Origin of the sequence: Mesorhizobium sp. J428, from assembly GCF_024699925.1 — a bacterium.
In the GTDB taxonomy this organism is placed as follows: Bacteria; Pseudomonadota; Alphaproteobacteria; order Rhizobiales; family Rhizobiaceae; genus Mesorhizobium_A.
In genome coordinates, this window is sequence record NZ_JAJOMX010000001.1 from 1897355 (window position 1) to 1952976 (window position 55622).

Annotated in this window: 58 protein-coding genes, 1 pseudogene and 1 riboswitch (2 of these 60 running past the window's edge); of the genes and pseudogenes, 21 read left to right on the forward strand and 38 right to left on the reverse strand. The window is 64.6% G+C overall.

From position 1 onward, the window contains the following. The 9 genes from LRS09_RS09505 to LRS09_RS09545 all read right to left on the reverse strand — a co-directional run. Positions 1 to 520 carry the 5' portion of an ABC transporter substrate-binding protein gene (locus tag LRS09_RS09505; protein WP_257805545.1) on the reverse strand. The gene continues 473 nt to the left of window position 1, outside the view, so the window shows 520 of its 993 coding nt (coding positions 1-520); the start codon lies at positions 518 to 520; its stop codon lies beyond the left edge, outside the window. A gap of 85 nt (positions 521 to 605) precedes the next feature. After that, positions 606 to 1592: an ABC transporter substrate-binding protein gene (locus LRS09_RS09510; RefSeq protein WP_257805546.1), complete on the reverse strand. Its 987-nt coding sequence runs from the start codon at positions 1590 to 1592 to the stop codon at positions 606 to 608. A gap of 47 nt (positions 1593 to 1639) precedes the next feature. Further along, positions 1640 to 2461: an ABC transporter ATP-binding protein gene (locus LRS09_RS09515; RefSeq protein ID WP_257805548.1), complete on the reverse strand. Its 822-nt coding sequence runs from the start codon at positions 2459 to 2461 to the stop codon at positions 1640 to 1642. Positions 2462 to 2468: 7 nt separating this feature from the next. Then, positions 2469 to 3293, reverse strand: coding sequence for an ABC transporter permease (locus LRS09_RS09520; RefSeq protein ID WP_257805550.1), 825 nt, complete (start codon positions 3291 to 3293; stop codon positions 2469 to 2471). Between the two features lie 54 nt (positions 3294 to 3347). Beyond that, complete coding sequence (locus tag LRS09_RS09525) at positions 3348 to 4685, reverse strand: NtaA/DmoA family FMN-dependent monooxygenase (RefSeq protein ID WP_257805554.1); 1338 nt, start codon at positions 4683 to 4685, stop codon at positions 3348 to 3350. A gap of 104 nt (positions 4686 to 4789) precedes the next feature. Then, entirely contained in the window at positions 4790 to 5797 is a 1008-nt protein-coding gene (locus LRS09_RS09530; RefSeq protein ID WP_257810164.1) for an LLM class flavin-dependent oxidoreductase, read from the reverse strand. Between the two features lie 694 nt (positions 5798 to 6491). After that, a complete protein-coding gene (locus LRS09_RS09535; protein ID WP_257805556.1) occupies positions 6492 to 7193 on the reverse strand; it encodes a GntR family transcriptional regulator in 702 nt (233 codons plus the stop codon). A 169-nt stretch (positions 7194 to 7362) separates the two neighbouring features. Further along, on the reverse strand, positions 7363 to 7857 hold the full coding sequence (locus LRS09_RS09540; RefSeq protein WP_257805557.1) for a flavin reductase family protein: 495 nt from the start codon (positions 7855 to 7857) through the stop codon (positions 7363 to 7365). Further along, positions 7854 to 8360 (reverse strand): flavin reductase family protein, encoded by a 507-nt coding sequence (locus LRS09_RS09545; protein WP_257805560.1) that lies wholly within the window; start codon positions 8358 to 8360, stop codon positions 7854 to 7856. Before LRS09_RS09545 ends, LRS09_RS09540 begins: the two co-directional genes overlap by 4 nt. A 274-nt stretch (positions 8361 to 8634) precedes the next feature. Between LRS09_RS09545 and LRS09_RS09550 the strand changes: the two genes are divergently transcribed. Continuing rightward, the gene (locus tag LRS09_RS09550) at positions 8635 to 9840 is read left to right on the forward strand and encodes an MFS transporter (protein ID WP_257805561.1); all 1206 of its coding nucleotides are present in this window, start codon (positions 8635 to 8637) and stop codon (positions 9838 to 9840) included. A 213-nt stretch (positions 9841 to 10053) separates the two neighbouring features. Here the strand turns inward: LRS09_RS09550 and LRS09_RS09555 are convergent, their stop codons facing one another. The 3 genes from LRS09_RS09555 to LRS09_RS09565 all read right to left on the reverse strand — a co-directional run bounded on the left by LRS09_RS09555 (position 10054) and on the right by LRS09_RS09565 (position 13496). Continuing rightward, entirely contained in the window at positions 10054 to 10839 is a 786-nt protein-coding gene (locus tag LRS09_RS09555) for a zinc-binding dehydrogenase (protein WP_257805562.1), read from the reverse strand. 247 nt (positions 10840 to 11086) lie between these two features. Then, on the reverse strand, positions 11087 to 12910 hold the full coding sequence (locus tag LRS09_RS09560; protein ID WP_257805563.1) for a gamma-glutamyltransferase family protein: 1824 nt from the start codon (positions 12908 to 12910) through the stop codon (positions 11087 to 11089). A 4-nt stretch (positions 12911 to 12914) separates the two neighbouring features. Beyond that, positions 12915 to 13496: an Lrp/AsnC family transcriptional regulator gene (locus LRS09_RS09565; RefSeq protein WP_257805565.1), complete on the reverse strand. Its 582-nt coding sequence runs from the start codon at positions 13494 to 13496 to the stop codon at positions 12915 to 12917. 207 nt (positions 13497 to 13703) lie between these two features. Here LRS09_RS09565 and LRS09_RS09570 point away from each other — a divergent pair, with 207 nt between their 5' ends. The 9 genes from LRS09_RS09570 to msrA all read left to right on the forward strand — a co-directional run bounded on the left by LRS09_RS09570 (position 13704) and on the right by msrA (position 22865). After that, on the forward strand, positions 13704 to 14756 hold the full coding sequence (locus LRS09_RS09570; protein WP_257805567.1) for a PotD/PotF family extracellular solute-binding protein: 1053 nt from the start codon (positions 13704 to 13706) through the stop codon (positions 14754 to 14756). Positions 14757 to 14848: 92 nt separating this feature from the next. Next, on the forward strand, positions 14849 to 15925 hold the full coding sequence (locus tag LRS09_RS09575; RefSeq protein WP_257805573.1) for an ABC transporter ATP-binding protein: 1077 nt from the start codon (positions 14849 to 14851) through the stop codon (positions 15923 to 15925). Further along, complete coding sequence (locus LRS09_RS09580) at positions 15918 to 16820, forward strand: ABC transporter permease (RefSeq protein ID WP_257805574.1); 903 nt, start codon at positions 15918 to 15920, stop codon at positions 16818 to 16820. Before LRS09_RS09575 ends, LRS09_RS09580 begins: the two co-directional genes overlap by 8 nt. A gap of 2 nt (positions 16821 to 16822) precedes the next feature. Further along, the gene (locus LRS09_RS09585) at positions 16823 to 17656 is read left to right on the forward strand and encodes an ABC transporter permease (RefSeq protein WP_257805580.1); all 834 of its coding nucleotides are present in this window, start codon (positions 16823 to 16825) and stop codon (positions 17654 to 17656) included. Continuing rightward, on the forward strand, positions 17653 to 19410 hold the full coding sequence (locus LRS09_RS09590) for a M28 family peptidase (RefSeq protein ID WP_257805584.1): 1758 nt from the start codon (positions 17653 to 17655) through the stop codon (positions 19408 to 19410). The genes LRS09_RS09585 and LRS09_RS09590 overlap by 4 nt, the downstream gene beginning before the upstream one ends. Positions 19411 to 19416: 6 nt before the next feature. Further along, on the forward strand, positions 19417 to 20208 hold the full coding sequence (locus tag LRS09_RS09595) for an SDR family NAD(P)-dependent oxidoreductase (protein WP_257805585.1): 792 nt from the start codon (positions 19417 to 19419) through the stop codon (positions 20206 to 20208). Next, the gene (locus LRS09_RS09600; RefSeq protein WP_257805593.1) at positions 20208 to 21233 is read left to right on the forward strand and encodes a ketopantoate reductase family protein; all 1026 of its coding nucleotides are present in this window, start codon (positions 20208 to 20210) and stop codon (positions 21231 to 21233) included. Before LRS09_RS09595 ends, LRS09_RS09600 begins: the two co-directional genes overlap by 1 nt. Before the next feature lie 312 nt (positions 21234 to 21545). Next, positions 21546 to 22148 carry a DUF480 domain-containing protein gene (locus LRS09_RS09605; protein ID WP_257805598.1) on the forward strand — a complete coding sequence of 201 codons (603 nt, stop codon included), beginning with the start codon at positions 21546 to 21548 and terminating at the stop codon, positions 22146 to 22148. Positions 22149 to 22268: 120 nt separating this feature from the next. Then, entirely contained in the window at positions 22269 to 22865 is a 597-nt protein-coding gene (gene msrA, locus LRS09_RS09610; RefSeq protein ID WP_257805601.1) for a peptide-methionine (S)-S-oxide reductase MsrA, read from the forward strand. A 154-nt stretch (positions 22866 to 23019) separates the two neighbouring features. Here the strand turns inward: msrA and LRS09_RS09615 are convergent, their stop codons facing one another. Beyond that, positions 23020 to 24810 (reverse strand): acyl-CoA dehydrogenase, encoded by a 1791-nt coding sequence (locus LRS09_RS09615; protein ID WP_257805605.1) that lies wholly within the window; start codon positions 24808 to 24810, stop codon positions 23020 to 23022. Positions 24811 to 24929: 119 nt separating this feature from the next. Here LRS09_RS09615 and LRS09_RS09620 point away from each other — a divergent pair, with 119 nt between their 5' ends. Beyond that, entirely contained in the window at positions 24930 to 25814 is an 885-nt protein-coding gene (locus LRS09_RS09620) for an RNA polymerase factor sigma-32 (RefSeq protein WP_257805606.1), read from the forward strand. 6 nt (positions 25815 to 25820) lie between these two features. On the opposite strand, the gene LRS09_RS09625 is transcribed toward LRS09_RS09620, so the two are convergent. The 4 genes from LRS09_RS09625 to thiB form a co-directional block, all read right to left on the reverse strand. Continuing rightward, positions 25821 to 27296 (reverse strand): M48 family metalloprotease, encoded by a 1476-nt coding sequence (locus LRS09_RS09625; protein WP_374684903.1) that lies wholly within the window; start codon positions 27294 to 27296, stop codon positions 25821 to 25823. A gap of 190 nt (positions 27297 to 27486) precedes the next feature. Further along, positions 27487 to 28215, reverse strand: a complete 729-nt coding sequence (locus LRS09_RS09630; RefSeq protein ID WP_257805622.1) for an ATP-binding cassette domain-containing protein — start codon at positions 28213 to 28215, stop codon at positions 27487 to 27489. Beyond that, positions 28212 to 29801, reverse strand: a complete 1590-nt coding sequence (gene thiP, locus LRS09_RS09635; RefSeq protein ID WP_257805627.1) for a thiamine/thiamine pyrophosphate ABC transporter permease — start codon at positions 29799 to 29801, stop codon at positions 28212 to 28214. Before thiP ends, LRS09_RS09630 begins: the two co-directional genes overlap by 4 nt. Positions 29802 to 29962: 161 nt before the next feature. Continuing rightward, complete coding sequence (gene thiB / locus LRS09_RS09640) at positions 29963 to 30958, reverse strand: thiamine ABC transporter substrate binding subunit (protein WP_257805632.1); 996 nt, start codon at positions 30956 to 30958, stop codon at positions 29963 to 29965. A 41-nt stretch (positions 30959 to 30999) separates the two neighbouring features. After that, positions 31000 to 31111, reverse strand: a riboswitch (TPP riboswitch). A gap of 83 nt (positions 31112 to 31194) precedes the next feature. Here thiB and LRS09_RS09645 point away from each other — a divergent pair. From LRS09_RS09645 to LRS09_RS09685, 9 genes are all read left to right on the forward strand, one after another. Further along, the gene (locus LRS09_RS09645; protein WP_257805634.1) at positions 31195 to 32088 is read left to right on the forward strand and encodes a LysR family transcriptional regulator; all 894 of its coding nucleotides are present in this window, start codon (positions 31195 to 31197) and stop codon (positions 32086 to 32088) included. 85 nt (positions 32089 to 32173) lie between these two features. Beyond that, a complete protein-coding gene (locus tag LRS09_RS09650) occupies positions 32174 to 32329 on the forward strand; it encodes a hypothetical protein (protein ID WP_257805636.1) in 156 nt (51 codons plus the stop codon). A gap of 270 nt (positions 32330 to 32599) precedes the next feature. Further along, positions 32600 to 32851 carry a hypothetical protein gene (locus LRS09_RS09655; protein WP_257805637.1) on the forward strand — a complete coding sequence of 84 codons (252 nt, stop codon included), beginning with the start codon at positions 32600 to 32602 and terminating at the stop codon, positions 32849 to 32851. Between the two features lie 254 nt (positions 32852 to 33105). Beyond that, positions 33106 to 33633: a formate dehydrogenase subunit gamma gene (locus LRS09_RS09660; RefSeq protein ID WP_374684827.1), complete on the forward strand. Its 528-nt coding sequence runs from the start codon at positions 33106 to 33108 to the stop codon at positions 33631 to 33633. Next, the gene (locus tag LRS09_RS09665; protein WP_257805638.1) at positions 33630 to 35186 is read left to right on the forward strand and encodes an NADH-quinone oxidoreductase subunit NuoF; all 1557 of its coding nucleotides are present in this window, start codon (positions 33630 to 33632) and stop codon (positions 35184 to 35186) included. Before LRS09_RS09660 ends, LRS09_RS09665 begins: the two co-directional genes overlap by 4 nt. 99 nt (positions 35187 to 35285) lie before the next feature. Then, entirely contained in the window at positions 35286 to 35498 is a 213-nt protein-coding gene (locus LRS09_RS09670) for a DUF4287 domain-containing protein (protein WP_257805640.1), read from the forward strand. A gap of 10 nt (positions 35499 to 35508) precedes the next feature. After that, positions 35509 to 38394, forward strand: coding sequence for a formate dehydrogenase subunit alpha (gene fdhF, locus LRS09_RS09675; protein WP_257805642.1), 2886 nt, complete (start codon positions 35509 to 35511; stop codon positions 38392 to 38394). 160 nt (positions 38395 to 38554) lie between these two features. Then, positions 38555 to 39379, forward strand: coding sequence for a formate dehydrogenase accessory sulfurtransferase FdhD (gene fdhD, locus LRS09_RS09680; protein ID WP_257805644.1), 825 nt, complete (start codon positions 38555 to 38557; stop codon positions 39377 to 39379). A 40-nt stretch (positions 39380 to 39419) separates the two neighbouring features. Continuing rightward, a complete protein-coding gene (locus LRS09_RS09685) occupies positions 39420 to 39662 on the forward strand; it encodes a formate dehydrogenase subunit delta (protein ID WP_257805645.1) in 243 nt (80 codons plus the stop codon). A 51-nt stretch (positions 39663 to 39713) separates the two neighbouring features. Here LRS09_RS09685 and LRS09_RS09690 read toward each other — a convergent pair whose 3' ends face one another. From LRS09_RS09690 to LRS09_RS09765, 16 genes and pseudogenes are all read right to left on the reverse strand, one after another. Continuing rightward, positions 39714 to 40280 carry an NADPH-dependent FMN reductase gene (locus LRS09_RS09690; protein ID WP_257805646.1) on the reverse strand — a complete coding sequence of 189 codons (567 nt, stop codon included), beginning with the start codon at positions 40278 to 40280 and terminating at the stop codon, positions 39714 to 39716. 92 nt (positions 40281 to 40372) lie between these two features. Further along, positions 40373 to 41359 carry a dihydroxyacetone kinase subunit DhaK gene (gene dhaK, locus LRS09_RS09695; RefSeq protein ID WP_257805647.1) on the reverse strand — a complete coding sequence of 329 codons (987 nt, stop codon included), beginning with the start codon at positions 41357 to 41359 and terminating at the stop codon, positions 40373 to 40375. 98 nt (positions 41360 to 41457) lie between these two features. After that, on the reverse strand, positions 41458 to 41889 hold the full coding sequence (locus tag LRS09_RS09700; RefSeq protein ID WP_257805649.1) for a helix-turn-helix domain-containing protein: 432 nt from the start codon (positions 41887 to 41889) through the stop codon (positions 41458 to 41460). Further along, positions 41886 to 43478, reverse strand: a complete 1593-nt coding sequence (gene ptsP, locus LRS09_RS09705) for a phosphoenolpyruvate--protein phosphotransferase (protein WP_257805650.1) — start codon at positions 43476 to 43478, stop codon at positions 41886 to 41888. The genes LRS09_RS09700 and ptsP overlap by 4 nt, the downstream gene beginning before the upstream one ends. A 48-nt stretch (positions 43479 to 43526) precedes the next feature. Beyond that, positions 43527 to 43826: an HPr family phosphocarrier protein gene (locus LRS09_RS09710; protein ID WP_257805651.1), complete on the reverse strand. Its 300-nt coding sequence runs from the start codon at positions 43824 to 43826 to the stop codon at positions 43527 to 43529. Positions 43827 to 43838: 12 nt separating this feature from the next. Beyond that, the gene (gene dhaM, locus LRS09_RS09715; protein WP_085467353.1) at positions 43839 to 44225 is read right to left on the reverse strand and encodes a dihydroxyacetone kinase phosphoryl donor subunit DhaM; all 387 of its coding nucleotides are present in this window, start codon (positions 44223 to 44225) and stop codon (positions 43839 to 43841) included. 3 nt (positions 44226 to 44228) lie between these two features. Next, positions 44229 to 44837, reverse strand: a complete 609-nt coding sequence (gene dhaL / locus LRS09_RS09720; RefSeq protein WP_257805659.1) for a dihydroxyacetone kinase subunit DhaL — start codon at positions 44835 to 44837, stop codon at positions 44229 to 44231. Further along, positions 44834 to 45682, reverse strand: coding sequence for a sugar phosphate isomerase/epimerase (locus LRS09_RS09725; RefSeq protein WP_257805660.1), 849 nt, complete (start codon positions 45680 to 45682; stop codon positions 44834 to 44836). Before LRS09_RS09725 ends, dhaL begins: the two co-directional genes overlap by 4 nt. Then, positions 45679 to 46705: pseudogene (locus tag LRS09_RS09730) on the reverse strand (ABC transporter ATP-binding protein). The gene LRS09_RS09725 and the pseudogene LRS09_RS09730 overlap by 4 nt, the downstream one beginning before the upstream one ends. Further along, positions 46698 to 47807 (reverse strand): ABC transporter ATP-binding protein, encoded by a 1110-nt coding sequence (locus tag LRS09_RS09735; RefSeq protein ID WP_257805664.1) that lies wholly within the window; start codon positions 47805 to 47807, stop codon positions 46698 to 46700. Before LRS09_RS09735 ends, LRS09_RS09730 begins: the two are co-directional and overlap by 8 nt. A 4-nt stretch (positions 47808 to 47811) precedes the next feature. Continuing rightward, positions 47812 to 48009, reverse strand: coding sequence for a hypothetical protein (locus LRS09_RS09740; protein WP_257805665.1), 198 nt, complete (start codon positions 48007 to 48009; stop codon positions 47812 to 47814). After that, the gene (locus LRS09_RS09745) at positions 48006 to 48953 is read right to left on the reverse strand and encodes a carbohydrate ABC transporter permease (protein ID WP_257805666.1); all 948 of its coding nucleotides are present in this window, start codon (positions 48951 to 48953) and stop codon (positions 48006 to 48008) included. The genes LRS09_RS09740 and LRS09_RS09745 overlap by 4 nt, the downstream gene beginning before the upstream one ends. Further along, the gene (locus LRS09_RS09750; protein WP_257805667.1) at positions 48950 to 49915 is read right to left on the reverse strand and encodes a carbohydrate ABC transporter permease; all 966 of its coding nucleotides are present in this window, start codon (positions 49913 to 49915) and stop codon (positions 48950 to 48952) included. The genes LRS09_RS09745 and LRS09_RS09750 overlap by 4 nt, the downstream gene beginning before the upstream one ends. Positions 49916 to 49999: 84 nt before the next feature. Next, positions 50000 to 51331, reverse strand: a complete 1332-nt coding sequence (locus LRS09_RS09755) for an ABC transporter substrate-binding protein (protein WP_257805668.1) — start codon at positions 51329 to 51331, stop codon at positions 50000 to 50002. Between the two features lie 287 nt (positions 51332 to 51618). After that, positions 51619 to 52074 (reverse strand): Crp/Fnr family transcriptional regulator, encoded by a 456-nt coding sequence (locus LRS09_RS09760; RefSeq protein ID WP_085467361.1) that lies wholly within the window; start codon positions 52072 to 52074, stop codon positions 51619 to 51621. 51 nt (positions 52075 to 52125) lie between these two features. Continuing rightward, positions 52126 to 52809: a response regulator transcription factor gene (locus tag LRS09_RS09765; RefSeq protein WP_085467362.1), complete on the reverse strand. Its 684-nt coding sequence runs from the start codon at positions 52807 to 52809 to the stop codon at positions 52126 to 52128. Between the two features lie 137 nt (positions 52810 to 52946). Here LRS09_RS09765 and LRS09_RS09770 point away from each other — a divergent pair, with 137 nt between their 5' ends. Next, on the forward strand, positions 52947 to 53486 hold the full coding sequence (locus LRS09_RS09770; protein ID WP_257805669.1) for a L,D-transpeptidase: 540 nt from the start codon (positions 52947 to 52949) through the stop codon (positions 53484 to 53486). Here the strand turns inward: LRS09_RS09770 and LRS09_RS09775 are convergent, their stop codons facing one another. The 5 genes in view from LRS09_RS09775 to LRS09_RS09795 are tightly spaced (at most 51 nt apart) and all read right to left on the reverse strand, a layout consistent with a single transcriptional unit that may run on beyond the window. Beyond that, on the reverse strand, positions 53487 to 53906 hold the full coding sequence (locus LRS09_RS09775; RefSeq protein WP_257805671.1) for a DUF1761 domain-containing protein: 420 nt from the start codon (positions 53904 to 53906) through the stop codon (positions 53487 to 53489). It lies immediately after the preceding gene. A gap of 51 nt (positions 53907 to 53957) precedes the next feature. Continuing rightward, entirely contained in the window at positions 53958 to 54617 is a 660-nt protein-coding gene (locus tag LRS09_RS09780; protein ID WP_257805677.1) for a methyltransferase, read from the reverse strand. Then, positions 54610 to 55032: an EVE domain-containing protein gene (locus tag LRS09_RS09785; RefSeq protein ID WP_257805694.1), complete on the reverse strand. Its 423-nt coding sequence runs from the start codon at positions 55030 to 55032 to the stop codon at positions 54610 to 54612. The genes LRS09_RS09780 and LRS09_RS09785 overlap by 8 nt, the downstream gene beginning before the upstream one ends. A 10-nt stretch (positions 55033 to 55042) precedes the next feature. Next, positions 55043 to 55339: a YciI-like protein gene (locus LRS09_RS09790; RefSeq protein ID WP_257805705.1), complete on the reverse strand. Its 297-nt coding sequence runs from the start codon at positions 55337 to 55339 to the stop codon at positions 55043 to 55045. Between the two features lie 11 nt (positions 55340 to 55350). Further along, positions 55351 to 55622: the end of an NAD(P)H-dependent glycerol-3-phosphate dehydrogenase gene (locus LRS09_RS09795; protein WP_257805707.1), read on the reverse strand. The gene runs 706 nt beyond the window's last position; only the last 272 of its 978 coding nucleotides appear in the window; its start codon lies off the right edge, out of view — the gene reads right to left on this strand; it ends in the stop codon at positions 55351 to 55353.

Below are 55622 nucleotides of genomic sequence, written 5' to 3' on the forward strand. Positions count from 1 at the left end.
GCGGCGCCGCCTCCTGCAGCTCCGCCTCCTTCGACAGGTCGATGCCGTGCTTGTTGCGCGCCGCCGCATCGACGAGGATCCAGTCGGTGCTCTGGCGCGAGAAGATGCCGAACTTCTTGCCCTTCAGGTCGGCGACGCCCTGAACCGGCGAGTCCGTCGGCACCACGATGGTGCTGACATAGGTGATGAAGGGCGCGACGCCGATCACGTCGACGCCGGCATTGCGCATCAGCGAGATCGCGTTCCAGTCGAAGATCGCCATCTCGGCGCTGCCGGTCTGTACGGCCGCGGCTGCTGCCTTGCTGTCGGAGAAGACGATGCGCTCCAGCTCGAAGCCGTATTTCTCGTCGAGCTTGAACTTGTCGATGACGAAGGGGATGAAGGATTGCGAGCCGTAGGGGCTGGCCATCATCCGGATCGTGCCGCCGTCGCCTTTCGGCAGGTCTTGCGCAAGCGCCGGGGCGGCAGAGCCGAGGGCAAGGCAAAGGGTTGCAGCGAGGCTGCGGAGACACTTGAACATCGAGAATTCCCCTGTCATTGGGCGGGCCGCCGGCACCCTTTAAGGAGAGCGCCGGCGGGAGCGCGTGGTGGTGCAACGGCGCTCTTTACTGGTAATCCATCGTGAAGACCTTGTCCGGCATGGCCGACATGCCGATCACCTCGGGTCCGGCCACTTCCAGCAGGATCGCAAAGGTCTCGTTGATGGACTCCGCCATCTCCGGCTTGAACTCCTTCACGAACTCCTTGCTGGCACCCTTGCGAAACATCTCGGTCGCCTCGGGCGCGAGCTTCATGTTGGCGCCCTGCTCCCTCCATACCTCCTCGTTGGACAGCAGGATGTCGATCGCCTCGCGATAGGCCGCCACGAAGGCTTTCGCATTCTGCGGGTTCTCCTTCGCGTAGTCCTCGCGCATCGCATACATGAGGTATGGCACTTCGGTGATGCCCATCTGCGCGACGATGTCATGCACGGTGATAAGCAGCTTCGACTTTCCCGAAAGCAGCATGTCCGGCGTCAGCGAATTGTACATCAGCGTCGCGTCAAGCTGGCCCTGCTCCATCGTGCCGCGCAGCAATGCGGGCGCGCCCTCCTGCAGCGTAGCCTCCTTGGACAGGTCGACCCCGTAGGCCTTTTTCGCGGCGGCCTGCAGCAGGATCCAGTCGGAGCTGGTCTTGGAGAAGATGCCGACACGCTTGCCCTTCAGGTCGCCGATGGTCTTGATCTCGGAGTCGGCCGGGATCAGCACGGTGTTGATGTAGGCCAGGAACGGCGCCACGCCGATGATCGGGATGTTCTGGTTCCTGAGGCGCGCGATCGTCGTCCAGTCCTGCACGACGGCCTCGACGCTCTTGCTCTGCACGGCAGCGATCGCCGCCTGGCTGTTTGTGAAGGGGATGACCTCGAGTTCGAAACCATACTTCCTGTCGAGGCCGAACTTCTCGATGACGAAGGGCGGATAGGACTGGGTGCCCGACGGGTTCGACATCAGGCGGATGGTGCCCCCGTCGCCCATCTGGGCGCTGGCGGATGTGGCGAAGGCGCCGGCCGCGACGAGCAGCAAGGCCGAGACCATGGATTTGACGAGACTCATGCGCTTGTTTCCTGTTTGAGGGTTACAGTTACTCCTCCCGGCTGTGCTCAATGATCCAGCGCCCTCCCGATATGCCGCTGGAGACTTTCCACCACCCGCTTGCTCTGCTCGAACAGCGCGCTGTCCTCGTAGTCGCGCGGGCGCTTGATGTGCCGAAGGTCGATCTCTTCCTTGATCTTGCCACCCGGCCCCGGGCTCATGATGAGCACGCGGTCGCCGAGAAAGGTCGACTCGAAGGCGTTGTGGCTGACGAAGAGGACCGTCGAACGGAACGCGGCCCAGATGTTGAGCAGGCTCTGGCGCAGACGCCGCGCGGTCAGTTCGTCCAGGGCGCTGAAGGGTTCGTCCATCAGCAGAATGTCCGGCTCGATGGCGAAGGCCCGCGCGATCGCGGCGCGCTGCTGCATGCCGCCGGAGAGCTGAAGCGGGTAGAAATCCTTGAACTTGGTCAGTTCCACCAGCTCCAGCACGCGATCGATGCGGCCCGCCCATTCGGTGCGCGGGAAATCATTCGCCTCCAGCGCGAACTCGATGTTCTGGCGCAGCGTGCGCCAGGGCAGGAGCCGCGCTTCCTGGAAGACATAGGCGACGCGGAAGCCGGAGCTCAGCTGCTCCTTCAGCGATTTGCCCTGGACGGTGAAGCTGCCCTCATAGCCTTCGTCCAGCCCGGCGACGATGTTGAGCACGGTGGACTTGCCGCATCCGGACGGACCAAGCAGCCCCACGATCTCTCCGGCCTCTATGTCCAGGTTGACGCCGTCGAGTGCCTTCCAACCGCCCCGCCCACCGCCGCCGAACTGCCTGTGGATGTCGGTGAGCGATATCTGGGACACGAGCGTAGCCTTTTCCGGTCTGATCGCGATGTTCATGCAGACCTCACATCCGCTTCCAGCGGAAGATCCGCCGTTCGATCGTGCCGAGAACGGCGATCTCGATGAACAGCATCACGAAGACGAAGCTCAGCGCATGAGCCAGCACCTCGGTCATGTTGAACATCTGGTAGAAGAACTCGATGCGGTATCCGACGCCGCTGCCGCGCCCGAGCAGTTCCACGAACAGCACCATCTTCCAGATCAGGCCGATGCCGAAGCGCGTGGAGGCGAGCAGCATGGGCGCCACCTGCGGGGCAATGACCTGCACGATCTGCTGCCGCTTGCCGGCCCGGAACGCGCGCGCCATGCCGATCAGGCGCGTGTCGATGCCCTTGACGCCCTCGCGGATGTTGATGGTCAGGATCGGAATGACGGGCGCCGCCGCGCCCAGCACCGCCGCCGTGTCGTTGAGCCCCACCACCATGTAGAGCGTGAGGATGACCACCAGCGCCGGCATGGTGATGCCGCAGATGATCCACACCTGGAAGAAGGTGCCCGCCGTCTTCGACAGCGCCATCGAGAAGCCGAGCAGCAGCGCGACCGACATCGCGATGACGAAGGCACCGGCGATGCGTCCCAGCGTGATAGCGATGTCGGCGTAGATCTCGCCCCTGAGCAGGTTTTCCCACAGGGCCGCCACCACCTGGAAAGGCCCCGGAAGAACGCTTGAGGGCAGCGCCAGCGACCCCAGGTACCAAAGCCCGATCAGGGTCGCGACCGAGAGCGCGCTGACCAGAATCTTATGGACACGCTCGTCGCCATCGCCCGATATCGCGGCAAGCAGGCCGGCCAGGAAACCGGCAGATCGTTGACCCTCGGTTCTCGTCATGACTGCCATCGGATCGGTCCTTTCGGTTGTCGGGCCGGTTCGGTTGTTGCGAAATCAGCTGTCGAGCAGGTTCTCGCGCAGCGTTCCGCCGCGATATTCGGTGCGGAAGCGGCCACGGCGCTGCAGTTCGGGAATCAGGAAGTCGATGACGTTCAGGAGGTCGCGCGGCACGGCGGGCGGATGCGCGATCATGAAGCCGCCGCGCTCGCCGGTCGCGATGAAGGTCTCCTCGAGATAGTCGGCGATCCTCGCCGCAGAACCGACGACCGCATGGTCGTAGCCGGCGGTGTGGTGCCGGATCAGCTCGTAGAAGTCCTTCCTCGTGACCTTTTCCTTCGGGTCGAAGTGGTTGGTCATGTTCAGGAAACCGACCGGCGACGCGTTCGCCCTGACGATCTGCTCGTTGATCTCCTCGATGGTGAAGCTGTCGGGCAGTTTCGACAGGTCATAGCCGCACTGATGCGACATGAAGGCGCCGACGGCCTCGACCGGCACCGCCGTCAGCAGCTGCTCGTGGCGGCGTTTGGCGTCTTCGTCGGTCTCGCCGACGATCAGCACGATATCCCACACGATGCCGACGCCGGACGGATCGCGCCCCTGTGCCACCAGGGCCGCATCGAGCTCGGTGCGATGCTTGACCTGCTTGTCGAGGCCGGGGCTGGCGGCGAAGATCATGTCGGCGAAGCTGGCCGAAGCCTGGATGCCGCGCGGCGAGGCGCCCGCCTGCACGATCACCGGCCGGCCCTGCGGCGACGGCACGCAGGCGAGCGGCCCGGCGACGTTGAAGAACTTGCCACGATGGTTGATCGCCTTGACCTTGGCGGGATCCGCCATCTGGCCGCTCTCGCGATCCCACAGGAACGCGTCCGGCTCGACGCTCGCCCAGAGCGCCTTGCAGATGTCGATGAACTCCTCCATCCGCTCGTAGCGCTGGCTGTGCTCCATCAGCTCGTCGAAGCCGTAGTTGGCGGCATCCGCCCGCCGCGAAGAAGCGACGACGTTGAAGGCCATCCGCCCGTTCGTGACATGGTCGAGCGAGTTGAGCAGCCGCGCCGTGTAGAACGGATGCATGTAGGTCGACGAATAGGTCAGGCCGAAGCCAATATGCTTGGTGATCTGCGACAGCGCCGCGATGTAGGGGCTCATGTCCTGGCGCGGCCAGCCGACGCCCCATTTCACCGCGTCGTGGCGGTTCGCCTTCCACGTGCTCGGAATGCCGGTGCCGTCGCCCCAGAACATGAAATCGAGCAGGCCGCGCTCGGCAATCAGCGCCAGTTCCTTGAAGATGCGTATGTCGGGATAGACCGCATTGGTCCATGAGCCCGGCAGGCGCCAGCGTCCTTCGAGCTGCATCCAGGAGAGATCGTAGCCGATGTGCATTTTCGTAGGCATGTGGCAGTCCGTTCAGGCAAGGAGGCGTCGTTCCGGCGCTGCGCGGCGCACGGCGGTTCAATTCGGTCTGCTGCGGCGGGAAACCGCCGTGGCTGGGGGTCAGGTCATGCGGCCGCCCTCGCGGCCGGCGCGTCGGCCACCACGATGTCGTGGCGTGCAAGCAGCGCCTTCAGCTTCGGCAGCACCACGGTGCCGAAGAATTTCAGGTCCTTCACGAAATCGACGAAGGTGAACTGGATGCCGTCAATCCCGCTTTCCACGATCAGCTCCGCGAGCTTCTGCGCCATCGTGTCGGGTGCGCCGATCACCGGCATGCCGGAGCCGAAGCCCACCGTGTTGGGCTGGCGCAGATAGGACGTGCGGTCCTTGTAGGAGTCGCGGTTGTCGCGCTCGAAGGAGTGGATGAGGTTCTCCAGCGCCTCGGTGTCGAGGTCGTCGCGGATAGCCGCGAACTCCTGCTCGGCCGCCGCGTCGCTCTCGCCGTGCAGCAGCATCATCGAGGTGACGACCTTGACGGTGCGCCCCTCCTCGGCCGCGAACTCGCGCACCCGCGCCACTTCGGCCGGGCGCAGGCCGACGAACTGATAGTCGGAGTGCTTCGCCGCGAAGCGCAGCCCTTCCGACGACAAGCCGGCGCTGACGATCCCGGGATAGGGCTTGCTCAACGGCTTGGGGTCCGACACGCAGTTGTCGAGCTTGAAGAAGCGGCCTTCGAACGTGCTACGCCCCTGCGTCCACAGCATCTTCATCACGCGGATCCATTCGTCGGCATATTCGTAGCGATAGTCGCCGTAGCCCTCAGGCACGACGCCCATCTGCTCCAACTCCTCCAGCGTGTTGCCGGTGACGATATTGATGCCGAACCGCCCGCCGCTGATGTTGTCGATGGTGGAGATGATCTTGGCCGCGACCGCGGGATGGAAGAGCAGCGGGTTGATCGTGGTGAAGAGCTTGAGGCGGCTGGTCAGCGGCGCGATGGCGCTCGCCATGCTCATCGGCTCGATCGTGTTCTGCCAGAAGCCGGTCGCGCCGCCGAAGCCCATCCACTTGCCCATCCAGAACAGGTAGTCGAGGCCGACGTCCTCCGCGATCATCGCGATGTCGCGATGCAGCTCGAAGGTCGGATGGTCACCGCGGCGTGCGCTTCGACATCAGGAAGCCATTGCTGCCCACGGGCATGAACACACCCAGTTCGACCTTGCGCATGCTGTCGGATCCCCTTGCTCGGGAAATGAAATGTCACGGCTGGAAGCCGCCGCCACTCCAGGCGGACTGTGTCCGGTCAGGTCTCCAACCGTTCGAAGCGACACATCAACATTTCAGTTCCCCATTTTTTGACCTGTTTGTTAGGAAAAATATGAGGACCTTTTGATAGCCGTGTCAATGCTTTCTACCGCAGCGCAGTATGCCTATTTTTTAGTATATCTCTGCCGTATTTTTTGTCATTTCAAATATATATCCTTATTAGATGCACAAAGTATGCGCAGGCTATATCCGGCATCTGTAGATGCGATGTTGCGCTGCAATAGGGGTTGAGGGAAAAAAGTTTTCCATTGGCGGGTCACGGCCGCGTGCAGCGGATCAACGGCCGTCTACTCGAACGGTTCGGCGGCGGCCGCACCCCTCACCGCCACAAATCGAGGCTTGCGTTCGAGGCCGCTCACCCGCTCCGCGGCGTGCCGCGGGAAAAAATTCAGAGAACTGACATATCAGATTGTGAAAACGTGCCGGATATGCGGCCGCGCAAGCCGGCCGGCAACAGGGCGACCGGCCGAGGCTATCGCCGCGCCGGTCACGCTTGCGTGGTCAGGCCGCCGCCTGGGACATGGCCGCCGCGGCCGGGTCCGCCAGCACGAAACGGCTGTCGGGATAGTAGCCCATGGCCTCGCGAAGAACGCGATCGATCTCGGCCATATCCCGGCTCTCGATCGCGTCAACCACCTTCAGATGCAGCTGGATATTGGCCTTGTGGCGCTCCGCGGAGGTGCGCTGGATGCCAAAGCACCAGAAGCGCGAGGCATTGTTGTGCAGCCGCGTGGCGGCCTGTTCGATCTGGCTGTTCTTGCACGCGGCGGCCAGCGAACGGTGAAACGCCCGATCCATCAGCACCAGCGCCCGTATGTCGCGCGCCGCTATCGCCGCTTCATGCCCGTTATAGGACGCGCGAATGGTCGCTAGGTCCTCCGGCGTGGCGCGTTCCGCCGCGAGCTTTGCCGCATAGGTTTCGATGAGCACGCGCGCCTCGAAGACGTCCTGCAGTTCGCGCAGGCCGAGATCCCCGATACGCGTGCCGATGCGCGCCTGCCGCTCCACTAGACCCTCGAGCGAGAGGCGGAACAGCGCGTCGCGGACAGCCGCCTGACCGAGCTTGAAATCGCGCATCAGCTGCTTCTCGTCGACACGACCGCCCGGAGGGAGCTGGCCAAGGATGATGGCCATCAGTATCTGCTCGTAGGCGTCGTTACGCAGCAGGCCTTTAGTCTTCGTCGCCGTAGCCCTCTTTGCCATTTATACTTTTCCTCCCTGAAGACATATTTTCAGCCGCCAGCGCGAAAAAAGCAATTCCGGCACGACCGATGCCCCTTATGAATGACATACGATCATGCTCTTAACATTTCAGATTTGGAAGTAAAAGCCCCGCCCGGGCGTGATCGCGCCCAAACGAATTGCCGCCTCGTCACGCCGGCAAGGCGCAGCGTGCAAAGGCCCCGTCGATGTAGAGCAGTGGCGCGACCCGCTGGTCCGGCAGTTTCACGCCCACCACCTCTCCGATGAAAATCGTGTGCGTGGAAGCCTCGATCATGCTGGTGACGCGGCAGTCGAAACTCGCGATGGCGTCGTCCAGCACCGGAGCCCCCGTCTCAAGCTCGCCCCATGAGCCTTCGGCGAACCGCACGTCCCGATATTTGGAAGAGCTGAAACGCGTTGCCACCTCATCGGCGCCCTCGGCCAGGAGATTGACGCAGAAGATGCCTGCCTCGGCGAGCGCATCATGGCTCGAGGCCGACTTGTTTATGCAGGTCAGCAGCGAGGGCGGCGTCAGGCAGACCGAGGTGACGGACGTGGCGATCATTCCGTGTGCCGCGCCCGCGAGATCGCGCGTGGTGATCAGCGACACGCCGGCCGCGAGGCGACGCATTCCCAATTTGAAGAGGTCGACGCGGTCGTTCATGTGAGCACCTGTCCCTGATAGTGAACCAACGGACGCTGGTCCTTGAAGTTCTCAAAGGCGACGATCCGACCGACGACGAGGTAGACGCCGTAACGCTCGATCACCTCGTCCACCCGGCAGTCGAGCACGCCGGTGATGTCCGGCAGAACCGGTGCGCCCGTCGCAAGCGTCCGCATGTCGAGCCCCTCGAAACGGGCGGCCCCCTTGGGCCCGTCCCGCATCATGAACACATCGAGGACCGCGCGTCCCTCGACGGACAGGTAGTTGATCGCGAAGGCTTGCCGGGCGAGCAGATCGGCGGCAGCCGACGTCTTCTTGTCCAGCGAAACCGTCACCGTTGGCGGACTGGCCGTCAGGTGGGTCGCGGACAGGGCGAGGAATCCGGAAGGGCCGTTCTCGCCCGCGACGGTGACGATCGCGGCGCCGACCGCGCGGCATCCGATCGCACCCCAGAACGCGCGTGGATCTATCTCCGGGCCATCGCTTTCCGCAGTAGGCTGCATCGATATTCCCATATCTGAAATTTCTGTCTCAACGCTAACAGAGAGGCGATGAACTGCAAGCCTGAATAATCGGCATATCGAATTAACCAGCTATATTTACTGACTATTTTTTGATCATCATGCCGGAAAACACGCCACAGCAACGTCTCCAAGCCGAATTTGAAGCCGATGGCACACAAAGGGACAGAGAGAATTTCGTGTCCATCTTCTATTCAAATTGACGATATCTGAAATTTCAGTGTAGTCCCTTTTATCGAATGCTGGAGCGGGATTGATGAAGCAGGAACTGGTGCAGAGCGCGCGCGACCGGACCATCGGCCTGCTGATGGTCGGAAGCTTCGCCACGGGGGCGAACATCCGGCTGATGGACACGGTACTTCCCCAGGTCGCGCTGGGGTTCGACGTGTCCATCGGTCTCGCTGCCCAGATCGTCACGGCCTATGCGCTCGGTTATGGCCTGATGCAGATCGGCCTGGGCATCGCGGGCGATCGTTTCGGCAAGATCAGGCTGGTGACGGTCCTCTGCTTCGCCAGCGTGATTGCGTGCCTGATGGCGGCCGCCGCGCAGACCCTGGGCCAGCTGACCTTGGCGCGTTTTCTCTGCGGCGCGGCGACATCGGCCATGATCCCCGTATCGCTTGCCTGGGTCGGCGACATGGTCCCATACGAGGATCGCGCCGTCGTCCTGGCACGATACGCGAGCGGCGGCATCTTCGGCATGATCGCGGGACAGATCGCCGGCGGACTGCTGACCGAATACTGGGATTGGCGGGCCGGCCTGGTCTTGGTGGCTCTGGCCTATCTCGTGGCCGGAAGCGGACTTCTTGCCAGCCTCAGGCGCGATCCGATGATGGCCGCCAGGCCCGTGCAGGCGGGTCAGCGCCTTCCGGCTGTCTCTGCGATCGCCGCCATGCTCCGGCGGCCATGGTCGCGCGTGGTCCTCGCCTCGGTGTTCCTCGAAGGCGTCACCATCTTCGCATCGATCACCTTCGTCGGCGTCGAGATGCGTGCGCGTTTCGGGTCGGGTTACGCCACCATCGGCGCCATGCTCGCCTTTTTCGCCGTCGGCGGCATGGTCTACACGACGAATGTCCGGCGCATCGTGCCCCGCATCTCGCAGCCATTGCTGGTGCTGACGGGTGCGACGATTGCGGCGGCGGGAATGCTTGCCTTCGCCTTCACGCCGACGCTCTTGCTCGTGCCGGCCGCGATCGCTCTTGTCGGCTTCGGCGCCTACATGCTCCACAACACGCTGCAGACGTTCGCCACGCAACTCCTGCCGGAGGCGCGCGCCACCGGCTTCTCCATGTTCGCGACACTCTACTTCCTGTCCCAGTCGCTCGGAGTGGCCGTCGCCGCCCTCTTCGTCGACAGTTCAGGGGCAGCGCCGATATTCATCGTCTCGGCCTTGCTGGCGCTCGCATTCGGCATCTGGTTCCGCTTCGTCGGAGCACAGTCGATGCCGACAACGGCGCAGTGATGCGTTGCGGCGTGCGGAGCCCACGCAATCTTGCACGGTTCTGCTTGCTACCACGTCCGACCCCGATACGAACCATCTTGGAAGGCATGATAAGTACGCAGTAGCTGAGACTCAGCCAGTTCGGCTTTCACGGACGAGAAGTGAACAGCCTCGCTTCGTTTCAGAACGACCGAGCACAGGATGTCGAATCGACGGTCGCATGCGCGCGACCGATCAGACTCGGAGCACGACGTTCCCTATCGTCTTTCCGCTCTCCACCATTTCGTGCGCCTGCGCGATGTCTTCGAAATCCAATGTTGCGGCGATGGTCGGCCGCAATGTTTCTCGCGAAAGCGCGTAGTTGATGTCGGCGAGGCCGCGCTTTCGGTGGCTTTCGTCTATCAGGAAGATCGGCACGAAGCGCAGCGTGCCGGCGGTGAACTGGAGCGGATAGTAGGGGATGGCCGGCGTCGGGGCCGTGGGGGACGAGTAGCTGGCGATGGTGCCGCCGCGGCGCAGGACTGCCGCGTCAATGGCGGCGTTGGCACCAAAATCCACCTCGATGACTCGGTCCACGCCCGACGGCGCGATTTTCCGGACTTCGGTGACCACGTCGGTCTCATGGCGCATGATGAGGTGCGAGGCGCCTGCGCGTCTGGCGACGTGGGCTTTTTCAGGGTTGCTGACCGTGGCGAGTACGGTTGCGCCGGCTGCCGACGCGAACTGAATGGCCAGTTCGCCCACGCACCCCGCGCCGCCTTGCACCAGTATGGTTTGCCCTTCCACGCTGCCGTCGGCAAAGACCGCGTAGTGCGCCGTGCAAGCCGGCACGCCGAGACAGGCTCCTGTCTCGAAGCTAACGTTGTCGGGAAGCGGAACGACGAACGGCAACGGCAGGGCCGCGTATGCCGCAGCCGTGCCGCATTCCGGGCTGCCCACGGAGCCGTAGGTGCTGCCGCCCTGGGCGTTGAAGATCCAGACCCTGCGCCCGATCCATGAAGACGCGACGCCTTCGCCCACCGCCTCGATGGTTCCCGCGCCATGCTGTGCGGCGTGATCGGCGCGGTGATCGGGGTGGGGTTGCGCCAGCCGGCGCGCTTTTTGACATCCGACGGGTTCACGCCCGATGCGGCGATTCGTACGAGCACCTCCCCCGACTTTGCGACCGGCTTGGGCGTTTCAATGATGCGAAGCACGTCGCGTGCGGGCCCGTGCCCATTGTAGATGACCGCTTTCATGCTGTTCGGGCTGCTCCGCATGTTGGCTGTCAACGACCCAGGGCATAGCCTTGGGTGGAACGGGGATCGGCGCCGGCGCGCAGAATGGTGCCGGTGCGGCTTGCCGCACACAGCCGGCCTTCCGACCAGTCTGCACCGATCTCGACTTCGTGGCCGCGCTTTCGCAGTTCAGCGATCGTATGGGCGGGGAAGCGGCCTTCCACCACCAGCACCTTTGGTCTTGCCGCGCGCGGCCAGAACGAGGCAGGAAAATGCTCGCTGTGCCAGCCAGGCTGTTCGATCGCTTCCTGGAGGTTGAGGCCGAAGACTGCGTGACGCAGGAATATCTGCAGGCTCCACTGGTCCTGCTGGTCGCCGCCGGGTGTGCCCCAGACCATATATGGCTCTCCATCGCGAAACGCGATCGAGCTGGACAGGGTGGTGCGCGGACGCTTGCGCGGTGCGAGCGAGGAGGGAAGGCCGCGTTCCAGCCAGAACATCTGCGCGCGCGTGCCAAGAGGGAAACCGAGCGACGGAATAAGGGGCGAACTCTGCAACCATCCGCCGCTGGGCGTGGCCGCAACCATGTTGCCGTGCCGGTCGATCACGTCGATATGCACCGTGTCGCCACGCTCCGCGACCACGTCGGCCACCGTGGGCTCCCCCGTTCCTGCGACCGTGGGTTCGCCCGCGCCTGCCCCCGCCATTTCCTTTCGCCGGCCGAGGGCTTCGAGATGCCGTTGCCAATCCGTGTCGCCCATTCGACCCGACAGCAGTTCGGCAGATGCGGCGTCGCCCACCAGCTTCCTCCGCTCCTCGGCATAGCTGCGTGAAAGGAGCAGTTCCGCCGGCACGTCGACGAAATCCGGGTCGCCGTAAAATGCTTCGCGGTCGGCGAAGGCGAGCTTGGAGCATTCGACGACCGTGTGGACGAACTCGGCGCTGTTGGGTCCCAGCGTTTCGAGCTGAAACCCTTCGAGCAGCGCAAGTTGCTGCAACATCACCGGTCCCTGGCTCCAGAAGCCCGGCTTGAAAATCTCGAAGTTCCGGAAGGTGGTCGAGACGGGTTGTTCGATCGCCGCAGACCAGCGGGCCATGTCGTCACCGGTCAGCAGGCCACGGTGCGGGTTGCCCTCCGCGTCGAGCACGTCGCCCTTGCGGCAGAAGTTGTCGATCGCTTCGGCAACGAAGCCGCGATACCAGGCATTGCGGGCTGCCTCGATCTGCCGTTCGCGATTGCCGCCGGCGGCCTCTGCCTCACCCAGGATCCGTTCATAGGTATCGGCGGCCCGCGCATTGGTGTGCAGCCCGCCGCGGCGCGGGGCGTTTCCGCCGGGGATATAGACTGCCGCCGAGCCGGGCCAGTATTTCTCGAACACCGGCCTCATGCTGGCGACGGAGGATTCGATGCGCGGAATGACCGGCACGCCTTTGCGGGCATAGTGGATTGCAGGCTCGAGGATATCCCGCAGGGACATTGTGCCGTAGTCGCGCAGCAGCAGCATCCAGGCATCGAACGAGCCAGGGACACAGGCCGCCATCAGTCCGGTCCCGGGAACCAGATCGAGTCCCATGCTCTCGAAGCGTTCTATGGTCGCCGCGTCGGGTGCCACGCCCTGGCCGCAGATCACTTCCGGGCGGTTCTTGCGCCTGTCATACACCATGATCGGCACTTCGCCCGCCGGTCCGTTGAGATGCGGCTCAACCATCTGCAACGTGAAGCCCGCCGCAGCCGCGGCGTCGAACGCGTTTCCGTCCCTTTCAAGGATTCCCATTGCGACGGCGCTCGGAATCCAGTGGGTCGAAGCGACCACGCCGAACGTCCCTTCGATTTGCGGCCGCGTCAGGAAGCCGGAATGGGGAATTGCATTCATGTCGCTAGTCCTTGCCTGCCCGGCCTGGGCTGGTCTTGCCGCCATCCGCAGGTGATGTCGGGAGCGATTGCGCAGCCGGCGCTTCGTCCGACTCATCATCGATGTATTCAAACCAGTCGCCCCAGGTCCAAGAGCTCTTCATTACCTCGGCGAGCTGGAACGTATCGGTGCTGGTCACGTAGGGAGCTGCCTGCGGGATCACTTCGCTGACGAAATGATGCAGGTCGCCGATGTCCTTGTGCAGGGATTGGATGCAGACATCGGCCGGTCCGAAGGAAAGACCGACGAAGCGCACGTTCGGAAACTTGACGAGCGCGTCCGCAGTTTCGCGGACATGACCGGGCTTCACCCGCATCATGATCATGACGTTCATGCCGACGCCAAGCGCAAGCGGGCTGCCGACCACGGTGATGCGAACGAGATCCTCGTCCTGCAGGCGAGCGATGCGCATACGCACCGTGCCCTCGGAGATATCGAGCGAACGCGCCAGCTCCCGGTAGGAAATGCGCCCGTCCCGAGCGAGTGCAGAAATGATCTGCCGGTCCAGTTTATCGATCGCCGCCTTTTTCACGCCCACCTCCATCATGGCATCGGTTCTAATGAGGGATGCGCCTTCTCGCAATCTCAAAACTTGACTATGCGTAGGAAATTTGCGCTATTGATGTGATATGCGTAAGTTTCGGCTGCAATTTTTCGCATATCAACAAAGCGCGGCATACGCGCCGAATGGGGAAGCGCTCTGCGGGCTTTGGGAATTTCAAGGCACGTCACTTCGAACGCGAATGGAGAAATCATGAGACGCTTGGCGGCTATCGCTCTCACCCTGATGGGGTCAGCAGCGACAATCGGCGCATTGCATGCGCAAGAACCCGTGGAAATCACGTTCTTCATCTGGGCCGGATCAAATCAGGGTGTAGTCCCGATGGAGGTTATCGAAGCCTATAAGGCTGCTCATCCGGAAGTCACCATCAATATCCTGGAGTCCAACAACGCGATCACCTATCCGAAAATGGTGGCGGCAAAGCGCACCACTCCGGATGATCCGCTTGTTCATTGCGGGTTCTTCAATGTGGACTCCATGACCAAGGGCGATGCCGACGGTATGTGGTCCACGATGGACCCGGCGCTCGTGCCGAACATGGAAAAGGTGCTGCCCGGCTTCCGCCGTGCCGGTGACAAAGGCATCGGCTATCAGATGTCGGCCATCGGCATCCTCTACAACAAGGACAAGGTCTCCGAGCCGCCGAAGTCGTGGTCGGTCATGTGGTCTCCCGAAAGCAAGGGCAAGGTCACGATGTTCGACTACGACACGCGCATGATCGCGATGGCGGCGCGCCTCAATGGTGGCGACGAAGTCAACATCGATCCCGGCTTCAAGGTGTGGAGCGAGCATGCGGAGAACTTCCGCGCGCTGGTCGATTCGAACGACGGCGTGAAGAACCTTCTGGTCAGCGGCGACGCCTGGTATGCGCCGTGGTTCTCTTCGCTTGCCACCGTATGGATCAACGAAGGCGCGCCGCTTGCGTTCGCCGTGCCGGAAGAGGGAGCGATCGCGTTTCCGATCTATCTGACGATCGTGAACGGTGTCACGGAAGCGGAAAAGAAGGTCTGTTCCGACCTGCTGAACACGATGCTCGACCCTGTGCACGCCGGCAAATACGGCCAGCTCACCAACTCCATCCCCGTGGTCGAGGGCGCTGAAATGACGGACGAACAGCGAAAAAATCCGGCGCTCAACATCGAGATGGCCGAAAAATCGGTCGTCCTGGATTTTGGTCACATCGGCAGGATGACACCGGAGTGGCGCCAGCGTTGGGATCGCGAAGTCAAGTTCAACATGCGCTGATCGGCGCGCCGGGACTTGAGGAAGTCCCGGCTTTTTGCCCCGTGATCGCGGATTTCGTGAGGAGTCCGCCTTGAAAGAATATTTGCGCGCACATGCCCTCCGACGTCGAATTCATCAATGTAAGCAAGGTCTTCGCGAGCTATCTCGCGGTTGACGACATCTCCTTCACGATCCCGCAGGGAAGTTTCTTCTCTCTGCTGGGTCCCTCAGGTTGCGGCAAGACGACCACCTTGCGCATGACGAGCGGCCTCGAATGGCCGGATGCGGGCAAAATCCGCATCGCTGGCCACGACATGAGGAGTGTCGCGGCCTACAGTCGGCCCACCAACATGGTCTTCCAGCGCTGGGCGCTATTTCCGCACATGACCGTGGCGCAGAACGTCGCGTTCGGTCTGGAGGTCGACCGTCGTCCGCGCGCAGAAATCCGGAAGCGTGTCTCCGAAGCGCTCGCCCTCGTCGATCTGCTCCCATTCGCCGAACGCAAGCCGCGGCAGCTCTCGGGCGGCCAGATGCAGCGTGTGGCGCTGGCCCGTGCGCTGGTGAAGCAGCCCAAGGTGCTGCTCCTCGACGAACCGCTCGGTGCCCTCGACCTGAAGCTGCGCATGCAGATGCAACTGGAACTGAAGCGGATCCAGCGCGAGGTGGGCACGACCTTCATGTACGTCACGCACGATCAGGGCGAGGCGCTCACCATGTCCGATCAGATCGCCGTGATGAACAAGGGCAAGATAGAGCAGCTCGATTCGCCACAGGCTATCTATGATCGCCCGGCCACGCGGTTCGTGGCGTCTTTTATCGGCAATACCAATCTGGTCCCGGTCGAAGTTCTGGAAGCAAGCGGCGGAACCGCGCGGGTCGCGATCGGCCCGCTGCAATTCAGCGCGCGCACCGGCGCCTTCTCCGGCGGCAGCGTGGGGACGGTTTCCATCCGCTACGAGCGGATACGCATCGGCGCAGAGGCGGCCAATCGCGACACCCGGACGCGCGGTATGATCAAGGACACGATCTTCTCTGGCTCGGCAGTCCTCTATGTCGTCGAACTGGAGGGCTCGGGCGTTCAAATCACCATAGAGGTGCCGCATGACGGCACCTCTAGCCCGCTTCATGCCGGCTCCGCCGTCGATATCGGTTGGGACGGCGGCGCGACCACGGTCTTCGACAATGGCTGACACGGTGACCGTCCCCGCGCCGACACGTTCGGTGATCCTGCCAGCTCGGGAGCCCCTCGGTCGCCGCGTCGTGCCGTGGCTGCTGCTGCTTCCCGTTCTTGCAATCATGGTGTTCGCGTTCGTGGCGCCGCTGCTGGTGTTATTCCAGTACAGCTTCTGGCGCTTCGAATACGGCCAGCTCATCGAAGACTTCACCTTTGCGGCCTACGCCGATTTTCTCACCGATTCCTATTTCCACACGATCGTTCTCGATACGCTTCGCATGGCGTTGATAACGACGGTCAGCTCCGTGCTGGTAGGATACCCGCTGGCCTACGCATTGTGGCGGCTCACGCGACCGAGCCTTCAGAGATGGCTCGCCCTGATTATCTTTTCTCCAATCCTGGTCAGTGTCGTGGTGCGTTCCTATGGCTGGACGGTGCTTCTGGCCGATCAGGGTCCGGTGAACTGGTTTCTGCAAACGGTGATGGGCTTTCCCGAGCCTGTCCGGCTGGTGTTCAATCTGACGGGCGTGGTGATCAGCCTGACGCACGTCTTCCTGCCCTTTGTCGTGTTTCCGATCTACTCGACGATGACGCGGCTCGATCCGACGTTGCGGGAGGCGGCGATGGATCTCGGCGCGGGCTGGTGGACGACGTTCCGGCGGGTGACGTTTCCGCTGACTTTGCCTGGTCTGGTTGCCGGAGCGCAGATCGCATTCACGCTGGCGCTGGGGGCGTTCGTGACGCCCCAATTGCTCGGAGGCGGGCGTGTGCTCGTCCTGCCGCTGCAGGTCTACACGGCCACGACCGACATCAACTGGCCGCTCGCCGCCGTCGGCGGGATAGCACTGCTGATCCTGGCGATGATCACCGTGACGATCTCCAACCGCCTGCTGCGCTACAGCGAGGTGTGACCATGCCGTCGAATCTGCCGCACTATCGCTACATCCTGCTCGGTGCCTTCGCGATCCTGGGGGTGATCTATGTGATCTCCCCGCTGGCAATCGTGGTCCTGAATTCCTTCTCGAGCGTCGCTTACAATGTGTTTCCGCCGGAAGGCTACTCCGTGCGCTGGCATGAGAATCTGGCACAGCAAAAGGCATTCTACATTGCCGCGGTGCGCAGTGTGATGCTGGCGCTGACAGCGATGTCGGTCGCCATGGTGGTGGGAACCATGGCCGCCTATTCGATCGTGCGTTACCGACCGCGCTGGGCTGACCTCATCAAGAGCTTCCTGCTTTCCCCGATCGTGCTGCCCAACATCGTGCTGGGCGTCGCGGTGTTCATGTACTTCATCCGGACCGGGCTCTACGGCACCTATTTCAGCCTCGCGATAACACATGTCGTCGTCGTGCTGCCTTTCGTCATCGCCGTGCTGACCGCCGCGTTGACGACGTATGACTGGACACTGCAGGAGGCGGCCGTGGACCTGGGAGCGGGGCCGATCCGCACCTTCCTGAAGGTGACCATGCCGCAGATCTCGATCAGCATGATCATTTCCGCTGTGTTTGCGTTCGTGACGTCTTTCGATCAGGTCGAGACGACCTTGTTCCTTGTGAGAGCAGGCGACAACACGCTGCCGATCGAGATGTTCCTCTACCTCCAGAAGTGGCAGGACCCGACGATCGCAGCCATGTCCACCGTGCTTATCGTCTTCGCGCTGATGATTGTGGCCGTGCTCAGCCTTCTGATGCGCAACAGGAGTCTGCCGCTCTCCGTGCTGCGGCAGGACAAGGAGAATTCAGAATGAAATCGACCCCGTCTCCAAAGCTGATCGGCGCCGTCAGCGGACCCTTGATGATGGAGCACATGGAGGAGTTCGCCAAATGGCGGAAGGAATCCGGCGTTCCCGAGGAACTCAAGAGTCTGGAATATGTAGAGGCACGGATGAAGGAGTATGGGTTCGCGACGCAACTCATCCTTCATGACGCTTACATCAGCCTGCCAGGCAAGGCTGCCGTGAAGACGCCTTTCGGCGACATTCGCTGCATCACCCATTCCTTTTCACGCTCTGCGCCTGCCGGCGGATTGTCGGCGCCGGTGATCGACCTTGGTTCCGGTTCGCCGGCCGATTTCGCGAAGCATGACGTACGCGGCAAGATCGTGCTGGTCGACGGAATCGCAAATCCCGTGATGTCGCGGCGTGCTTCGCTCGCGGGTGCTGCCGGCCAGCTTCATGTCAGCCCGCACGAGCATGTCCACGAGATGTGCATCTCGCCGGTCTGGGGCAGCCCCACGCATGACACCGTCGCCAACCTGCCGACGACGGTCGTGGTGACAGTCCCCAAGGACGGCGGCGACCGCATCCGCGCGCAGCTCGCGCGCGATGCCTCGCTGACCGTCACACTCGAGGCGGAAGTCGACACGCGTTGGCGCAAGACCCCGATTCTCGTCTGTGACATGCCAAGCGGGAGTGGCGGAGATGCCGAGCCGTTCGTGTTCTTCACCGGCCACCATGACACCTGGTACTACGGTGTGATGGACAATGGCGGTGCGAACGCCACCATGATCGAGGTGGGACGCATCTGCGCCGAACATCGAAGCGAGTGGAAGCGCGGCCTGCGGATCGTCTTCTGGTCGGGCCACTCTCAGGGCCGATATTCCGGGTCGTCCTGGTATGCCGAACAGAATTGGGAGGAGTTGGAGGCGCGGGCGCTCGTCCACGTCAACGTCGATTCCACAGGCGGCAAGGGAAACACGGTCGTTTCCGACACCACGGCCGCGGCCGAACTGCGCAATCTCGCACGAGAGGCGATCGGCGAGCAGGGTGGCCAGACATTCACCAACCGCCGCATGAGCCGGGCAGGCGATCAGTCGTTCTGGGGCATCGGGGTCTCCTCGATCTTCGGCAATATGAGCGAGCAACCCGCGACGGGCGAAGCCAATGCCTCGGCGGCGGTGTTTGGCGGCGGCAATCGTCTGGGCCACGGCACGGGCTGGTGGTGGCACACGCCGGATGATCTCCTCGACAAGATTGAAGAGCCGATCCTCGTTCGCGACACGAAGATCTATCTCCATACTGTGTGGCGGCTGCTGGCCGATCCTGTCCTGCCGCTCGACTGGGCCGAGCATGCCGACTATCTGATCGCGGAACTTGCCGACCTGCAAAATGCCGTGGGCGACAAGTTCGATCTCTCGCTGCTCAAGGCGCGTGCGGGCGAGTTGAAGGAGCGTGCCGCGCGTTTCAACGCCCTGGTGGGCGGTCTGGACCAGCAAGGCGCCTCTCGCGCCAACGCGGCGCTGCTTGCCGTATCGCGGGCGCTCGTCCCGCTCGACTACACCGAGTGTGACAGGTTCGAGCAGGATCCGGCCATCGCGGCTCCCCCATACCCGTCGTTGCGCCCTGTGCGGGAGATGGCAGGCGTCGATGCTGGCACCGACCGGTTCAAGTTCCTGCAGGTCGGTGCAACGCGGGCCCGCAACCGTATCGCGTGGGCGCTGCGTACGGCGATCGGCGAGGTGGACGCTGCTCTCGATGAACTCTTCTCTTCCCGCGGAGCCTGAGAACCGATGCTTCTCGAAAACAGAATCGCCCTCGTCACGGGTGCGGCAGGCCGTCTCGGCCGTGCCATCTCAGAGGTCTGCCTACGCGAGGGAGCATCCGTCATGCTCGCGGATCTCAATGAGAACCGGGTGAAGGCAATTGCCGCCGAGCTCGGTGAGGGGAACCCCGGCAAAGTGGGGTGGGTCGCGGGCGACCAGTCGCAGAAGGAGGACGTCGCGAGCTGGATCGCGGAAGCCGAAGCAACAGTTGGCCTGCCCGACATTCTCGCCAATGCACACGGCATCTTTCCGAACTGCCCGATGCTGGATGTTACCGTGGAGGAATGGGACAGCGTCTTCAACGTCAATACGCGCGGCACAATGCTGACGTCTCAGGCCATTGCGAAGCGCTGGATCGACAAGGGCGTGAAGGGCGCGATCGTCAACATTTCCTCCGGCGCTGCCCGCTCCGGTCGTCCAGGTGGCGCGCATTACAGCGGCTCAAAAGCCGCTGTGGAATCGCTGACGCACATCTTCGCCATCGAACTCGGCCAATACGGCATACGGGTCAACGCCGTGGCGCCGGGTCTCATCCTCGACAATGTCGTGACCGAGGAAAGCGAGGAATTGCATCCGTACGTCAATCTGACGCTCAAGGGAACGCCGATCGGCCGCACCGGCTCGCCCTATGACATTGCCGAGGCGGTCGCATTCCTGGCATCCGATCGCTCGGGCTGGACCACCGGGGCGATCCTGGAAGTCACCGGCGGCACGCATACCGGGCGCACGCATATGCCTTTCACGAGGCAGCTGCGCTGATGAAGGCCGATCCGATCCTGGTTGTTGGCGCCGGCGCCATCGGCGCCATCGTCGGCGTGCATCTGATCGAAGCGGGCCACACCGTGCATTTCGTGGATTCCAATGCCGAGCACGTGGCCGCGGTTCGAAGGAAGGGCATGCGCCTGTCCGGGACGTCCACCAGGATGGTACAGGCAAGGATCATGACGCCTGACGAGATCGAAGGCCGCTACCCAATCGTTCTGCTGGCTGTGAAGGCAAGGCATACACTCGACGCCCTGCCGGCGGTTGCGTCCGCGCTCGAAGACGACGGCTGCGTCGTATCGCTTCAGAACGGCCTCGAAGAGTACAAGATCGCCAAGGCGGTGGGGGCCTCGCGCACGATCGGCGCCTACCTGACGTTCGGGGGCTTCTATGTCCAGCCGGGTGAAGTCAGGTACGGTGGCGCCGGAAGCTTCAAGATCGGCGAGATCGACGGAGCCATCACGCCGCGCATCCGCAAGCTGGCGGAGATTCTTTCCTGTCTACAGTTCGTCGGCGTCACGGACAACATCTTCGGCTATCTCTGGACCAAGATGGCGCTGGGCGCCGTCTATTTCGGCACCGCCGTCGTCGATGAAGGCGTCATGCAGATCTATGATCGCGACGACGCGCGCGCGGTTCTGGAAGAACTCTGTGCGGAGGTCGTCGCGGTGGCCGAGGCGCGCGGTGTCCGCATCGAGGACAGTGACGGCTTCGACCCCAAGGCCTTCCAACACGGGAGTGACAACGCTGTGGAGAAGTCCGCGTCATGGGACGCCCAGCGCGCCTATTGGACTTCGCACGACAACACCCACACCGGCGTCTGGCGCGATCTGGCAATACACAAGCGGCCGACCGAAGTGGACTACCAGATCAAGCCCGTTATCGAACTGGCGAGGGAGAAAGGGATCCCCGTTCCTCATCTGGAGCGGTTGTATGCCGTGGTGAAGTCGATCGAAAAGGGCGAGCGCACTCAGTCGTTCGATGCACTGCTTTCTATTCGCATTCGCTCCGAAGGATCGTAATTCACGACCCTTGCCGCGGTTCACGTGGAGTAATAATTGCCCCGATTGCAGCAAAGTTATCTATCGAGAGTCGGCGATGCTGGAGGGATTCGAACGCTTAACGTTCAAGTGGCGCAACCACCTTCATTCGAGCCGAGAGCATGGGCGGTTTATGCAGACGGGGCGTTTCCGCAGGGGAATCTCAAATCTTCACGTTAGTAAGTGTCGATTTCGGTCTAAAGCTGCCCGAGCATGACGGCGAGGCGTAAACTTAGGCCTTGTCGACGGCTGAGCCCCTTGCTCCACACTCCCGCCTTTGCCACATAGGCCGGCATGGATACGCCTTCTCTCGTCCTCCTCAACGCCATCGAAGCCCGTGTTCTCGGCTCCCTCATCGAGAAGAAGGAGCTGACGCCGGACGTCTACCCGCTCAGCCTCAACGCCGCGCAGGCGGCCGCCAACCAGAAGACGGCGCGTGAGCCGGTGATGGCGCTGGAGCCGTCGGACATCCACCGCGCCTTTGCCTCGCTGCAGCAGAAAGGCCTCGTGCGCCAGGTCTCCGGTTCGCGCGTCGAGCGCTATGAGGAGCAGCTGTCGCGTCGCTTCTCGCTCACCCGCGGCCAAACCTCGCTCCTCGGGCTGATGCTGCTGCGCGGGCCGCAGACGGTGCACGAGTTGCTCGCCCGCAGCGAGCGCATGGCGAGCTACGGGTCGGTGGACGACCTCGTCGGCGATCTCGACCTGCTCATCGGCCGCCGCCCGCCGCTGGTTCAGCTGGTCGAGCGCGGCCCCGGCCAGCGCGAGGACCGCTTCGCGCACCTGCTGTGCGGCCCGGTGGAGGCGCCGGCGCGCGTGTACCGGCAGCCCAGTTCCAGCCCGCCTCGTCCGAACTCGAAGCCCGCGTCGCAGCACTTGAGGAGGAGGTTGCGGACCTGAAGCGCCGGGTCGAGCGGCTGTCCGGCAACGGCTGAACCAGTTCACGCCGCCGATCGCGGCGGCTTGATTTGAAACTTCGCCAGCCGCTGCTACGTTCCTCCGCAATCGGAGGATCCTTCCATGCGCCTTGCCGCTGCCGCTCTCGCCACAGCCGTCGCGTTCCAGCCGCTCGCCATCTCGCAAGCAGGCGCGGAGACCGCCATCTTCGCCGGTGGCTGTTTCTGGTGCGTCGAGTCCGACATGGACCATGTGCCGGGCGTGACGGAAACCGTCTCCGGCTATTCCGGCGGCACGAAGAAGAACCCGACATACTACGACCACGAGGGCCATCGCGAGGTGGTAAGGGTCGAGTTCGACCCGGCAAAGATCAGCTACGAACAGCTTGCCACAACCTTCCTGCGCACGATCGATCCGACCGACGCGGGAGGCCAGTTCTGCGACCGCGGCCATGCCTACACCACGGCGATCTACGCGGTGGGCGACGCCCAGCTCGCAGCGGCCCGGAAGGCGAAGGCGGCCGCGGAAGCTCAGCTCGGCGTCAAGCTGGCCACCGAAGTCGCCCCGGCCGGCGAGTTCACCGAGGCCGAAGACTACCACCAGAACTACTACCAGGTGAGTGCCGCCAAATACAAATACTACCGCTTCGCCTGCGGCCGCGACGAGCGCGTGAAAGAGGTCTGGGGCGCCGACGCCTATAAGGGCGTGCCGGCGCACTAGCGAAACCGAGGAACTGCGTCTCTCTCTCCCCGTTCACGGGGAGAGATGTCCGGCAGGACAGTGAGGGGCAGAGCGAACCCTCGAAAGCTCGCGCCGCCCCTCATCCGCCCTTCGGGCACCTTCCCGTGAACGGGGAGAAGGGAGAAGGAAGTCCTCAGAACCACTCCGCCTGCATATCCAGCGTCGTATCGTCCAGCTTCGCCAGCAGGTCCCGCTGCGCCTTCGCCTTCGGCAGTTCGTAGGCGAAGAAGTAGCGGCAGGCGGCGAGTTTGCCTTGGAGGAAATTCGTGTCGCCCTCGCCCGCTTCCAGTTTGCGCGCCGCCGCCAGCGCCTGCCTGAGCCACATCCAGGCGATGACGACGTGGCCAAACATGTCGAGATAGATCGTCGCATTGGCGAGCGCCTTGCGCGGGTCGCGGGCGAGTTCTGCAGCAAGAACACGCGTCAGCGCGATGGTCTCGGCAAGATGGGCCGACAGGTCCGAGGCATGCCCGGAGAGCGCGGAGACCAACGAGGCCTCCTGGACCGTCCCGCCGATCCGCTCCGCCAGCAACTCCAGCCCGCGCCCGTTCGCCTGCACCACCTTGCGGCCGAGGATGTCCATGCCCTGGATGCCGTGCGTGCCCTCGTGGATCGGGTTCAGCCGGTTGTCGCGGTAGAGCCGCTCGACTGGATAGTCGCGGGTATAGCCATAGCCGCCGAGAACCTGGATCGCGTGCTTGTTGGCCTCCAGGCAGAATTCCGACGGCCAGGATTTCGCGATCGGCGTCAGAAGGTCGAGCAGCAGCTCGTCGTCGCGCGTCTTCGCCTCATCCGTTCCGGTGCGGATGCCGTCCACCAGCCGCGAGCAGTAGAGCAGCAGCGCGAAGGCCCCTTCCACCGCGCTCTTCTGCGCCAGGAGCAGGCGACGGATGTCGGCATGCTCGATGATCGGCACCTGCTTTGAGGTCGCGTCCTTGCCGTCCGGATGGCGGCCCTGAGGCCGGTCCTTCGCATAGGCGAGCGAGGCCTGGTAGCCGGCCGACGCCAGCGCCGTCGCCCCGAGACCGACGCCGATGCGCGCCTCGTTCATCATCTGGAACATGTAGGCGAGGCCTCTGTGCGGCTCGCCCACCAGATGGCCGATGCATTCGCCCGCCTCGCCGAAATTGAGCAGCGTGTTGGTGGTGCCGCGATAGCCCATCTTGTGGTTGAGGCCGGCAAGCGTCACGCCGTTGCGCGTCCCGATCGAGCCGTCCTCGCCGACGCGGTATTTCGGCACGATGAACAGCGAGATGCCCTTCACCCCGGCGGGTCCGCCCGGAATTTTCGCCAGCACCATGTGGACGATATTCTCGGACATCTCCTGCTCGCCGCCGGAGATCCACATCTTGCGGCCGCTGATGCGATAGGTGCCGTCGCCCACCGGTTCCGCTTTTGTGGCGATATCGGAGAGCGATGAGCCCGCCTGCGGTTCCGACAGGCACATCGTGCCGAAGAAGCGCCCCTCCACCATTGGCGCCAGATAGCGCGCCTTTTGCTCATCGCTGCCGAAGCTGGCAATGAGGTTCGCCGCGCCGATCGTCAGGAAAGGATAGCCGGCGGTGCCGATATTTGCGGCCGAAAACATGTAGGCGCAGGCGATGCGCAGCGTTTCCGGCATCTGTGCGCCGCCCCATTCGTGGTCGAAGCCGGCGCCAAAGAAGCCCGCCTCGCGATAGACGGCGAGTGCTGCGCCCACACGCGGGTCGACGATCGCCTTGCCGTCGACGAATTTCGGCTCGTTCTCGTCCACCGCGGCAGCATGCGGCAGGAAATGATCGATCGCGATGCGCTCGGCCGTGTCCAGCACATTGTCGATGCCGCTCCGGTCCCAGTCGGCGAATCGCGCTGCTTCGCTCAGGCGATCCGCGTCGAGCAGATCGAACAACTGGAAGGCGATGTCGCCACGGTCGATGCGTATCAAGGAACGAATCCCGTTTTTGTGCGTTTGCGAAGTCGGTGCGGAAGAAAGCGAAACTTCCCGAGGAGCGGCTACGTATTCCTTCCGGCCGGGCTCGCCAAGCTAATGGCGAATGCAAGCCGATGTGGCAAGACAAGGAGGGTCGCGTGAAGACAGCACCGGCACGTTCAAGTCTCGTCCGCGCTGCCATGAAGGCGCCCTATCTGCAGCGCGACGAGGAGCACGAGCTCGCGGTCCGCTGGAAGGAAAAGCACGACCAGGCCGCGCTCCACCGCATCACCGTCTCGCACATGCGGCTCGTCATCTCCATGGCGTCGAAGCTGCGCGGCTTCGGCCTGCCGCTGGGCGACCTGATCCAGGAAGGCCATATCGGTCTGCTGGAGGCTGCTGCACGCTTCGAGCCTGAGCGCGACGTGCGTTTCTCCACCTATGCGTCGTGGTGGATCCGCGCCTCGATGCAGGACTACATCCTGCGCAACTGGTCGATCGTGCGCGGCGGCACGAGCTCGACCCAAAAGGCGCTGTTCTTCAACCTGCGCCGGCTGCGCGCGCGTCTCGCCCAGGGCTCGGAGACCTTGTCCAACGATTCGATCTACAGCGAGATTTCGGCCGCGCTCGGCGTGACGAAGGCCGACGTTGCGATGATGGATTCGCGCCTGTCCGCGCCGGACAGCTCTCTCAACGCGCCGGTGGCGGACGAGGGCAGCGGCTCGACGGAACGGATGAATTTCCTCGTGTCGGACGATCCTCTGCCGGACGAGATCGTCGGGGACGCGATCGACGAGCAACGCCGCGTTGGCTGGCTGAAGGCGGCGCTGCGCGTGCTGAACGAGCGGGAACTGCGCATCATCCGCGAGCGACGGCTGCAGGACGAGGGCGCAACGCTCGAACTGCTCGGCGAGAAACTCGGTATCTCAAAGGAGCGCGTGCGCCAGATCGAAACCCGCGCCCTGAAGAAGCTGAAGGCGGCGCTGCTGGAGCAAAACCCGGAGTTCGCCGCGGCCTGACGATTCCTACTGGTCGGTGATGATCTTGACCTTGTCGCCGGCCGACACCGTCGCCCCTGCCGGCAGCGCGTTGATCAGGCGGAACAGCTCCACCTTGCGGTCGACGCCCTGCATCAGGTTGGCGAGCGACTGAACGGTTTCTCCCGACCTGACGGTGCGGACCCGGATGCGCAGCGGCTTGAGCGCGGCCCGCTCCGAGGCCGACAGCACGCGGAAGCTGCCCGACACGGACTTCGCCACGCTTTCCAGAGCAGTGCTGGTCAGGGGTGCCGCGGTGAGCAGGCGGTAGACCTGGCCGCTGGCGCGGACGACGGTGATGTCGAACTGCCAGCCGTCGGCACGTGCCTTGGCGGTCGCGGCCTCGTTGCCGGCGATCGTGGCGCCCGCGATCGAGCTGGGATCGAGGCCCGCGATCCAGCCGGAACGCAGATATTCCTCCAGCGGCATCGACTGCGCGACCTTCACCCCGTCGAAGCGCACGGCCACGTCGCCAGGCCCGGCGGCGGTGACCGCCGCTGCCGAGTTGTCGATAATGAAGCCTTCCGGCACGGTGAACGTGACGCCAAGGCCAGGATGCAGGAAGGTGCGACCGCGGACGAAGCCTTCCTGCGGCGTGTCGCCGAACATCATGCCGTCGATGCCGGCGAGCAGCCAATCGCGGTCCCGCGTTCCCACTCCTGGCGCCCCGAAGGCGCGCGCATGGCCGAGCGCGAGCTCGATGCGCTGGGGTGCCGCCGGATGGCTGGCGAGGAAGTCGAGGCTCGCGTCCGTCGCGCCGCTGACGCTCCGGAAGTCCGCATAGGAAGCCATGGACTGCAGAAAGCGCGCCGCGGCAAACGGGTCGTAGCCGGCGCGGCCGCTGGCGCGGATGCCGATCGCGTCGGCCTCCAGCTCCTGGTTGCGCGAGAACTGCGCCAGGCTGAGCTTGCCGCGCAGCAGCGCCGCCTTCGCCGCCGCGTCGCCTTCGAGCACGTCGCTCACGACACGCGCCGCAAGCACCTCGTCGGCCTCGCGCTGCTGGCGCTGCACGCCGTGATTGGCGGTCACGTGGCCCATCTCGTGCGCGATCACCGCAGCGATCTCGGCCGAATCGTTGGCCAGGGCCAAGAGACCACGCGTTATGTAGAGATAGCCGCCGGGAAGCGCGAACGCGTTGACGTTCGGCGAGTTGAGGATGGTGATCCGGTAGGTCTGGTTCGGATTGTCGGACACGCCGGTGAGATTGCCGACCACCTTGGCGACCATGCGCTCCAGCTTCGGATCCGAGTATTCGCCGCCATAGGTGGCGAGGATGCGCGGATGCTGCTGGCGGGCGATCTCGGCGAACTTGTCGTTGCGGCCGACCGTGTCGACTGTCACCGGATTGGACGACGGCTTCAGGTCCGACGTCATCGACGTGTCGATCAGCTGGCAGCTTGACAGCAGCACGGACAAGGCCGTCGCGGCAATGGCGCCACGGGCCCGGACCTGGCTTGGCGCCATCCGCTGGAGAACTGCACTCATTCTGTCGGAACCTATGAGCAGGCTTGTTCCTCGAAACTCTGTCGGGCGCGACTAGACCCCGGTCCGGCAAGCCTCGGTTACCGCGATTTAGAGCCCCCGCCACGCCGTGACAAGAACGCCTATGCCACACTGCGGCCATAACCGGTAAATGTGTCGCATTGCGGGCAATTTATCGTGAACGGCGCCGGTCGCCGACATAGGCGCGCACGGCCTCCGGGCCGGCATCTCCCAGCAGGTCAGCCACGGGCCCATCGGCTGCGATCCGCCCCGCTTCCACAAACACCATGCGCGGCGCGAGCGCCAGCGCGTCTTCCGGCGAATGCGTCACCACGAGGATGGTCATCCCGGTCTCGCGATGAAGCTCGGCAACGAGCGCCGCCATGTCCGCCCGCAGGCCGGGACCGAGCGAGGCGAAGGGCTCGTCCATCAGAAGCACGGGCCTGCGACGCACCAGAGCCCGCGCCAGTGCTGCCCGCTGCCGCTCGCCGCCTGACAGCTCGCGCGGACGGCGCGCCTCCTTGCCGGCGAGGCCGACGCGCGCCAGCGCCTCGCCGACGGCCAGGCGGTCGTCCGGCGACAAGCGCAGGGTCGGACTGCGCCCGAGCGCGACGTTGGCGAACAGGTCGAGATGGGCGAACAGGTTGTTCTCCTGGAAGATCATCGAGACAGGCCGTTGCGACGGCGGATCGGCCGACACGTCCCGGTCGCCGATCAGGATACGGCCCGCAGCCGGCGTCTCGAAGCCGGCGACGAGGTTAAGCAGCGTCGACTTGCCGGAGCCGCTCGGCCCCATGATCGCGACGATCTCGGCAGGAGCAATCGCCAGATCGAAGGCCATCTTCGTCTCGCCATAGGCGAAGCGGACCCCTTCCAGAACTACAGGCAGACCGAGGCTCATCGTGCATCCTTTCCGAGCCGGTCCGCGAGCGACATCAGGACAAGGCACAGCAATCCGAGCAGCAGCGCAAGTCCCGCGGCGTCCTCCGTTCGATAGCTGCCCATGCGCGCAAAGAGGAGATAAGGCAGCGTCTGCACACCGTCGCTGCCGAACAAAGCAATGACGCCGAGATCGCCGAGCGACAGAGCCATCGCGAAGGCGAAGCCGGTGAGGAGCGGCCGCCGCAGCTCCGGCCAGTCGATCAGCCGAGCCCGGGCGAGGCCCGAGATGCCGAGTTGCGCGCAGAGCCGGTCGTTGCGCAGCGCGGCCGCATCATACGCCGGTCGGATGGCGCGTGTGGCAAACGGCATCGCCATCACGGCGTTGACGGTAAGGACCATCAGCGGCGCGACAGCGAAGACGGCGCCGGTGTTGCGCAACAGCACGAACCAGCCGGCGCCGATGACGATCGGCGGCACGACCAGCACAAGGCTCGCGCCGGTGCCCGCGAAAGTCTCGAGGAACGAGCGCCGCCCGCCCTTGCGCACGGCTTCGAGCCGGCGGCGCATGACGACCAACGAGAGCGACAGCGCGACGCTCAGTGCTGCCGAGCCGAGGGAGAGCGCGAGGCTCTGCCCCGTCGCAGACAGAACGGCGGCCTCGCTCGCCAGCCGGCCAAGATCGGCCCGCAGGCCAGCCGCCACGATCGCCGCCATCGGAGCGAGCACGAACAGCGCCGCGACACCGATCAGCACGCCGTCGAGCATGCTCGCGGCGACGCCCGCGCTCCTCATCCTGCGGCCCACGACCGGCAGGTTCGCATCACCCGTCGCATCCGCGCCCAGGCGCGAGAGCGCAAGCACCGCCGCGACCGTCAGCGCGATCTGCACCACGGTCAGTGCGACGGCCCGCGCGGGCTCGAAGTCGAAGCGCAGCGACTGGTAGATCGCCACCTCCAGCGTCGTCGCCGCCGGCCCGCCGCCGAGCGTCAGCACCACCGTGAAAGAGGTGACGCAGAGCATGAACACGAGTGCGGCCACGCCGGGGATCGCTCCGCGCAGCGCCGGCCACTCGATCAGGCGGAACACCGCGCCCGAGCGCATGCCGAGCTGGCTTGCCAGCCGCCACTGGTCCGGCGGCACGGTCTCCAGCGCCGCAAGCAGCAGCCGCGTCGCCAACGGCAGGTTGAAGAAGACATGCGCAATCAGGATGCCGGACAGGCCGTAGATCCCTGGCCATCGCCCCGCGCCGACGGCGGATGCGAGGTCTGCGACAAAGCCGGCGCGGCCGTAGAGCGCGAGCAGGCCCAATGCCGCGACGATCGCCGGCAGGCCGAGCGGCACCGCGAACAGCCTGAGCAGCAGGCCGCGCCCCGGAAACTCCGGATGCCGCGACAGGGCGCGCGCGACGAGGATTGCCGGAACGACGGACAGCAGCATGGACAGCGCGGCCTGCCAGAGCGTGAAGGAGGCGATGCGCAGCATGCCGGCATCGAACGCGCCGATCGCCCCGGACAAGTCCCGCGCCGCCTCGACGAAGAGGCCGGCGAAAGCTCCGCCGATGAGAAGAGCGATGAAACAGAGCGCGAGGAGGCCGGGGCGGGTCATGCGTGAAGGCCTTCTTCTCCCCGTTCACGGGGAGAAGATGCCGGCAGGCAGATGAGGGGCGGCGAAAACTGTCGACGTGTTCCGCAGCCCCTCATCCGACCCTTCGGGCCACCTTCTCCCCGTGAACGGGGAGAAGGAAGAATCGCGCGCAATGCCTCCTCCTACCTGCTCATCGCCGCCGTCCACTCCTCCACCCATGCCTTGCGGTTGGCCGCGACCTCTTCCGGCGAAAACAGCAGCGACTTTTCCGGCTTCACCAGCGCGTCGAAAGCCGGATTGAGCGGCTTGGAGGTCTTGGCGGCCGGGAACATCCAGTTCGTCTCGGGGATCGCGTCCTGGAACGCAGGCCCGGTCATGAAGGCGAGGAACTTCGCCGAGAGCGGGTTCGCTGCACCCTTCTTGGTGATGCCGGCGACCTCGATCTGCATGTAGTGCCCCTCGCTGAAAGCGGCCGCCTTGTAACGTTCGGACTTCTCCGCGATCACATGATAGGCGGGCGAGGTGGTGTAGGACAGCACCATCGGCGCCTCGCCCTTGGTGAACAGCCCGTACGCTTCGCTCCAGCCGGGCGTGACGGTGAGCACGCGGCCCTTGAGCTTCGCCCAGGCCTCGCCAGCCTTGTCGCCATAGACCGACTTCATCCACAGCACGAGGCCGAGCCCGGGCGTCGAGGTGCGCGGATCCTCGATGACGATTTTTTCCTGCGGATCGCCCTCGACCAGTTCCTTCAGGCTCGCCGGCGGGGTCTTAATCGCCTCGCTGTCGTAGACGACGGCGAAATAGCCGTAGTCGAAGGGAAGGAAGGTCGCGTCGCTCCAGCCACCGGGTACGGCGAGGTCGGCGGGCGAGAGGCCGTGCGGCGCGAACAGGCCGGTGTCCGCCGCCTCCTTGGTGAGGTTGGTGTCGAGGCCAAGCACGACGTCCGCCCTGCCCGAGGCGCCTTCGAGCCTGACGCGGTTGAGCAGCGCCACACCGTCGGCCACCGAGACGAATTCGAGGTCGCAGCCGCACTCCGCCTCGAACGCCTTCTCGACGATCGGACCCGGGCCCCATTCGGCGGTGAAGCTCTCATAGGTGTAGACGGTGAGCTTGTCCTGCGCCTGTGCGGGCGCCACGAAAGCGACCGTTGCGAGAAGTATCGGGATTGTCGCGCGCATCTGGCGCCTCCTTCATTCGAGTGAAAGGGAAGATGCGCCGCGAGCCGAACGCTTCTAATCCCTCCGCCGGTGCTAGCCGGATCAGGTTCAGCGGGTTGGCTATCGCCTCTCAGCCGGTTGCGGTTTCCCGCCCCGGCACCCCGTTAGAGCGCGTGGAACATAGGGCGGTCCCTTTGCCGGTGCAAGCCGGCGCTCCGCTGTTGACGCCCGTGCCGGACGCGTGGTCAGGATGGTTGATGCTCGACAAGCTCGAAGCCTTCATCGCGCTTTCCCGTGCGCAACACTTCGGCAAGGCGGCCGAGGATCTGGGCGTTACCCAGCCGACGCTGTCGGCCGCGATCAAGCAACTCGAGGGAGAACTGGGCGTCATGCTGGTCAAGCGGGGCTCGCGCTTCCAGGGGCTGACCACCGAGGGCGAGCAGGTGCTGACCTGGGCGCGGCGCATCTCGGGCGATGCGCGGGCGATGAAGGAGGAGATGCGCGCCGCGCGTCATGGCCTTTCGGGCCGCATCCGCATCGCCGCGATCCCGACGGCACTCGCCATGGTGGCGAAGCTCACCACGCCACTGCGCGAGAAGCATCCAGGCGTATCATTCTCGATCCTGTCGCGCACCTCGATCGAGGTCCTGTCGCTGCTCGGCAATTTCGACATCGACGCCGGCATCACTTATCTGGACAACGAGCCGCTCGGGCGGGTTCTTTCGGTGCCGCTCTATTCAGAGCGCTACCAGCTCATCACCGCGACCGGGAACCGCTATTCCGACCGCGCCTCGATCACCTGGGCGGAAGTGTCCGAACTGTCGCTCTGCCTCCTGACGCCCGACATGCAGAACCGGCGCATCATCGACCAGCACTTGGCCCAGGCGGGCGTGTCCGTGCGCGCTTCGCTCGAATCCAACTCGATGATCGTGCTGTATTCCCATATCCGCACCGGAAAATGGTCGTCGATCATGCCGCTGAACCTGGCCGAGACCTTCGGCTTCGCCGAGCCGATCCGTGCGATTCCCATCGTCGAGCCGGATGCCAGCCACACCGTCGGCCTGGTGGTGCAGCCGCGCGAGCCGCACACGCCGCTGGTCAAGGCGCTTCTCGACGAGGCGACGACCCTGGCGTCCCAGTCCCTGTCCTGAAGCTACCCGCCATGCGAACAGCTGTCGGCTCGCGATCGAGGTAATCTTCGGAAGAGAAAACCATAGCCGCGCCGAGCGCCTGCGCATGCTGCACGACGAGCCCTTCTATGTCTTCGCGGGCGACGTTCTCCGCCTCGTTGCGCAGCCGGACGGCCTCGGCAAGCATCGGCACGTTCACCACGCCGTCCAGCCTGGCCGCGCGCTCGACAGTGGAAACCACGTCGACTCTAAGCTTCTGTGACACTATCCGGTCCATCTGAAGACTCCCGATCCAGTCAATTAGGAACGGTAACCGCAGATTACCGAAGAAGCAACCCAAAACAGAAAATTATCTATTAATATCAGTAAGTTAGCAATTAGATAACTCGACTGAACCGGGGGGGCTTGTCCCATTGGGTTCAAATGGCCCAGAGAGCGACGGCACACCATAAGGTCCCGCCTATTGCGAATGTGTCGGATGCAACTATATAGTCACTTACTCATTATCTGTATTCAGCGTCTTGTGTGACACATGTCGGAACTCGAAAGAGCCGAACGGCTACAGATCATGTTGAGCGCCGAAGAACTTCGAGCCGTCGAGGACTGGAGGTTCGAGAGGCGCATGCCCAGTCGCGCGGCGGCGGTGCGTGAGCTTTTGCGGCGCGGGCTGGCGGCTGATGGATTCCTGACCGCGCAGGCCGGCGCGAAGTCCCAGGACTTCGGTGTCATCCTCGCCGACGGCTCCACCGACCTCCCCGACGGCTCCACCGACGCGGCTGAGTGACCTGCCGTTTTTGATCTTTCCCATCTTCTAATCGAATTCGATCTTGGCTCTGCACCACCTGCAGTTTGAGTGAGCGGTTAGCTCTAGACAGTTCCATGTTTCGTTTGCGCCGCGGCGACGGCGTTGGCGGGCGATTTCGCTGGCCGGCGCATGCGCTAGACAAAGTCAGAGAGCCGGCGCCTCGATAGAGATCCTCTATCAAGCAACGATTCCGCTTTATTGATTTCCGCGGTTTTGTCTGGCTTCATTGACAGATGGCGCGTGACGGCGCCGGTCCAGGGAGGAACGCTGCCTTGCAGCCGTCAGGTACCCAGATCGAGGTCGCGGATGTGGCCGTGCGGACGGCAGCGATCGTCGCTGCCTGCGAACATCTCGAAGGACCGCTGCTCCCCATCCTGCACGGCGTGCAGCAGGAGTTCGGCTTCGTACCCGGCGAAAGCCTCCCGGTGATCGCCGAGGCGCTGAACATCTCCAATGCCGAGGTCCACGGCGTCGCCACCTTCTATCACGACTACCGCCGCGCGCCGGCCGGCCGCCATGTGCTGAAGCTCTGCCAGGCCGAGGCCTGCCAGTCGATGGGCTCGGAACGCGTCGCCGCCATGGTCAGCCAGGCGCTCGGCATCGGCTTCCACGAGACCGCGAGGGATGGTTCCGTGACGCTCGAGCCAGTCTACTGCCTCGGCCTGTGCGCCTGCGCGCCTGCAGCGATGCTCGACGGCGAAGTGATCGGGCGACTCGACGCCGATGCAATTGACGAGATCGTCGCCGAGGTGAGGCGATGACCACAACGATCTACATCCCGAGGGACTCCGGCGCACTTGCTCTCGGTGCGGAGAAGGTCGCCAAAGCTGTCGAGCGCGAGATTGCCGAGCGAGGGCTCGACGCGAAGATCGTCCGCACCGGTTCGCGCGGCCTGTTCTGGCTGGAGCCGATGGTCGAGGTGGCAACGGCATCCGGCCGCGTCGCCTACGGCCCGGTCAAGGCAAAGGACGTCGCGTCTCTGTTCGATGCGAGCCTTCTCGAAGGCGGCAACCACGCCCTGTCGCTCGGCGACCCGGAGGATATCCCTTTCCTTGCGCGGCAGACGCGGCTCACCTTCGCCCGCTGCGGTGTCATCGATCCGCTGTCGCTTGCCGACTACGAAGCGCATGGCGGGCTTGCCGGCCTGCGCAAGGCGCTTGCGATGACGCCCTCGGACATTGTCAAGACCGTTACCGAGTCCGGCCTGCGCGGACGTGGCGGCGCTGGCTTCCCGACCGGCATCAAGTGGAAGACGGTGCTCGACCAGGTGTCCGAGCGCAAATACATCGTCTGCAACGCCGACGAAGGCGACTCGGCCACCTTCGCCGACCGTATGATCATGGAAGGCGACCCCTTCGTGCTCATCGAGGGTATGGCGATCGCCGGCATCGCCACCGGCGCGACGAAGGGCTTCGTCTACATCCGCTCGGAATATCCGCATGCGGTCGCGGCGATGCAGGCCGCGATCGAGGTGGCGCGGACCGCGGGGCTCCTGGGTCCGACGATTCTCGGCTCGCCCAACGCCTTCGAGATGGAGGTGCGCGTTGGTGCGGGCGCCTATGTCTGCGGCGAGGAGACGTCTCTCCTGAACTCGCTCGAAGGCAAGCGCGGCGTGGTGCGCGCCAAGCCGCCGCTGCCCGCGATCCAGGGTCTGTTCGGCAAGCCGACAGTGATCAACAACGTCATCTCGCTCGCCTCCGTGCCGGTGATCCTCGACAAGGGAGCGGACTACTACAAGAACTTCGGCATGGGCCGCTCGCGCGGCACGATCCCGGTCCAGATCGCCGGCAACGTCAAGCATGGCGGCCTGTTTGAGGCGGCGTTCGGCATGACGCTGGGCGAGATCGTCAACGATATCGGCGGCGGCACGGCCACGGGCCGGCCGGTGAAGGCCGTGCAGGTGGGCGGCCCGCTCGGCGCCTATTTCCCGCCTTCCCTGTTCGACACGCCCTTCGACTACGAGGCCTTCGCCGCCAAGGACGGGCTGATCGGCCATGCCGGCATCACCGTCTTCGACGACAGTGCCGACATGCTGAAGCAGGCGCGCTTCGCTTTTGAGTTCTGCGCCATCGAGAGCTGCGGCAAGTGCACACCCTGCCGCATCGGCTCGACGCGCGGCGTTGAGACAATCGACAAGATCGCGGCCGGCGTGCAACCGGAGAAGAATCTCGCTCTGGTCACCGACCTCTGCAACACGATGAAGTTCGGCTCCCTCTGCGCACTCGGCGGCTTCACGCCCTATCCGGTGATGAGCGCGATCAACCATTTCCCGCAGGACTTCGCGCCGAAACCGATGCAGGAGGCGGCGGAGTGAGGAGCGATCTGCAAAGCAGACGAAAAGCCCCCGAATGGGCTTTTCGAGCGACGAACGCCCCGAGCCATAGCGAGGGGCAGCGCCGTTGGAGGTTGCCACATGGCTGAGAAGGTCAAAGGCCCCGCCTCCTACTTCCCGTCGATCGAGAAGACCTACGGGCAGCCGATCGAACACTGGAAGACGCTCGTCCGCAGCCGTGCCGGCATGAAGCATATGGAAATCGTGAACTGGCTGAAGGCTGAGCATGGGCTTGGCCATGGCCATGCCAATGCGGTCGTCGCACACACCCTCGCAGAGAAACAGGACCAATAGGAACAATCCCATGGGTCTCGTCCACGAAATCGACTACGGCACGCCGGCTTCCAAGGCCGAGCGTCATGTCACGCTCACCGTCGACGGCTTCACCGTCACCGTGCCCGAGGGCACGTCGATCATGCGCGCCTCGATGGAGGCAGGCATTCAGATTCCGAAGCTCTGCGCCACCGACATGGTCGACGCCTTCGGCTCCTGCCGCCTCTGCCTGGTCGAGATCGAGGGCCGCGCCGGCACACCATCGTCCTGCACCACGCCGGTCGCGCCCGGCATGGTCGTGCACACCCAGACAGGCCGTCTGAAGGACATCCGCAAGGGCGTGATGGAGCTATACATCTCCGACCACCCGCTCGACTGCCTGACCTGCTCCGCCAATGGCGACTGCGAGTTGCAGGACATGGCGGGCGCGGTCGGCCTGCGCGATGTGCGCTATGGCTACGAGGGCGAGAACCACGTCTTCGCCAAGAACAGGGCGGACGCGTCTACGAACTTCAACTGGATGCCGAAGGACGAGTCGAACCCCTATTTCACCTACGACCCGTCGAAATGCATCGTCTGCTCGCGCTGCGTGCGCGCCTGCGAGGAAGTGCAGGGCACCTTCGCGCTCACCATCGAGGGCCGCGGCTTCGGCAGCCGCGTCTCGCCCGGCATGCACCAGCCGTTCCTCGAGTCCGAATGCGTCTCCTGCGGCGCCTGCGTGCAGGCCTGCCCGACGGCGACGCTGACCGAGAAGTCGGTGATCGAGATCGGCCAGCCGGAGCATTCGGTCGTCACCACCTGCGCCTATTGCGGCGTCGGTTGCTCGTTCAAGGCCGAAATGCGCGGCGAGGAGCTGGTGCGCATGGTGCCGTGGAAAGACGGCAAGGCCAATCGCGGCCACTCTTGCGTCAAGGGCCGCTTCGCATACGGCTACTCCACCCACAAGGACCGCATCATCAGGCCGATGATCCGCGAGAAGATCTCGGATCCTTGGCGCGAGGTCAGCTGGGAAGAGGCGTTCTCGCACATCGCCTCAGAGTTCCGCCGCATCCAGTATCAGTATGGTCGCGGCGCCGTCGGTGGCATCACCTCGTCGCGCTGCACCAACGAGGAGACCTACCTCGTCCAGAAGCTGATCCGGCAGGGCTTCGGCAACAATAATGTCGACACCTGCGCCCGCGTCTGCCATTCGCCGACCGGCTATGGCCTCGGCCAGACCTATGGCACCTCGGCCGGCACGCAGGACTTCGATTCCGTCGAGGAGTCCGACGTCATCATGGTGATCGGCGCCAACCCGTCGGCCGCCCACCCTGTGTTCGCCTCGCGCATGAAGAAGCGCATCCGCCAGGGCGCCAAGCTGATCGTGCTGGACCCGCGCGTGACGGAGACGGTCAACTCTGTCCACGCCAAGGCGGACTATCACCTGCCGCTGAAACCCGGCACCAACGTCGCCGTCGTCACCGCGCTGGCGCATGTCATCGTCACCGAGGGCCTGTTCGACGAGGCCTTCATCCGCGAACGCTGCGACTGGTCGGAGTTCGAGGACTGGGCCTCCTTCGTCGCCGAGGAACGCAACTCGCCGGAGGTCATCGGCCCGCTCGCCGGCGTCGATCCGGAGGTCATCCGCGGTGCCGCGCGGCTCTACGCCACCGGCGGCAACGGTGCGATCTATTACGGCCTCGGCGTCACCGAGCACAGCCAGGGATCGACCACCGTGATGGCGATCGCCAACCTCGCCATGGCGACCGGCAATATCGGCCGCCGCGGCGTCGGCGTAAACCCGCTGCGCGGCCAGAACAATGTGCAGGGCTCGTGCGACATGGGCTCCTTCCCGCACGAACTGCCGGGCTACCGTCACATCTCAGGCGATGCCGTGCGCGACATCTACGAGGCGCTGTGGGGCGTGAAGCTCGACAACGAGCCGGGCCTGCGCATCCCCAACATGCTGGACGCGGCCGTCGAGGGCACGTTCAAGGGCATCTACATCCAGGGCGAGGACATCCTGCAGTCCGACCCCGACACGAAGCACGTATCGGCCGGCCTCGCCGCGATGGAATGTGTCGTCGTGCACGACCTCTTCCTCAACGAGACCGCCAACTACGCGCACGTCTTCCTCCCGGGATCGACCTTCCTCGAGAAGGACGGCACCTTCACCAATGCCGAGCGCCGCATCAACCGCGTCCGCAAGGTGATGAGCCCGAAGAACGGCCTCGCCGACTGGGAGGTGACGCAGAAGCTCGCCCAGGCGATGGGGCTCGCCTGGAGCTACTCGCATCCGTCGCAGATCATGGACGAGATCGCGGCGACCACGCCATCCTTCGCCAACGTCTCCTACGACTTCCTGGACAGGATGGGCTCCGTCCAGTGGCCGTGCAACGAGAAGGCGCCGGAAGGCACGCCGATCATGCATGTCGGCGGCTTCGTGCGCGGCAAGGGCAAGTTCATCCGCACCGAATACGTGCCCACCGACGAGCGCACCGGGCCGCGCTTCCCGCTGCTGCTCACCACCGGCCGCATCCTGTCGCAATACAATGTCGGCGCGCAGACCCGCCGCACGGCCAATGTCATATGGCATGACGAGGACGTGCTGGAGATCCACCCGCACGACGCCGAACAGCGCGGCATCCGCGGTGGCGACTACGTCAAGCTCGCCTCGCGCTCCGGCGAGACGACGCTGCGCGCCGAGATCACCGAGAAGGTAGCACCGGGCGTGGTCTACACCACCTTCCACCACCCGGACACGCAGGCCAACGTTATCACCACCGACTATTCCGACTGGGCGACCAACTGCCCCGAATACAAGGTGACCGCCGTCCAGGTCTCGCCGTCCAACGGCCCGACCCGTTGGCAGGAGGAATATGAGGAACTGTCGAAGCGGAGCAGGCGGATCGAGGGCCATCTGGAGGCGGCGGAGTAGAGATGCGCTCGATGGCGGCATTCCCTTCTCCCCGTTCACGGGGAGAAGGTGGTCCGAAGGACCGGATGAGGGGCAGCGCCAGTCTCGCAAGGCTCGCACCGCCCCTCATCTGCCTGCCGGCATCTTCTCCCCGTGAACGGGGAGAAGAAAGCTGTCTTCCATGACCCGCTCCGCCCTCACCTCCGCCACCCGCATCGCCCGCCGAGCCGGCGGCACGTCGGCGGCTGCACGGACGGTGCCGGAGGAAACGCCGGTCGCGCTGTCCTATGCTGGCACCACGCATGCGGTGATGATGGCTTCGCCCGCCGACCTCGAGGACTTTGCCCTTGGCTTCTCGCTGACGGAAGGCATCGTCTCCGCGCCTGATGAGATCGAGTCGGTCGAGGTCGAGGATCACGGCGCGGGCGTCGACATCCAGATCCGGCTCAAGGACACCGCCAATACGCGCTTCGAGGCGCGGCGGCGCAGGCTCGCCGGTCCTGTCGGCTGTGGCCTCTGCGGCATCGAATCGATCGAAGAGGCGATGCGGTCCGCGCCGGCGATCGGTAAGTCACGACTCACGTTTTCTGCGCAGCAAATCGCGGAATCGGTCCGCTTGCTCGCGAAAGCCCAGCCGATGCATACAGAGACCGGCGCGGTTCACGCGGCCGGCTTTTACGTTCCCGGCAAGGGCATCGTCACAGCGCGCGAGGACGTCGGCCGCCACAACGCCCTCGACAAGCTCGCCGGCGCATTGGCAACGGCAGGCGTCGACGGCGCGTCGGGCGCGGTGGTGGTCACCAGCCGCGTCTCGGTCGAGATGGTGCAGAAGACTGCCGCGGTCGGCGCGCCGCTGATCATCGCCGTCTCTGCTCCCACCGCGCTCGCCATCCGCACTGCCGACGAAGCCGGCATGACCCTCGTCGCCCTGGTGCGCGGCGAGGAATTCGACATCTTCACCCATCCCGAGCGGATATCCGACGGAGCCGAACGCCATGTCGCCTGAAAACGACCACGCCGCCTCAGGCATTGCAAGAATCGTTCGTATGGCGAACCAGATTGGCACGTTCTTCGAGTCGAAGCCTCACGACGAGGGCGTCGCGGGCGTCGCCGAGCACATCAACAAGTTCTGGGAACCGCGCATGCGCCGCCACTTCTTCGAGGTGGCCGACGCAGGTGGCGAAGGCATGCTGCCGATCGTGAAGGAGGCGGCGACGAAGGTCAGGCGACCGGCTGCGCCGATTACGGCGACACAGGCCGCGGAAGCCAATGCCGACGTGAGCGGATAACTGCCCTCGCAGTTATCCCGTCGGCAAGATCAGCCGACAGCCCCCAACACCTCAGCCACGCATCGGCTTCAGAGCGGTCGCCCAGCGATGCAGTTCGGAGAGCATCAGCTTCGCGCCGTCGACGATCGGCTCATTCGGCTGGAACGTATCGTCCTCTCGCAGGAACTGCGCAAACATCGGGATCGCGACGGCTTCCGGGATCGGCATGACCTTGACCGTGGTCAGCAACTGCTTCTCCGACTGCGCCGCGCGCAGGCCGGCCGAAATGCCGCCATAGCTCGCCAGCCCCGCCGGCTTGTAGGCCCATTCTTTCGACAGGTAGGTTACCGCGTTCACGAAGGAGGGCGGCGCGAAATAGTTGTATTCCGGCGTGACGAACACGAAGGCATCGGCAGACCCGACGCTTTCGGCCCAGCGCTTGGTGCGCGCATGTTCATGCTGCCCGAGCCGCGGATGCTTGGGCTCGTCGAAAACCGGCAGGTCGAACGAGGCCAGGTCGACCGGCACCACGTCGAACGCGCCATGCTCCCTGGCGACGGAGACCAACCAGTCGGTAATCTTAGGTCCCATGCGGCCGGGACGCGTGCTGACGGTAATGACGTTCAGTTTCAATGACATGGCTAGATCCGGTTTCCAAAAGTGACCGAACCTAGTGCGTTGCACTGCACAATTTCAACAAGGCACGTCCAGGTAACCGAAGTGACGCTGGGTTACATCGCCCACCGTAGCGCGGACGTATGCACCGGTGCGTCCCAGAGCTTCGTTGTCTCGGCGTCGAGCATCGTCACCGTGATCGAACAGCCGGCCATGTCGAGCGAGGTGACGTAGGAGCCGACCAGCGAGCGGGCGATGCGGATGCCTTTCGCCTCCAGGAGCTTCCGGGCCGAATTGTAGACGACATAGAGCTCCATCGCGGGCGTGCCGCCGAAGCCGTTGACGAAGAGCAGCGCCTCGCCCTGCGCCGCATCGCCCAGGTCTGCGACGATCGCGCCGACGATCTCCTCGGCAATAGCGTCCGCGCTCTTCAGCTTGTCGCGGCGCCGGCCCGGCTCGCCATGGATGCCGACCCCGAACTCCATCTCGTCATCGCCGATGTCGAAGGTCGGCTTGCCGGCCGCCGGCACCGTGCAGGAGGTCAGCGCCACGCCCATCGAGCGCGTCGCGGCGTTGACCTTCTCGCCCAGCGCCTTCAGCGCGGCGAGGTCGCGCCCTTCCTCCGCGGCTGCGCCGGCGATCTTCTCGACCACCAGCGTGCCGGCCACGCCGCGCCGGCCGGTCGTGTAGGACGAATTCTCGACCGCGACGTCGTCATTGGTGATGACGGTGGCGACGTTGTCCGCCATCTCCGCCGCCATCTCGAAGTTCATCACGTCGCCCTCGTAGTTCTTGACGATGAAGAGGCAGCCGGCGCCGGTATCTACCGCTTGCGCCGCGGCCAGCATCTGGTCCGGGGTCGGCGAGGTGAACACCTGTCCAGGGCAGGCCGCATCCAGCATGCCGTGGCCGACGAACCCGCCATGCAGCGGCTCGTGCCCCGAGCCGCCGCCCGAAATCAGCGCCACCTTGCCGGGCTTGAGCACCTTGCGACGGACGAATTTGTGCTCGTCCCCGAGCACCAGAATGTCGCCATGCGCGGCGACGAAACCGTCCAGACTGTCGGTGAGTATGGTCCCGACCGAATTCATCAGCTTCTTCATGCTTTCCTCCCGTATCTGCCGGGGAAGGTCTGCTTTTTCCCACCCGCGCCTCTTCTCGAAACGCCGCGTCCTGCCGCGGGAAAGCGGACTGTCCCTGTCTAGGTCTTCCCTGCGATGCTCGTGATCTTCTGGATGAAATCCAGGATGGCGCGGTCCAGCGCCGCGTTCTGCCTGTCGTCGCCGAGATCCGGCACCGTCAGCGAAATGTGGCGCGTGCGGCGCGAAGCATTTGCCGGCGCCTTGCCCGGATGCGCGATCGCGTAAGCCGACACGAACGCCTCACGCTCGGCCGGGCTGAAATGGCAGACGGAAAAGATCGCCGGCAGGTGCTTTGCGGGGATCGGTGTCGAATAGGCCGGATTGGCGATCTGCGAGACGAAGGAGCGGTGCTTGCCGAGCGCGTCGGCAAGCCGCTGCCGCGTGCCGGACGGCCGCTGCTCGATGACGGAAGCGAGAACCGTCTTGTAGGCGCGGATCGCGCCCTCCGTGTCGGGCGGCGGCGCCGGCAGGTCGCTCGTGCGGCTCTTCACAGCGTGACCTCCGCGATCGCAGCCTTCGCCGTGGCCAGTTGTGCCGGGACGGCTGACAGCTCGCGCAACCCGGCTTTCAGCAGGTGCGGAATCAACGCCGGATCGCCGCCGGCATCGCCGCACAGGCTGACCGGGATGCCTCGCGCGGCTCCAAAATCCGCCACCTCGCGGATCAGCCGCAGCACGGCCGGATGCGCCGTGTCGTTGAGGCTCGCCACCGACGCATTGTCCCGCGCCGCCGCCATGACGTATTGCGTCAGGTCGTTCGACCCGATCGAGAAGAATGCCACGTCGGCAAAGGCTTCCGGCGCGATCGCCACCGACGGCACCTCGACCATGATGCCGAGCGGCGGCATGCGGTGCACCGTGCCGCGCGCGGAGAGCGCCAGCGCCTCCTCCGCGAACATGGCCTTCGCCTTCGCATACTCCGCCGGAACGGCGATCATCGGGAACATCACCTTGAGAGTGCCGTGCACGGCCGCCCGCAGCAAGGCGCGGATCTGCACGCGGAAGATCTCCGGCCGCGACAGCGACAGGCGGATGCCGCGCAGGCCGAGGAAGGGATTGCCCTCGTGCACCGTGAAGCCGGGAACCGGCTTGTCGCCGCCGGCATCGACAGTGCGGATCGTCACCGGCTTGCCCGCCGCCCATTCGAGCACGCGGGCATAGACGCGATACTGCGCCTCCTCGTCCGGCAGGCCGTGCGAGAACAGGAATTCGGTGCGCATCAACCCGACACCGTCGCAGGTGGCAATGTCGATCGCCTCGACGTCCGACGGGTCGGCAATGTTCACATAGGTCAGAACTCTTGTCTCGTCGGCGGTCGCGGCCGGCTTCGACAGGTAGGCGGCGGCACTGGAGCGGGCGGCGTCAAAGGCGGCCGCCGCTGCGCGATGCCGATCGATTTCGGTGGCCGAGGCGAAGGCGGTCAACGTTCCAGCCTTGGCGTCGAGCAGCGCCTCGCCGGACAGTGCGTACAGGGCGTCGCCCAGACCCACCACCATCGGCACGCCGCGGGCGCGGGCGAGCATCGCGACATGGCTGGCCGAGGAACCCGCCGACAGCGCGATGCCGCCGCCTTGCGACCAGTCTGTCTCGAGGAAGCGCGTCGGTGCGATATCCTCGCCGGCAAGGATGGCACCGGCGGGCGCAGCAGTGCCCTCCGCACCCGCCAGCGCCTGCAGCACCCGGTCGCGGATGTCCTTCATGTCTGCCGAGCGGGCGCGGAAGTAATCGTCCTCGGCGACCTCGTAGCCGGCGATCTCGGCATTCAGCGCGCGCGCCCAGGCCGAGGCGGCATCGGCCCCTTGTCCGATCGCGGCGAGCGCCGGCTCGGCCAGCGTATCGTCGGCGAGCATGGCAAGCTGGAATTCGAGAATATCGGCCGTGTCGCCGGATGAACGCTCGATCAGCTCGGCGACGGCAGCGGACGCAGCCGCGATCGCTCCGGCCAGCGCTTCCTTCTCCTCGGCCGGCGAACCCTTCGGCGCATAGGCTACGGCTGCAGCGTCAAGCCAGCAAAGCGGTCCGGCGGCGAAACCAGGAGAGGCCGCAATGCCTGTCAGGACGATGGGCGGGCGGGGGTTCATCGGAATCGCTCGCTGACTGCGACGATGGATCCGCGTCCCGTCACACCCCTATGCGCTCTTCGCATGGTCGCCCTCGTCGAAATCCCGCTCGACCAGCGCCACCAGCGCATCGACCGCGGCTTCCGCACCCTCGCCCTCCGCGCGAAGGTGCAGCGTGGTTCCCTTCGGCGCCTTGGTCGCCATCACCTTGACGATCGACTTGGCGTCAATCCACGGGCCGGCAGCGTCCAGCGCCATCTCCACCTGCGCCGGGAATGTCTTGGCGAGCTTGGTGAACTTCACCGATGGACGGGCGTGCAAGCCCACATCGTGGGTGATCAGGACCGAGGCTGCGGCTTTCGCGGACATGCTCGACATTCCTTACGCCGGCGACAGTTCATGCGCGGTGGCGACGACCTCGCGCAGCGACGCGCCGCCCGAAGCCTCGGTCGCGGCCATCACCGCGCCTTCGACGATCGGCGCGTTGCAGACCACGATCTTCTTCGCGCGGGGCTCGCCGATCATCTCGACCGCCATTTCGGAATTCGTCTCCGCCCCGCCGAGGTCGACGAGGATCGCGACGCCAGCCTCCGACCAGGCACGCTCAATCGCCTCCATGATGTCGCCGACGGACGTGCCGAGCCCGCCTTCCGGATTGCCGCCGCACCAGGCGAGCGGCACCTCATCGCCGACCATCTGGCGCACCATGTCGGCGGTGCCCTCGGCGACCTTGGGCGAATGCGAGACGATGACGATGCCGACATTCATGGATCAGGCTCCGAGTGTTTCTGCGACGGCGCGTACGAGCAGCGCGCTCGACCGCGAACCGGGGTCCATATGGCCGATCGACCGGTCGCCCAGGAAGGAGGCGCGGCCGCGGATCGCCTTGAGCGGCACGGTCGCCTCGGCCGCCCCATCAGCGATGGCAACGATCTCGGCTGCGGACTTGCCCGCCGCCAGCGCATCACGCACCGGGTAGAGCACGTCGAGCATCGTCTTCTGCCCCTGTTCCGACTTGCCCCGCGCCGCAACCGCATCGACGGCCTTGCCAACGGCGGCTGCGAACGCCGCGCGATCGGCGTCCGCCGGCAGTTCCTTGCCCAGCGCCATCAGGAACGTCCCGAACAGCGGCCCCGACGCGCCGCCCACCGTCATCACCAGCTTCGTCCCAGCCCCCTTCAACGCGTCCGGCAGCGACTTGGCGGCGAGCGCGTCTGCATCGGCCAGCAGTGCATCGAAGCCACGCTTCATGTTGTAGCCGTGGTCGGCGTCGCCGATCGCCTGGTCGAGCGCGGTCAGCTCGTCGGCATGCGCCGAGATGGCCGCCGCGCAGGCCTCGACCAGCTTCCTGATGTCGACGGATGCGAGCGTGTCGGTCATGCGGCCCTCTTCCAGCCCTTGCGGATGTGGTCATAGCCCTCGCGGTAGACGGCTTCGGGGCTTTCGGCGAAATCGCGCCAGACCTTGGTCGCGGCGGCGAGGTCCTTCAGGCCGCGGCCGAAGGCCTCGATGGTGAGCCAGCCATCGTAGCCGGATTCGCGGATCGCCCGGAACGTCTTCTTCCAGGGAATGCTGCCACGCCCCGGCACGCCGCGGTCGTTTTCAGAAATATGGACATGGACGATATTGCGCACATTGTCGGTGAAAGCCGCGATCGGATCGGCTTCCTCGATGTTGGCGTGGAACGTGTCGTACATCGCCCGGATATTGGGGTTGCCGACCTCGTCCACCAGCCGCGACAGGTCCTTCATCGTGTTGACGAGATAGCACTCGAAGCGGTTCAGCGCCTCCAGACCGATGGTAACGCCATGTTTTGCGGCGTGGTCGCCGATGACACGCTGGGTATCGACCGCGCGTTTCCACTCCGCAGGCGTCGGGCCGGCGCCCGAGAAGCCGCCCAGGGTCGAGTGGAGCGGGCCTGAGAGATAAGGCGCGCCCAACGCCTCGGCGCAATCGATTGTGTGCCTCATGAAGGCGATGCCCGCCTTGCGCGCCGCTGCGTCGCCGATCAGGTTCATCGCCGGATCGCCCATGGCCGAGACGGCGGTGCGCTCCAGGCCGATCCTGTCCAGCATCTCTCCCAGCCGCTTGTAGTCGTCCGGCGCGCCCTCGAAGATCGGGATTTCCACCCCGTCATAGCCCGTCGCCTTGATGTCCTTCAAAAGCTCCCTGTGCTTGGTGGACACGTTGGTGGTCCACAAAAACATGCAGAAACCGATCTTCATATGCTTCCTCCCCGGATGCGGTTGCCCTCGCCGTCGAAGAACAGCGGGTTGCGCAACCTTATCGTCACCGGATCGCCCTTTCTCAAGGGTGTCCTCGGTGTCGGTGAGGGTGATCAGCTTGCGATCGCCGACCGTCACATGCAGGTGGTTCTGGTCGCCGAGATGCTCGATCCAATCGACCCGGCCATCCGCATGGCCGTTGGTCGAACGCTCGATGGCGAGGTGTTCGGTGCGCGCGCCGACGGTTTTCGCTCCCGCCGGCGCGCCGCCGTCGGGGAGGAGCCCGACAGGGAGAAGGTTGATCGCGGGCTGGCCGAGGCGGGCAGCGACATGCAGGTTCGCCGGCTCGGTGTAGATCTGGCGCGGTGTGCCCACCTGCACCAGCCGGCCTTCGGCCAGGATGCCGATGCGGTCCGCCATCGTCATCGCCTCGATCTGGTCGTGGGTGACGTAGAGGACTGTGGCGCCAAGCTCGCTCTGGATGCGCTTCAGCTCCAGCCTGAGGTCGCCGCGCAGCTTGGCGTCGAGCGATGACAGCGGCTCGTCCATCAGGAAGATCGACGGCTTGCGCACCAGCGCCCGCCCGATCGCGACGCGCTGCATCTCGCCGCCGGAGAGCCTGGTCGAGCGGTTCTCCAGCTTGTGGTGAATGCGCACCAGCCTGGCAACCTCCTCAACCCGGCGGCGGATCTGGTCCTCCGGCACCCGCCGCGACGGCGAGCGCAGCGGGAAGGCGAGGTTCTCGAACACCGTCAGGTGCGGATAGAGCGAATATTGCTGGAAGACGAAGGCGACGTCGCGCGAGGCCGGGTCGAGCCGCGTCACATCGCGCCCGCCGATCCGGATCGAGCCCGCATCCGGCCGCTCCAGCCCGGCGATCAGCCTGAGCGTTGTCGTCTTGCCCGCACCCGTCGGGCCGAGCAGCACGACGAACTCGCCGTCGGCGATGGCGAGGTCGAGACCCGACACGGCTTGCGTGGCCTTGAACGCCTTGTCGACGCCGCTCAGCACGACCTCAGCCATGGGCGTGGCTCCTCAGTGCCTCGTCGTGCAGCGCAGTGTGCAGCGCCCGTCCGCTCGCCTTGTCGAAGATCGAGAGCCGCGGGCCGTTGAGCGAAATCCCCACCTGCTCGCCGACCTTGACCGGCACGTCGGCCGGGATGCGTGCCTTGAGCATCCCGTCGGTGGTCTCGACGGCCACGACCTGCGTCGTGCCGAGATATTCCGCGCCGTAGACCGCGCCGCGCAGCTTCGAGCTGTCGTCGAAGCGGATGTGCTCGGGGCGGATGCCCAGCGCATATTCGGCCTCGCCACCGTCTTCGCGCAGCTCCGGGATGACGATCTCCGCGCCCCGCACGCCGACCTTGCGGTCGCCTCTCGTCAGCGTCGCGCCGAACTTGAGGAAATTCATCGGCGGCGAGCCAATGAAGTCGGCGACGAACATGGTCGCCGGCCGGTCGTAGATTTCCTGCGGCGTGCCGAACTGCTCGATCACGCCGTGATTCATCACCGCGATCTTGTCGGCCATCGCCATCGCCTCGTGCTGGTCGTGGGTGACATAGACGGTGGTGGCATGGATGCGATTGTGCAGCTCGCGCAGCTCGTGGACCATCAGGTCGCGGAACTCGGCATCGAGGGTCCCGAGAGGCTCGTCCATCAGGAAGCACTTCGGCCGCCGCACAATGGCGCGGCCGAGCGCGACGCGCTGGCGATCACCGCCGGCGAGGCCGGACACCGGCTTGTCGAGCAGGTGGTCGATCCTGAGCAGCCGCGCCACTTCTTCCACGCGCGTCCGGATCTCGGCCTTGGGCATGCCCTGCGCCAGCAGCGGGAAGCCGATGTTCCTGCGCACGTTCATGTGCGGATAGAGGGCGAAGAGCTGGAAGACGAAGGCGATGTCGCGCTCGCGCGCCCGCTTCTGCGACACGTCCTCGCCACCGAGCAGGATACGACCCGACGTCGGCAGCTCCAGTCCCGCGATCATCCTGAGCGTCGTCGTCTTGCCGCAACCCGAGGGTCCCAGCATGACGAAGAACTCGCCGTCCTCGACGACGAAGTTCGAATCCTGCACTGCGACGAACTCGCCGAAGGCCTTCCTCAGATGCTCCACCCGGATCTCGGCCATCGCGCTACTCCGGGAACTTCGACACGATGATGAACATTGCGGTGCCGGCCAGCATGGTAACGAACGACCAGGTGTAAAGCGCCAGCGCGAAGGGCTGGAACAGCATCAGAAAGCCGACGCCGATGAGGGCAGTGGCGATGTTTTCCAGCGGCCCGCGGCGGAGGAACTTCGGCCAGGATGTGCGGCTTGTCTGCGTGCTCATTTCCGCACCGCCCCGAATGTGATGCCGCGAAGCAACTGCTTCCTCAGCAGGATGGTAAACACCAGGATCGGCACCAGGAAGATCGTCGTCCCGGCCGCGACAGCCGGCCAGTCCTGCCCACCCTCGCCGATGATCGTGGGGATGAACGGCGGCGCGGTCTGCGCGGTGCCGGAGGTGAGCAGCGAAACGAAGGCATATTCGTTCCAGGCGAAGATCATGCAGAAGATCGCGGTTGCCGCGATGCCGGTCGTTGCCTGCGGCAGCACCACCTTCCAGAACGCCTGCAGCCGCGAATAGCCGTCGATCATCGCGGCCTCCTCGTATTCGCGCGGGATCTCGTCGATGAAGCCCTTGAGCAGCCAGACCGCCAGCGACACGTTCACCGCCGTATAGAGCAGGATCATGCCAAGCGCGGTGTCGGACAGGCCGAGCTCGCGATACATCAGGTAGATCGGGATCGCGACCGCGATCGGCGGCATCATGCGCGTCGACAGGATGAAGAACAGGAGGTCGTCCGCCAGCGGCACCTTGAAGCGCGAGAAGCCGTAGGCCGTCAGCGTGCCGAGGAAGACGGCGCAGAAGGTCGAGCCGAAGGCGATCACCAGAGAGTTGACGAAGCGCGGCAGGAAGTTCGACGGACCGGCGATCACCATGTTGCGCTTGCGCGTGGTCTCGTCGCAGAAGTTGGTCGCCGGCGGCAATGACTGTATGTATTCCGGCGTCTGCCGTGTGCGCGTCGTGAACAGGTTGCAGTAGCCTTCGATCGACGGCGTGAAGACGACCTTCGGCGGATAGGCGATTGAATCCGGCGGCGTCTTGAACGAGGTCGCAATGATCCAGGCGAGTGGGATCATCGTCACCACTGCGTAGAGGATGATGATCACGCTGGCGACGCGTTTCGACGCAGCACTTGGCTCGATGACGGAGTGGGCCGAGGCACTCATCGGCTCTTCACCTTGTTCAGGACCTTGACGTAGATGTTGGCGAGGCCGAACACCGCGACGAACAGGATGATGGCGAAGGCCGACGAGAAGCCGGTGCGCCACTTCTCGAACGCCTCGCGCTTGAGCGTGATTGAGGCGACCTCAGTGGTCGAGCCCGGACCGCCGCCGGTCAGCAGGTTCACCATGTCGAACATCTTGAAGTTCTCGATGCCGCGGAACAGCACCGCAAGCATGATGAAGGGCAGCGCCATCGGCAGCGTGATCGACCAGAACTGCCGCCAGGGCGAGGCACGGTCGACCTCGGCCGCTTCGTAGATGTAGTCGGGGATGGAGCGCAGGCCCGCGAGGCAGATTAGCATCACGTAGGGCGTCCACATCCATGTGTCGACGATGATGATCGCCCAGGGCGCCAGCCGCACGTTGGACAGCATCAGGATGTCGGTCGGCGAGATGCCGGTGACGAACGACACGGCATAGGTGAAGAGCCCGATCTGCGGCTCATAGAGGAAGCGCCAGAAATTGCCGACCACCGCCGGCGACAGCATCATCGGCACCAGGATGACGGTGGTCCAGAACGCATGGCCGCGGAACTTCCTGTCGATCAGATAGGCGAGCGAGAAGCCGATCAGCGTCTGCAGAAGGATCGTCCAGAAGACGAAATGCGCCGTTGCCTGCATGGCGAGCCACGTGTCGGAATCGGTCAGAATCCGCTCGTAGTTCTGCAAGCCCACATTCTTCACCGGCTCGTTCGGCCGGTTGGCCCGATAGTTTGTGAATGAAAGCTGGATCGCCCAGATCAGCGGGAAGATGTTGATCGCGAGCAGCAGGATCATCGTCGGCGCGATGAACAGCCAGGCCACCGCCCGGTCCGACAGCCGGCGCACCCGCACAGCGACTGGCGCGGGCGTGGCCCGGGCCGCGGTCTCGGCGGCGCGCTCGAGGATGGATGCGTTGTCGGTCAAGGTTCAGGTTCGCTTCTGGCACAGGCGGGAGGTATTTCCGGTCCGCGACGCCAAAGCGCCGCGGGCCGGGCATGGAAGGCTAGATCACATCTTGCCGTCGTCCTCGAACACCTCGGTCCAGTCCTTGACCAGACCGTCGAGCGCTTCCTTGGCCGTGCCTTGCCCGGCGACGACGTAGTCGTGGAATCGCTTCTGCGACGCCTGCAGCAGCGAGGCGTAGCTGGGCTCTGCCCAGAAGTCCTTCACGATCGCCATGGAGTCGAGGAAGGTCTGGGCATAGGGCTGGCTGGCGGCAAAGCCCGGGTCTTCCACGACGGCCTTGAGGCAGGAGAAGCCACCAAGCGACCACCACTTCTTCTGGACATCCGCGGTCGAGAACCACTTGATGTATTTGAGCGCCGCGTCCTGCTTGTCGGAATAGGCGACGACGGAAATGCCCTGGCCGCCGAGCTGGGCGAACTGGTCGCCGTCCGGACCCTTGGGATTGGCAAAGAAGCCGACCTTGTCGCCGCCGACCGACTCATCCTTCTGCAGACCGGGCCAGGTGAAGGCGAAGTTCATGTGCATCGCTACCTGGCCGGATTTGAAGGCGTCGATGCCCTCGCCCATGTAGCTGTTGGACGCGCCGGGGGGCGTGCAGCAATCGTAGAGCGTCTTGTAGAATTCGAGGCCGGCAACCGACTTCGGCGAATTGACGAAGCCTTCCATCTCGTAGGGCTTGTCCGGGTTCTCGTATTTGAAGCCGAACGAGTAGAGCACGTCCATGACACCCATGGTGACGCCCTCAGAGCCGCGCTCGGTGTAGATCGAGGCGCCATAGACGGTCTTGCCGTCGATCTCGCGCTTCTGGAAGAACTCGGCGATGTCCTTCAGTTCGGCAAAGGTCACGGGCACCGCAAGATCGCGGCCGTGCTTTTCCTTGAACGCCTTTTGAATGTCCGGATTAGCGAACCAATCCTTGCGGTAGGTCCAGCCGACCACATCGCCGAAGGCCGGCAGCGACCAGTAGTTCGGCGTGTTCTTCGGCCATTGCGAATAGCCGACGACGGTCGCGTCGACGAAGTCGCTCATCTTGATCCCTTCCTTGTCGAAGAAATCGTTGAGCTTCACGTAGTGGCCGTTCTCGGCCGAACCGCCGATCCACTGCGAATCGCCGATGATCAGGTCGCACAACTTACCCTTCGAGTTCAGCTCGTTGAGGAAGCGGTCCGCATAGTTGGTCCACGGCACGAACTCGAACTTCATGCCGATGCCGGTTTCCTTGGTAAAGTCCTTGCTCAGCTCGACGAGCGCGTTTGCGGGGTCCCAAGCGGCCCAGCACAGCGTCAGGTCCTCGGCTGCTGCGACGTTCGACAGGGCGGTCGTGGCCAAGAGGCCCGACGCCAGGCCGAACGCAGTCCTGGTGATGCGTTTCATGCCTTCCTCCCAAAAGCGAGGCGTCGGATCGACCGCCTCGAAGCCCGAAAACCCCTCCTCCGGGGCAGGTCCAGCCGGCGCGGGGCAGGCACCGGATGTTTAGTAATTTGTTTAGTGAAACAGCGATTACTAAACATCGCAAGTCGAAATCGTTGCTGCGCCGCAGCAAGATACGCCCACAGACAGGCTGGAAATCAGGCGTTCCGACGAGATGTGCGAAGAAAATGACGCAGGGTCAGAGAGATAGTGCACGATCTTCGATCGTGCAGCGCACTAAACTTTCAGTGTCACTTCTCGAACCGAGACGCGAGCGTCGCGATGCGATCCACCATCTCCGTGAATTCAGAGGCGAGCCGGTCGCGCAGCGCGAACGCGACCTCGGGATATTCTTCCATGATGCGCCGGAACAGCGACCGGTTGAGGCGGATCACTTCCGACTCCTCGTCGGCATAGGCGCCGGCTTTGCGGCGGACATGAGAGATCAGGGCCATCTCGTCGAGCGTGTCGCCCGGCTCGGCATAGGCGAAGGGCACGCGCTGTCCGTCGACGGTGCGGTAGAGCGCGATTCGGCCCTTGGTCACCACATACGCACAGTCGGCCGCCGTCTCCTCGCGGAACAGGTCCCGGTCCTTCATCAGGCGGATGTTCTCTGCGCCGAAGGCCAAAAGGCGAAGCTGTTCGTGCGTCAGCCCCTCGAAGAGCCGGACGCCGGACAGTATCCGGATATCGTCTTCCAGCGCCATGCGCGAATGCGGCCCCTCAGGCCCCCCTCCCGCCGGCGACTCAAATGCCGACTATGGAACGAGCTTGTAACCGCCGCTTTCTGTCACAAGAATTTCGGCATTGGAAGGATCGCGCTCGATCTTCTGCCGAAGCCTGTAGACATGTGTCTCGAGCGTATGGGTCGTGACGCCGGAATTGTAGCCCCAGACCTCCTCCAGCAGCACGTCGCGCGTGACCACCTTCTGGTCGGCCCGGTAAAGGTATTTGATGATCGAGGCTTCCTTCTCGGTCAGGCGCACCTTGGCACCCCGCTGGTCGATCAGGAGCTTCTGGCTCGGCTTGAACGTATAGGGCCCGACCGCGAAGGTCGCGTCCTCGCTCTGCTCGTGCTGGCGCAGCTGCGCCCTGATTCTCGCCAGCAGCACTGCAAACCGGAACGGCTTGGTGACATAGTCGTTCGCGCCGGCCTCAAGTCCGAGGATGGTATCCGAATCGGTGTCGTGTCCGGTCAGCATGATCACCGGCGCCTTGAAGCCGCCCTTGCGCAGCAGCTTCACCGCCTCGCGACCGTCCATGTCGGGCAGGCCGACATCCATGATCAGCAGATCGACAACACCGCCGCGGGCTGTCGAAACACCTTTTGTAGCCGTGCCTTCCTGGAGCACGTCGAATTCCTCGTAGAGCGACAACTGTTCGACGAGCGTGCCGCGGAGGTCGACATCGTCGTCAACGATCAGAATGGTGCGGGAGGTCATGATTCAATCCGTGGTCTGGCAATGAATTGGCTGTTGACGCGCCGTCCCTTATTCGGAACGTGAAGTGTGCGGAAGGCGATCACCGTGATTTGTTCGGCCGTGCTGTGTTCCTCATCAATGCGTGATGCCTTTTCATCATGACTGATTTCCGTCCTCCACGCACGATATTTGGTGTCAGGCGCAGGCCAGGCAAGGCCAGCCAGGGCATTCTTTCGCTGGGAGGCCGCACCTTCCGCTGCGCGCTCGGCAAGGGCGGCATCACCGCTCTCAAGCGCGAGGGCGACGGCGCGACCCCGTTGGCGGACTTGCGCGTGCTTGGCGGCTACTTCCGCCCCGACGGGGTTGTGAGACGCCGCGACCGCCTGGGCCTCACACCGATCGGCGGCGATCTTGGGTGGTGCGACGCGCCGGACGACCGCAACTACAACCGCCCCGTCCGCCTTCCTTATCCGGCGAGCCACGAGAACATGCGACGCAAGGACCGCCTCTACGACGTCTGCATCGTGCTCGACTGGAACATCAGTCCGCGCCGCCGCAACTGTGGCAGCGCGATCTTCCTGCACATCGCCCGGCCGGGCTACCTGCCAACCGAAGGCTGCATCGCGCTGTCGCCGCGCGACATGCAGGTCATCCTGCCGCTGCTGTCGACACGGACGGTGTTCCGGGTGATGCGCTGACTATTCGATCGCCGGCCCGCCGAACCAGCCGATCACCGCGCCGATGAGGATCAGCACGCCGAGCCAGTGGCCGCCGTCGATCAGCGTCAGCCCCCAGCCGAAGCCCTCGTAGCGGTGGTTGATGGCGAGGATCGTCACGACGAAACCGACCCAGAAGATGATGCCGAACATCACGCCGGCGACGACCGATGGTTCGCCGAAGGTGAGCGTTCCCAGAAGCATCGAGAACACGACCGCCATCACGAGCTCGGCGAGGAAGCTGATGACGAAAGGCGCGGCCGAGCGCTGCATCGTCGCCGGATCGAGCTTGGCGGCCGCCAGCCACGGCTTGCTGAGCAGCATGTACCAGGCGGCCCCGAACAGCCACGCGACGACAGCCGCCACGACGACGGCGATCCAGTTGATCGAAGAAATATCCATGACGTCCCCTCCACGGCTCTGGCGGCAGAGAACGCCCGGCGCGGCGCGCCGTCAAGTGTAGCGCCAGACCCTCGTCCGCTTCACGTCGGCGTCCTCCAGCGCGCGGGTGACCGGCACCTGATATTCGGCGAGCTGCGTCAGCCGCGCCTTGGGCAGGTAGGCGCGTCCCGGATCACCGACAAGCACGGCCGCCCCGCGTTCGGCCAGTCCCGTGAACCATGGGATGAGGAGATCGGCGAAAGCCCGGTCGTAGAACACGTCGCCGGCAAGGACCACCTCCCAGCCATCGTCGGTCCCGACGACGTCATCACCGGTGAACGCCACGTCGACGGCATTTGCAACCGCGTTGAGCGCGACCGCCGGCCCGCAGAACGGATCGATGTCCGCGCACAGGACGCTTCTGGCGCCGGCCTTCGCGGCCGCGATCCCCACCAACCCGGACCCGGCGGCGAAGTCGAGCACGCTCTTCCCGCGCACGATGTGCGGATTGTCGAGCACATAGCGCGACAAGCCCTGACCGCCGGCCCAGGCGAAGGCCCAGAACGGCGGCGGCAGGCCCTTTTCCTGCAACTGCTCCTCGGTGAGGTGCCACAGGGCGTGTGCCTCATCGGCGAGGTGGAGCCGGATTTCCGGCACGTGCGGCGGCGCGATCAGGGCCGTGTTCGCGAGAACGAAGTACTCGGTCGCCCCGGCGCGCTGGCCGTCACTCACCCTCAAGACCGCCCATGCGGCAGATCTCCGCCCATTCGTCCTCGGCCACAGGCTGAACCGACAGCCGCGAATTGTTGACGAGCACCATCTTGGCGAGCTTCTCGTTCGCCTTGATCTCCTCGAGCGTCACCGGCTTCGGCACGTCCTTCACGGCGCGGATGTCGACGCATTCCCAGCGCGGATCGTCCGTCGTGGTGTCGTGATGGGCGAGCGCGCAGACCTCAACGATGCCGACGACCTCCAGCCCTTCATTGGAGTGGTAGAAGAAACCGCGGTCGCCGATCTGCATGGCACGCATGTTGTTGCGCGCCTGATAGTTGCGCACGCCGTCCCACTGCTGGCCCTTCTTGCCGGCAGCCTTCTGCATCTCCCACGACCATTTGAACGGTTCGGATTTGAACAGCCAATAGGCCATCTTGTTCTCCTCAGGCGTTATCCGGTTTGCCGAACACCCAGTTCCATGGCCGCACGTCCGTCGACGCGAACAGGCCGGCCTTCGCGTAGGGGTCTTCCGCGAGGATCGCCCTGGCGGCATCGAGATTGTCGGCTTCGATCGACACCAGGCTGCCGTTGGGCTTGCCGTCGGCGTCGAGGAAGGGGCCAGCGAATTTCAGGATGCCCTTGTGGGTCAGGTCGTTGAGATAGGCGACGTGGTCCGGGCGCGTGTCGAGACGCACCTGCAGATGTCCCGGCTTGTCCAGTGCGACGAGTGCAAACAGCATGACTATCCTTTCTAATCGTCCTCGGCCCTGAGCGGCCTCGAAAGCAGTTCCCCAACGGCGCGATCGATCGTCAGCGTGCCTGCAAGCATCCGGTCGACCGCATCGGTGATCGGCGCGCGAATGCCGCGATCGGCCGCGATCGTTGCCGCGATGCCGGCCGTCGCCACGCCTTCGGCGAGCTTCATGCCGACAAGACTGTCCCCGCGCCCCAGTGCCAGCCCGTAGGCGAAGTTGCGCGACTGGGCGGAGCCGCAGGTGAGCACGAGGTCGCCGAGGCCGGAGA

Coding starts and splice junctions, on each gene's coding strand:
- LRS09_RS09575 (WP_257805573.1), top strand. CDS start 14,849: ATGCCCTCCGACGTCGAATTCATCAATGTAAGCAAGGTCTTCGCGAGC.
- LRS09_RS09605 (WP_257805598.1), top strand. CDS start 21,546: ATGGATACGCCTTCTCTCGTCCTCCTCAACGCCATCGAAGCCCGTGTT.
- LRS09_RS09665 (WP_257805638.1), top strand. CDS start 33,630: ATGACCACAACGATCTACATCCCGAGGGACTCCGGCGCACTTGCTCTC.
- LRS09_RS09600 (WP_257805593.1), top strand. CDS start 20,208: ATGAAGGCCGATCCGATCCTGGTTGTTGGCGCCGGCGCCATCGGCGCC.
- LRS09_RS09560 (WP_257805563.1), bottom strand. CDS start 12,910: ATGAATGCAATTCCCCATTCCGGCTTCCTGACGCGGCCGCAAATCGAA.
- LRS09_RS09545 (WP_257805560.1), bottom strand. CDS start 8,360: ATGCAGCCTACTGCGGAAAGCGATGGCCCGGAGATAGATCCACGCGCG.
- LRS09_RS09710 (WP_257805651.1), bottom strand. CDS start 43,826: ATGTCCGCGAAAGCCGCAGCCTCGGTCCTGATCACCCACGATGTGGGC.
- fdhF (WP_257805642.1), top strand. CDS start 35,509: ATGGGTCTCGTCCACGAAATCGACTACGGCACGCCGGCTTCCAAGGCC.
- LRS09_RS09685 (WP_257805645.1), top strand. CDS start 39,420: ATGGCGAACCAGATTGGCACGTTCTTCGAGTCGAAGCCTCACGACGAG.
- LRS09_RS09525 (WP_257805554.1), bottom strand. CDS start 4,685: ATGCCTACGAAAATGCACATCGGCTACGATCTCTCCTGGATGCAGCTC.
- LRS09_RS09690 (WP_257805646.1), bottom strand. CDS start 40,280: ATGTCATTGAAACTGAACGTCATTACCGTCAGCACGCGTCCCGGCCGC.
- LRS09_RS09735 (WP_257805664.1), bottom strand. CDS start 47,807: ATGGCCGAGATCCGGGTGGAGCATCTGAGGAAGGCCTTCGGCGAGTTC.
- LRS09_RS09585 (WP_257805580.1), top strand. CDS start 16,823: ATGCCGTCGAATCTGCCGCACTATCGCTACATCCTGCTCGGTGCCTTC.
- LRS09_RS09725 (WP_257805660.1), bottom strand. CDS start 45,682: ATGAAGATCGGTTTCTGCATGTTTTTGTGGACCACCAACGTGTCCACC.
- fdhD (WP_257805644.1), top strand. CDS start 38,555: ATGACCCGCTCCGCCCTCACCTCCGCCACCCGCATCGCCCGCCGAGCC.
- LRS09_RS09510 (WP_257805546.1), bottom strand. CDS start 1,592: ATGAGTCTCGTCAAATCCATGGTCTCGGCCTTGCTGCTCGTCGCGGCC.
- thiB (WP_257805632.1), bottom strand. CDS start 30,958: ATGCGCGCGACAATCCCGATACTTCTCGCAACGGTCGCTTTCGTGGCG.
- dhaL (WP_257805659.1), bottom strand. CDS start 44,837: ATGACCGACACGCTCGCATCCGTCGACATCAGGAAGCTGGTCGAGGCC.
- LRS09_RS09785 (WP_257805694.1), bottom strand. CDS start 55,032: ATGGCCTATTGGCTGTTCAAATCCGAACCGTTCAAATGGTCGTGGGAG.
- LRS09_RS09590 (WP_257805584.1), top strand. CDS start 17,653: ATGAAATCGACCCCGTCTCCAAAGCTGATCGGCGCCGTCAGCGGACCC.
- LRS09_RS09565 (WP_257805565.1), bottom strand. CDS start 13,496: ATGATGGAGGTGGGCGTGAAAAAGGCGGCGATCGATAAACTGGACCGG.
- LRS09_RS09520 (WP_257805550.1), bottom strand. CDS start 3,293: ATGACGAGAACCGAGGGTCAACGATCTGCCGGTTTCCTGGCCGGCCTG.
- LRS09_RS09765 (WP_085467362.1), bottom strand. CDS start 52,809: ATGACCTCCCGCACCATTCTGATCGTTGACGACGATGTCGACCTCCGC.
- LRS09_RS09755 (WP_257805668.1), bottom strand. CDS start 51,331: ATGAAACGCATCACCAGGACTGCGTTCGGCCTGGCGTCGGGCCTCTTG.
- LRS09_RS09570 (WP_257805567.1), top strand. CDS start 13,704: ATGAGACGCTTGGCGGCTATCGCTCTCACCCTGATGGGGTCAGCAGCG.
- LRS09_RS09645 (WP_257805634.1), top strand. CDS start 31,195: ATGCTCGACAAGCTCGAAGCCTTCATCGCGCTTTCCCGTGCGCAACAC.
- LRS09_RS09595 (WP_257805585.1), top strand. CDS start 19,417: ATGCTTCTCGAAAACAGAATCGCCCTCGTCACGGGTGCGGCAGGCCGT.
- LRS09_RS09655 (WP_257805637.1), top strand. CDS start 32,600: ATGTCGGAACTCGAAAGAGCCGAACGGCTACAGATCATGTTGAGCGCC.
- LRS09_RS09660 (WP_374684827.1), top strand. CDS start 33,106: ATGGCGCGTGACGGCGCCGGTCCAGGGAGGAACGCTGCCTTGCAGCCG.
- LRS09_RS09540 (WP_257805557.1), bottom strand. CDS start 7,857: ATGAACGACCGCGTCGACCTCTTCAAATTGGGAATGCGTCGCCTCGCG.
- thiP (WP_257805627.1), bottom strand. CDS start 29,801: ATGACCCGCCCCGGCCTCCTCGCGCTCTGTTTCATCGCTCTTCTCATC.
- LRS09_RS09760 (WP_085467361.1), bottom strand. CDS start 52,074: ATGGCGCTGGAAGACGATATCCGGATACTGTCCGGCGTCCGGCTCTTC.
- LRS09_RS09625 (WP_374684903.1), bottom strand. CDS start 27,296: ATGGCGCCAAGCCAGGTCCGGGCCCGTGGCGCCATTGCCGCGACGGCC.
- msrA (WP_257805601.1), top strand. CDS start 22,269: ATGCGCCTTGCCGCTGCCGCTCTCGCCACAGCCGTCGCGTTCCAGCCG.
- LRS09_RS09790 (WP_257805705.1), bottom strand. CDS start 55,339: ATGCTGTTTGCACTCGTCGCACTGGACAAGCCGGGACATCTGCAGGTG.
- ptsP (WP_257805650.1), bottom strand. CDS start 43,478: ATGAACCCCCGCCCGCCCATCGTCCTGACAGGCATTGCGGCCTCTCCT.
- LRS09_RS09630 (WP_257805622.1), bottom strand. CDS start 28,215: ATGAGCCTCGGTCTGCCTGTAGTTCTGGAAGGGGTCCGCTTCGCCTAT.
- LRS09_RS09580 (WP_257805574.1), top strand. CDS start 15,918: ATGGCTGACACGGTGACCGTCCCCGCGCCGACACGTTCGGTGATCCTG.
- LRS09_RS09740 (WP_257805665.1), bottom strand. CDS start 48,009: ATGAGCACGCAGACAAGCCGCACATCCTGGCCGAAGTTCCTCCGCCGC.
- LRS09_RS09670 (WP_257805640.1), top strand. CDS start 35,286: ATGGCTGAGAAGGTCAAAGGCCCCGCCTCCTACTTCCCGTCGATCGAG.
- LRS09_RS09650 (WP_257805636.1), top strand. CDS start 32,174: ATGCTGCACGACGAGCCCTTCTATGTCTTCGCGGGCGACGTTCTCCGC.
- dhaM (WP_085467353.1), bottom strand. CDS start 44,225: ATGAATGTCGGCATCGTCATCGTCTCGCATTCGCCCAAGGTCGCCGAG.
- LRS09_RS09515 (WP_257805548.1), bottom strand. CDS start 2,461: ATGAACATCGCGATCAGACCGGAAAAGGCTACGCTCGTGTCCCAGATA.
- LRS09_RS09745 (WP_257805666.1), bottom strand. CDS start 48,953: ATGAGTGCCTCGGCCCACTCCGTCATCGAGCCAAGTGCTGCGTCGAAA.
- LRS09_RS09550 (WP_257805561.1), top strand. CDS start 8,635: ATGAAGCAGGAACTGGTGCAGAGCGCGCGCGACCGGACCATCGGCCTG.
- dhaK (WP_257805647.1), bottom strand. CDS start 41,359: ATGAAGAAGCTGATGAATTCGGTCGGGACCATACTCACCGACAGTCTG.
- LRS09_RS09620 (WP_257805606.1), top strand. CDS start 24,930: ATGTGGCAAGACAAGGAGGGTCGCGTGAAGACAGCACCGGCACGTTCA.
- LRS09_RS09770 (WP_257805669.1), top strand. CDS start 52,947: ATGACTGATTTCCGTCCTCCACGCACGATATTTGGTGTCAGGCGCAGG.
- LRS09_RS09775 (WP_257805671.1), bottom strand. CDS start 53,906: ATGGATATTTCTTCGATCAACTGGATCGCCGTCGTCGTGGCGGCTGTC.
- LRS09_RS09535 (WP_257805556.1), bottom strand. CDS start 7,193: ATGGCAAAGAGGGCTACGGCGACGAAGACTAAAGGCCTGCTGCGTAAC.